The 54,901-nt window shown below is 72.0% G+C and carries 57 protein-coding genes and 1 pseudogene (1 of these 58 cut by a window edge); 29 read left to right on the top strand and 29 right to left on the bottom strand.

Going from position 1 to position 54,901, the window contains the following annotated elements:
• The 3 genes from ABZW11_RS35675 to ABZW11_RS35665 form a co-directional block, all read left to right on the top strand.
• Window positions 1-462 carry the 3' portion of a copper resistance protein CopC gene (locus ABZW11_RS35675; RefSeq protein ID WP_355427162.1) on the top strand. It extends 246 nt beyond the left edge of the window, so 462 of the gene's 708 nt are visible here — the last part of the coding sequence; the start codon falls outside the window, past its left edge; the stop codon is at window positions 460-462.
• On the top strand, window positions 459-2,498 hold the full coding sequence (locus ABZW11_RS35670) for a cytochrome c oxidase assembly protein (RefSeq protein WP_355427159.1): 2,040 nt from the start codon (window positions 459-461) through the stop codon (window positions 2,496-2,498). Before ABZW11_RS35675 ends, ABZW11_RS35670 begins: the two co-directional genes overlap by 4 nt.
• Window positions 2,499-2,730: 232 nt before the next feature.
• Window positions 2,731-3,123 (top strand): ATP-binding protein, encoded by a 393-nt coding sequence (locus ABZW11_RS35665; protein ID WP_355427156.1) that lies wholly within the window; start codon window positions 2,731-2,733, stop codon window positions 3,121-3,123.
• Between the two features lie 275 nt (window positions 3,124-3,398).
• Here ABZW11_RS35665 and map read toward each other — a convergent pair whose 3' ends face one another.
• Complete coding sequence (map, locus tag ABZW11_RS35660) at window positions 3,399-4,247, bottom strand: type I methionyl aminopeptidase (RefSeq protein WP_355427153.1); 849 nt, start codon at window positions 4,245-4,247, stop codon at window positions 3,399-3,401.
• Window positions 4,248-4,279: 32 nt separating this feature from the next.
• Between map and ABZW11_RS35655 the strand changes: the two genes are divergently transcribed.
• Window positions 4,280-4,456 (top strand): hypothetical protein, encoded by a 177-nt coding sequence (locus tag ABZW11_RS35655; RefSeq protein WP_185112781.1) that lies wholly within the window; start codon window positions 4,280-4,282, stop codon window positions 4,454-4,456.
• A gap of 332 nt (window positions 4,457-4,788) precedes the next feature.
• Window positions 4,789-4,965 (top strand): hypothetical protein, encoded by a 177-nt coding sequence (locus ABZW11_RS35650; RefSeq protein WP_355427150.1) that lies wholly within the window; start codon window positions 4,789-4,791, stop codon window positions 4,963-4,965.
• A 4-nt stretch (window positions 4,966-4,969) separates the two neighbouring features.
• Here the strand turns inward: ABZW11_RS35650 and ABZW11_RS35645 are convergent, their stop codons facing one another.
• Window positions 4,970-5,548 carry a hypothetical protein gene (locus tag ABZW11_RS35645; RefSeq protein WP_355427147.1) on the bottom strand — a complete coding sequence of 193 codons (579 nt, stop codon included), beginning with the start codon at window positions 5,546-5,548 and terminating at the stop codon, window positions 4,970-4,972.
• A gap of 402 nt (window positions 5,549-5,950) precedes the next feature.
• Here ABZW11_RS35645 and ABZW11_RS35640 point away from each other — a divergent pair, with 402 nt between their 5' ends.
• Both ABZW11_RS35640 and npdG read left to right on the top strand, forming a co-directional pair.
• Window positions 5,951-6,865: a lipase family protein gene (locus ABZW11_RS35640; protein WP_355427144.1), complete on the top strand. Its 915-nt coding sequence runs from the start codon at window positions 5,951-5,953 to the stop codon at window positions 6,863-6,865.
• Between the two features lie 84 nt (window positions 6,866-6,949).
• Window positions 6,950-7,603: an NADPH-dependent F420 reductase gene (gene npdG / locus ABZW11_RS35635; RefSeq protein WP_355427141.1), complete on the top strand. Its 654-nt coding sequence runs from the start codon at window positions 6,950-6,952 to the stop codon at window positions 7,601-7,603.
• A 228-nt stretch (window positions 7,604-7,831) separates the two neighbouring features.
• Here npdG and ABZW11_RS35630 read toward each other — a convergent pair.
• A pseudogene (locus ABZW11_RS35630) lies at window positions 7,832-8,031 on the bottom strand (ATP-binding cassette domain-containing protein); the annotation flags it as partial.
• Window positions 8,032-8,067: 36 nt separating this feature from the next.
• Complete coding sequence (locus ABZW11_RS35625) at window positions 8,068-8,757, bottom strand: alpha/beta hydrolase (RefSeq protein ID WP_355427138.1); 690 nt, start codon at window positions 8,755-8,757, stop codon at window positions 8,068-8,070.
• A gap of 211 nt (window positions 8,758-8,968) precedes the next feature.
• Between ABZW11_RS35625 and ABZW11_RS35620 the strand changes: the two genes are divergently transcribed.
• The gene (locus ABZW11_RS35620) at window positions 8,969-10,144 is read left to right on the top strand and encodes an aminotransferase class I/II-fold pyridoxal phosphate-dependent enzyme (RefSeq protein WP_355427135.1); all 1,176 of its coding nucleotides are present in this window, start codon (window positions 8,969-8,971) and stop codon (window positions 10,142-10,144) included.
• Window positions 10,145-10,173: 29 nt separating this feature from the next.
• Entirely contained in the window at window positions 10,174-11,097 is a 924-nt protein-coding gene (locus ABZW11_RS35615; RefSeq protein WP_355427132.1) for a serine/threonine dehydratase, read from the top strand.
• 4 nt (window positions 11,098-11,101) lie between these two features.
• Here ABZW11_RS35615 and panB read toward each other — a convergent pair whose 3' ends face one another.
• Window positions 11,102-11,932 (bottom strand): 3-methyl-2-oxobutanoate hydroxymethyltransferase, encoded by an 831-nt coding sequence (gene panB, locus ABZW11_RS35610; RefSeq protein ID WP_355427129.1) that lies wholly within the window; start codon window positions 11,930-11,932, stop codon window positions 11,102-11,104.
• Between the two features lie 132 nt (window positions 11,933-12,064).
• Between panB and ABZW11_RS35605 the strand changes: the two genes are divergently transcribed.
• From ABZW11_RS35605 to ABZW11_RS35595, 3 genes are all read left to right on the top strand, one after another.
• Window positions 12,065-13,378, top strand: coding sequence for an MFS transporter (locus ABZW11_RS35605; RefSeq protein WP_355427126.1), 1,314 nt, complete (start codon window positions 12,065-12,067; stop codon window positions 13,376-13,378).
• 211 nt (window positions 13,379-13,589) lie between these two features.
• Complete coding sequence (locus ABZW11_RS35600) at window positions 13,590-15,152, top strand: MFS transporter (RefSeq protein WP_355427123.1); 1,563 nt, start codon at window positions 13,590-13,592, stop codon at window positions 15,150-15,152.
• 57 nt (window positions 15,153-15,209) lie between these two features.
• Complete coding sequence (locus ABZW11_RS35595) at window positions 15,210-15,884, top strand: TetR/AcrR family transcriptional regulator (RefSeq protein WP_355427120.1); 675 nt, start codon at window positions 15,210-15,212, stop codon at window positions 15,882-15,884.
• On the opposite strand, the gene ABZW11_RS35590 is transcribed toward ABZW11_RS35595, so the two are convergent.
• Both ABZW11_RS35590 and ABZW11_RS35585 read right to left on the bottom strand, forming a co-directional pair.
• Window positions 15,881-16,663, bottom strand: a complete 783-nt coding sequence (locus ABZW11_RS35590; RefSeq protein WP_355427117.1) for an ABC transporter permease — start codon at window positions 16,661-16,663, stop codon at window positions 15,881-15,883. The two genes, ABZW11_RS35595 and ABZW11_RS35590, sit on opposite strands and share 4 nt — an antisense overlap.
• Window positions 16,660-17,595 carry an ATP-binding cassette domain-containing protein gene (locus ABZW11_RS35585; RefSeq protein ID WP_355427114.1) on the bottom strand — a complete coding sequence of 312 codons (936 nt, stop codon included), beginning with the start codon at window positions 17,593-17,595 and terminating at the stop codon, window positions 16,660-16,662. The genes ABZW11_RS35590 and ABZW11_RS35585 overlap by 4 nt, the downstream gene beginning before the upstream one ends.
• Before the next feature lie 51 nt (window positions 17,596-17,646).
• On the opposite strand from ABZW11_RS35585, the gene ABZW11_RS35580 reads away from it, so the two are divergent.
• Entirely contained in the window at window positions 17,647-18,396 is a 750-nt protein-coding gene (locus tag ABZW11_RS35580; protein WP_355427112.1) for a TetR/AcrR family transcriptional regulator, read from the top strand.
• 6 nt (window positions 18,397-18,402) lie between these two features.
• Here the strand turns inward: ABZW11_RS35580 and ABZW11_RS35575 are convergent, their stop codons facing one another.
• Complete coding sequence (locus ABZW11_RS35575; RefSeq protein ID WP_355427109.1) at window positions 18,403-19,533, bottom strand: hypothetical protein; 1,131 nt, start codon at window positions 19,531-19,533, stop codon at window positions 18,403-18,405.
• Between the two features lie 87 nt (window positions 19,534-19,620).
• On the opposite strand from ABZW11_RS35575, the gene ABZW11_RS35570 reads away from it, so the two are divergent.
• Complete coding sequence (locus ABZW11_RS35570; RefSeq protein WP_355427106.1) at window positions 19,621-20,304, top strand: TetR/AcrR family transcriptional regulator; 684 nt, start codon at window positions 19,621-19,623, stop codon at window positions 20,302-20,304.
• Window positions 20,297-20,683 carry a hypothetical protein gene (locus tag ABZW11_RS35565; RefSeq protein ID WP_355427103.1) on the top strand — a complete coding sequence of 129 codons (387 nt, stop codon included), beginning with the start codon at window positions 20,297-20,299 and terminating at the stop codon, window positions 20,681-20,683. Before ABZW11_RS35570 ends, ABZW11_RS35565 begins: the two co-directional genes overlap by 8 nt.
• Window positions 20,684-20,746: 63 nt before the next feature.
• Here the strand turns inward: ABZW11_RS35565 and ABZW11_RS35560 are convergent, their stop codons facing one another.
• From ABZW11_RS35560 to ABZW11_RS35540, 5 genes are all read right to left on the bottom strand, one after another.
• A complete protein-coding gene (locus ABZW11_RS35560; protein WP_355427100.1) occupies window positions 20,747-21,535 on the bottom strand; it encodes a GNAT family protein in 789 nt (262 codons plus the stop codon).
• Between the two features lie 34 nt (window positions 21,536-21,569).
• Window positions 21,570-22,643 carry a hypothetical protein gene (locus tag ABZW11_RS35555; RefSeq protein WP_355427097.1) on the bottom strand — a complete coding sequence of 358 codons (1,074 nt, stop codon included), beginning with the start codon at window positions 22,641-22,643 and terminating at the stop codon, window positions 21,570-21,572.
• Between the two features lie 81 nt (window positions 22,644-22,724).
• Window positions 22,725-24,497, bottom strand: a complete 1,773-nt coding sequence (locus ABZW11_RS35550) for an NAD+ synthase (protein WP_355427095.1) — start codon at window positions 24,495-24,497, stop codon at window positions 22,725-22,727.
• A 52-nt stretch (window positions 24,498-24,549) separates the two neighbouring features.
• On the bottom strand, window positions 24,550-25,977 hold the full coding sequence (locus ABZW11_RS35545) for a BTAD domain-containing putative transcriptional regulator (protein ID WP_355427093.1): 1,428 nt from the start codon (window positions 25,975-25,977) through the stop codon (window positions 24,550-24,552).
• A 91-nt stretch (window positions 25,978-26,068) separates the two neighbouring features.
• Entirely contained in the window at window positions 26,069-27,262 is a 1,194-nt protein-coding gene (locus ABZW11_RS35540) for an MFS transporter (protein ID WP_355427090.1), read from the bottom strand.
• A 59-nt stretch (window positions 27,263-27,321) separates the two neighbouring features.
• Here ABZW11_RS35540 and ABZW11_RS35535 point away from each other — a divergent pair, with 59 nt between their 5' ends.
• Window positions 27,322-28,284 (top strand): DUF5937 family protein, encoded by a 963-nt coding sequence (locus tag ABZW11_RS35535; protein ID WP_355427087.1) that lies wholly within the window; start codon window positions 27,322-27,324, stop codon window positions 28,282-28,284.
• Window positions 28,285-28,308: 24 nt separating this feature from the next.
• On the opposite strand, the gene ABZW11_RS35530 is transcribed toward ABZW11_RS35535, so the two are convergent.
• Window positions 28,309-29,373: a terpene synthase family protein gene (locus tag ABZW11_RS35530; protein ID WP_355427084.1), complete on the bottom strand. Its 1,065-nt coding sequence runs from the start codon at window positions 29,371-29,373 to the stop codon at window positions 28,309-28,311.
• Window positions 29,374-29,453: 80 nt separating this feature from the next.
• Window positions 29,454-29,999, bottom strand: a complete 546-nt coding sequence (locus tag ABZW11_RS35525; RefSeq protein WP_355427082.1) for a hypothetical protein — start codon at window positions 29,997-29,999, stop codon at window positions 29,454-29,456.
• Window positions 30,000-30,154: 155 nt separating this feature from the next.
• Between ABZW11_RS35525 and glnA (ABZW11_RS35520) the strand changes: the two genes are divergently transcribed.
• Window positions 30,155-31,516, top strand: a complete 1,362-nt coding sequence (gene glnA, locus ABZW11_RS35520) for a type I glutamate--ammonia ligase (protein WP_355427079.1) — start codon at window positions 30,155-30,157, stop codon at window positions 31,514-31,516.
• A gap of 15 nt (window positions 31,517-31,531) precedes the next feature.
• On the opposite strand, the gene ABZW11_RS35515 is transcribed toward glnA (ABZW11_RS35520), so the two are convergent.
• The gene (locus ABZW11_RS35515; protein ID WP_355427076.1) at window positions 31,532-32,167 is read right to left on the bottom strand and encodes an ATP-binding protein; all 636 of its coding nucleotides are present in this window, start codon (window positions 32,165-32,167) and stop codon (window positions 31,532-31,534) included.
• 511 nt (window positions 32,168-32,678) lie between these two features.
• Here ABZW11_RS35515 and ABZW11_RS35510 point away from each other — a divergent pair.
• Complete coding sequence (locus ABZW11_RS35510) at window positions 32,679-33,404, top strand: hypothetical protein (RefSeq protein WP_355427073.1); 726 nt, start codon at window positions 32,679-32,681, stop codon at window positions 33,402-33,404.
• A gap of 115 nt (window positions 33,405-33,519) precedes the next feature.
• On the opposite strand, the gene ABZW11_RS35505 is transcribed toward ABZW11_RS35510, so the two are convergent.
• Window positions 33,520-34,374, bottom strand: a complete 855-nt coding sequence (locus ABZW11_RS35505) for an alpha/beta hydrolase (protein WP_355427070.1) — start codon at window positions 34,372-34,374, stop codon at window positions 33,520-33,522.
• A gap of 51 nt (window positions 34,375-34,425) precedes the next feature.
• Here ABZW11_RS35505 and ABZW11_RS35500 point away from each other — a divergent pair, with 51 nt between their 5' ends.
• The gene (locus ABZW11_RS35500) at window positions 34,426-35,136 is read left to right on the top strand and encodes a type 1 glutamine amidotransferase (protein WP_355427068.1); all 711 of its coding nucleotides are present in this window, start codon (window positions 34,426-34,428) and stop codon (window positions 35,134-35,136) included.
• Here the strand turns inward: ABZW11_RS35500 and ABZW11_RS35495 are convergent.
• Complete coding sequence (locus ABZW11_RS35495) at window positions 35,123-35,692, bottom strand: HXXEE domain-containing protein (protein ID WP_355427065.1); 570 nt, start codon at window positions 35,690-35,692, stop codon at window positions 35,123-35,125. The genes ABZW11_RS35500 and ABZW11_RS35495 overlap by 14 nt on opposite strands.
• Window positions 35,693-35,777: 85 nt before the next feature.
• Between ABZW11_RS35495 and ABZW11_RS35490 the strand changes: the two genes are divergently transcribed.
• Window positions 35,778-38,705: a bifunctional [glutamine synthetase] adenylyltransferase/[glutamine synthetase]-adenylyl-L-tyrosine phosphorylase gene (locus ABZW11_RS35490; RefSeq protein WP_355427062.1), complete on the top strand. Its 2,928-nt coding sequence runs from the start codon at window positions 35,778-35,780 to the stop codon at window positions 38,703-38,705.
• Window positions 38,706-38,767: 62 nt separating this feature from the next.
• Window positions 38,768-39,799 (top strand): hypothetical protein, encoded by a 1,032-nt coding sequence (locus ABZW11_RS35485; RefSeq protein WP_355427059.1) that lies wholly within the window; start codon window positions 38,768-38,770, stop codon window positions 39,797-39,799.
• Here the strand turns inward: ABZW11_RS35485 and ABZW11_RS35480 are convergent.
• Window positions 39,783-41,132, bottom strand: coding sequence for an aminotransferase class I/II-fold pyridoxal phosphate-dependent enzyme (locus tag ABZW11_RS35480; RefSeq protein WP_355427056.1), 1,350 nt, complete (start codon window positions 41,130-41,132; stop codon window positions 39,783-39,785). The two genes, ABZW11_RS35485 and ABZW11_RS35480, sit on opposite strands and share 17 nt — an antisense overlap.
• Window positions 41,133-41,286: 154 nt before the next feature.
• Between ABZW11_RS35480 and ABZW11_RS35475 the strand changes: the two genes are divergently transcribed.
• From ABZW11_RS35475 to ABZW11_RS35445, 7 genes are all read left to right on the top strand, one after another.
• On the top strand, window positions 41,287-42,180 hold the full coding sequence (locus tag ABZW11_RS35475; RefSeq protein WP_355427052.1) for a hypothetical protein: 894 nt from the start codon (window positions 41,287-41,289) through the stop codon (window positions 42,178-42,180).
• Complete coding sequence (locus ABZW11_RS35470) at window positions 42,177-42,986, top strand: deaminated glutathione amidase (RefSeq protein WP_355427049.1); 810 nt, start codon at window positions 42,177-42,179, stop codon at window positions 42,984-42,986. The genes ABZW11_RS35475 and ABZW11_RS35470 overlap by 4 nt, the downstream gene beginning before the upstream one ends.
• The gene (locus ABZW11_RS35465) at window positions 42,979-43,899 is read left to right on the top strand and encodes an ABC transporter substrate-binding protein (RefSeq protein WP_355427046.1); all 921 of its coding nucleotides are present in this window, start codon (window positions 42,979-42,981) and stop codon (window positions 43,897-43,899) included. Before ABZW11_RS35470 ends, ABZW11_RS35465 begins: the two co-directional genes overlap by 8 nt.
• Window positions 43,896-44,807, top strand: a complete 912-nt coding sequence (locus ABZW11_RS35460; RefSeq protein ID WP_355427043.1) for an amino acid ABC transporter permease — start codon at window positions 43,896-43,898, stop codon at window positions 44,805-44,807. Before ABZW11_RS35465 ends, ABZW11_RS35460 begins: the two co-directional genes overlap by 4 nt.
• Window positions 44,804-45,568 carry an amino acid ABC transporter ATP-binding protein gene (locus tag ABZW11_RS35455; RefSeq protein ID WP_355427041.1) on the top strand — a complete coding sequence of 255 codons (765 nt, stop codon included), beginning with the start codon at window positions 44,804-44,806 and terminating at the stop codon, window positions 45,566-45,568. Before ABZW11_RS35460 ends, ABZW11_RS35455 begins: the two co-directional genes overlap by 4 nt.
• 5 nt (window positions 45,569-45,573) lie before the next feature.
• Window positions 45,574-46,098, top strand: coding sequence for a GNAT family N-acetyltransferase (locus ABZW11_RS35450; protein WP_355427038.1), 525 nt, complete (start codon window positions 45,574-45,576; stop codon window positions 46,096-46,098).
• A gap of 64 nt (window positions 46,099-46,162) precedes the next feature.
• A complete protein-coding gene (locus ABZW11_RS35445) occupies window positions 46,163-46,855 on the top strand; it encodes a phenylalanine--tRNA ligase beta subunit-related protein (RefSeq protein WP_355427035.1) in 693 nt (230 codons plus the stop codon).
• Here ABZW11_RS35445 and ABZW11_RS35440 read toward each other — a convergent pair.
• From ABZW11_RS35440 to ABZW11_RS35425, 4 genes are all read right to left on the bottom strand, one after another.
• Entirely contained in the window at window positions 46,852-47,049 is a 198-nt protein-coding gene (locus ABZW11_RS35440) for a DUF5708 family protein (protein ID WP_355427032.1), read from the bottom strand. The genes ABZW11_RS35445 and ABZW11_RS35440 overlap by 4 nt on opposite strands.
• Before the next feature lie 113 nt (window positions 47,050-47,162).
• Window positions 47,163-47,549: a hypothetical protein gene (locus tag ABZW11_RS35435; protein ID WP_355427029.1), complete on the bottom strand. Its 387-nt coding sequence runs from the start codon at window positions 47,547-47,549 to the stop codon at window positions 47,163-47,165.
• 135 nt (window positions 47,550-47,684) lie between these two features.
• On the bottom strand, window positions 47,685-49,109 hold the full coding sequence (gene glnA / locus ABZW11_RS35430; RefSeq protein ID WP_345400843.1) for a type I glutamate--ammonia ligase: 1,425 nt from the start codon (window positions 49,107-49,109) through the stop codon (window positions 47,685-47,687).
• A 126-nt stretch (window positions 49,110-49,235) separates the two neighbouring features.
• The gene (locus ABZW11_RS35425) at window positions 49,236-50,270 is read right to left on the bottom strand and encodes a hypothetical protein (RefSeq protein WP_355427026.1); all 1,035 of its coding nucleotides are present in this window, start codon (window positions 50,268-50,270) and stop codon (window positions 49,236-49,238) included.
• A gap of 78 nt (window positions 50,271-50,348) precedes the next feature.
• Here ABZW11_RS35425 and ABZW11_RS35420 point away from each other — a divergent pair, with 78 nt between their 5' ends.
• Complete coding sequence (locus tag ABZW11_RS35420; protein ID WP_355427023.1) at window positions 50,349-50,810, top strand: RDD family protein; 462 nt, start codon at window positions 50,349-50,351, stop codon at window positions 50,808-50,810.
• A gap of 110 nt (window positions 50,811-50,920) precedes the next feature.
• Here the strand turns inward: ABZW11_RS35420 and ABZW11_RS35415 are convergent, their stop codons facing one another.
• From ABZW11_RS35415 to ABZW11_RS35390, 6 genes are all read right to left on the bottom strand, one after another.
• Complete coding sequence (locus ABZW11_RS35415; protein ID WP_355427020.1) at window positions 50,921-51,694, bottom strand: class I SAM-dependent methyltransferase; 774 nt, start codon at window positions 51,692-51,694, stop codon at window positions 50,921-50,923.
• Window positions 51,694-52,374 carry a DUF4191 domain-containing protein gene (locus ABZW11_RS35410; RefSeq protein WP_355427017.1) on the bottom strand — a complete coding sequence of 227 codons (681 nt, stop codon included), beginning with the start codon at window positions 52,372-52,374 and terminating at the stop codon, window positions 51,694-51,696. The genes ABZW11_RS35415 and ABZW11_RS35410 overlap by 1 nt, the downstream gene beginning before the upstream one ends.
• A gap of 107 nt (window positions 52,375-52,481) precedes the next feature.
• Entirely contained in the window at window positions 52,482-52,613 is a 132-nt protein-coding gene (locus tag ABZW11_RS35405) for a hypothetical protein (RefSeq protein ID WP_355427014.1), read from the bottom strand.
• Window positions 52,613-53,491, bottom strand: coding sequence for an alpha/beta fold hydrolase (locus ABZW11_RS35400; RefSeq protein WP_355427011.1), 879 nt, complete (start codon window positions 53,489-53,491; stop codon window positions 52,613-52,615). Before ABZW11_RS35400 ends, ABZW11_RS35405 begins: the two co-directional genes overlap by 1 nt.
• Before the next feature lie 202 nt (window positions 53,492-53,693).
• Complete coding sequence (gene lipA / locus ABZW11_RS35395; protein ID WP_355427008.1) at window positions 53,694-54,623, bottom strand: lipoyl synthase; 930 nt, start codon at window positions 54,621-54,623, stop codon at window positions 53,694-53,696.
• 42 nt (window positions 54,624-54,665) lie between these two features.
• Window positions 54,666-54,901, bottom strand: a 236-nt coding sequence (locus ABZW11_RS35390) for a hypothetical protein (protein WP_355427006.1), incomplete at its 5' end; no start/stop codon positions are given.

Below are 54,901 nucleotides of genomic sequence, written 5' to 3'. Positions count from 1 at the left end.
GTGGTGACGCAGGCGGTCAAGGGGCCGCTGCCCGACGGGAAATACACGATCGCCTATCGCGTCGTCTCGTCGGACGGGCATCCGATCGAGGGGGAGATCCCGTTCCGGGTGAAGGGCGCCGAAAAGGCCGCCCCCAGCGCCGAGCCGTCGGACGCCGTGTCCGACACTGCGTCCGACACTGCGTCCGACACTGCGTCCGACACTGCGTCCGACACTGCGTCCGACGCCGCGACGGAGGGCGCCGATGAGACGCCCGCCCCCGCAGAGACCGCGGCCTCGCCACCGCCTGGGCAGTCATCCGAGCAGCCGGCGGCGGCGCCCAGCGGCGACGCCACGATCGAGGCCGACACGGCCGCGGCCGAGCAGGACGTCACGTTCCCCGTCTGGCTGATCGTCGTCATCGGCGCGCTCGTCGGCATCGGCATCGGCTTCCTGCTCAGCGCGCGGAGAAAGCAGCCATGACCCGATCGGTGCGCCTCGCGCTCGTGACCACGGTGGCCGCCGTCGCCGCCCTGGTCATCGGCATGATCGCGGGTGGCAGGGCATTCCCCAGGATCATCCCAGGGCTGCCCGACTCCGGCGCGGTCGTCCGGTGGGGGCTGCCGATCTCGAAACTGCTGATGGACGCCGCCGGCGTCGTCACCGTCGGCCTGCTGCTCATGGCCGCCCTGCTGCTGCCCAACGACAAGGGCGTGCTCGGCAAGAGCGCGGTCGACTACGTCAAGGCCGGCTCGTGGGCGGCGCTGACGTGGGCAGGAGCGGCGTTCCTCGCGATCCTGTTCGGCGCGGCCGAGACCATCGGCCGCACGCTGCCCCAGGTCCTCGACCGCGTGATCCTCACCAGCTACGCCACCCAGACCACGCAGGGCGTCGCGCTGACGCTCGTGGTGCTGTTCGGGGTGGCCATCGCGCTGTTCTCGCGCGGCGCGATCACGGCGGGCGCGGCGGCGGGGCTGCTGGTGTTCGCGCTGGTGACGATGCTGCCCGCGCCGCTGACCGGCCACACCTCCTCCTCGCCCAACCACGACCTCGCCACCTCGTCGGTCGCGCTGCACCTGCTCTCGCTCGCGCTGTGGGTGGGCGGGCTCGGCGTGCTCGCGCTGCACGCGCTGCGCAAGCAGCCGCAGCTGGAGCTCGCGGCCGAGCGCTTCTCCCGGCTGGCGCTGTTCTGCTACGCGGGCGTGGGGCTGTCCGGCGTGTTCGCCCTGGTCGCCCGCCTCGGCGCGGTCTCCGACCTGTGGACCACCGAGTACGGCCTGCTCGCCCTGGCCAAGATCGTGGCCTTCGTGCTGCTCGGCTACGTCGGCTACTGGCACCGGCAGCGCACGCTGGCCGACCTCAGGGCGGGCAAGCCCCGGGCGTTCACCCGGCTGGCCGGCGGCGAGACCGTGCTCATGTTCGCCACCATCGGCGTGGCCGTGGCGCTGTCGCGGACGCCGCCGCCCGACTTCAGCATCCCCGCCGACCGGGCGTACGAGCTGCTCGGCTTCCCCATGCCGCCTGCCCTCACGCTGGGCAACGTGTTCACCCTGTGGTGGTTCGACCTGTTCTTCGCCGTGGTGGCCGCCGTGCTGGCCGGCCTCTACGCGCTCGGCGTGATCCGCCTGCGGCGGCGCGGCGACACCTGGTCGTGGGGGCGCACCGCCTCCTGGTACGTCGGCGTCGCCCTGCTGGTGTTCGCCACCCAGAGCGGGCTGGCCCGCTACGCCAAGGTCATGTTCGACATCCACATGATCGAGCACATGACGCTGTCGATGGTGGTGCCGATCTTCCTGGTTCTCGGCGGGCCCGTCACGCTGGCCCTGCGCGCGCTCAAGCCGGCCGCCCGGAGGGGCGACAGGGGGCCGCGCGAGTGGATCACCACGATCCTGCACAGCCGGTTCACGAAGGTCATCACGCATCCCGTGGTCGCCACGGCGATCTTCGTCGCGTCCACGTACGCGCTCTACTTCACGCCGCTGTTCGAGTCGGCCATGAACGAGCACCTCGGCCACATCTGGATGACCCTGCACTTCCTGCTCAGCGGCGCGCTGTTCTTCTGGGTGATCATCGGCGTCGACCCGGGCCCCAACCGGCTGCCGCACGTCGGGCGGCTGCTGATGCTGTTCGTCACCATGCCGTTCCACGCCTTCTTCGGCATCGCGCTGATGATGATGGGCACCGTGATCGCGTCCGGCTGGTACGAGCAGCTCGGCCGCACCTGGGGCGACACCCTGCTGCAGACCCAGCGCGACGGCGGCGCCATCGCGTGGGGCTTCGGCGAGATCCCGACGCTCATCGTGTTGCTGGCCATCGCCGTGCAGTGGTACCAGGACGACGACCGGCAGGCCCGCCGCGCCGACCGCAGGGCCGACCGCATCGGCGCGGGCGATCCCGAGCTCGACTCCTACAACGCCTACCTCGCCCGCCTCAACCGCGCCGACAAGGCCGACAAGGCCAGCAGGGCCGGCAAGGTCGACAAGGCCGGCAGGGCCGACAAGGCCGACAAGGGCGAATAGGGGCTCTGGCCTCGGGTGCGTAGCCGATCGGACATGGCCTTCTACCTTCCCACTACAAGCCCATCGACCGGCGGGTAGCCTTTCTCCCAGGGGAGACGGGTATAACCCCGTCAGGCAGCGTGCGTGGCCTTGAGGGGGGATGCGCACCGCGTTGACGGGAGCGCCGGAGTGGGGACCGGCGTGTGGCCCGGGGTGCCGAGAAAGGCGATGACCATTGTCGGAAGAGACACGGATGCGCGGGGGGCAGAGCCTGGCCGAGGCGCTGGAGAGCTGCCTCGCCGAGTGGTCGGAGCGCACCGGGATCGCAGTGGAGACCTGGGCGCTGCCGGCGACCGACGTGGCGTCAGGCATCTCGAGCTGCGTCATGGCCACCTTGCGTGAGGCGCTGTCCAACGTCGAGCGGCACAGCAGGGCTCGCACGGTGTCCATCGCCGTGACGGTGGGCAGGAGCGGGCTGCGCATGACCGTCAGCGACGACGGGCAGGGCTTCATCGCGTCGGGGTCCGGGGGCGGCATCGCCCGCATGCGGGCGGCGTTCGCCGAGGCCGGGGGGAGCCTGTCGGTCAACAGCGTGCTCGGCGAGGGCACCACGGTGTCCGGCGTGGTGCCGGCCTCGCGCCCCTGACCGCCCCGCCCGCTCAGGACTGCGGCCTCGCTGTCGCTGCGGCAGTCGGCTCGGAGGAGGCGGCCGGCTCGGAGGAGGCGGCCGGCTCGGAGGAGGCGGCCGGCTCGGAGGAGGCGGCCGGCTCGGAGGAGGCGGCCGGCTCGGAGGAGACGGCCGTCCCAGAAGAGGCGGCTGTCCCGGAGGAGGCGGCCGGTCCTGCGCTCCCTCCTGCGGGCCCCGACGGCCTTGCCGAGGCGGCCGATCCTGTGGCGGCCCGCCCCCGTAAGCGGGGCGGGTCAGGGCAGGGTGAGGATCTCGCTGCCGGTGTCGGTGACCACGATCGTGTGCTCGAACTGGGCCGTGCGCTTGCGGTCCTTCGTCACCGCCGTCCACTTGTCGGGCCAGATCTCGTATTCGATCGTGCCCAGCGTCAGCATCGGCTCGATGGTGAACGTCATGCCCGGTACTAGCTCCACCCGCAGCGACGGGTCGTCGTAGTGGGGCACCATGAGGCCGGAGTGGAAGGTGGCGCCGATGCCGTGGCCGGTGAAGTCGCGGACGACGCCGTAGCCGAAGCGCTTGGCGTACGCCTCGATGACGCGGCCCACGACGTTGAGCTGGCGGCCCGGTGCGACGGCCTTGATGGCCCGCATCATCGACTCGCGGGTGCGCTCGACCAGCAGCCGCGACTCCTCGTCGACCTCTCCGACCAGGAACGTCGCGTCGGTGTCGCCGTGGACGCCGCCGATGTAGGCGGTGATGTCGACGTTGACGATGTCGCCGTCCTGCAGCACGGTGTCGTCGGGGATGCCGTGGCAGATGACCTCGTTGATCGAGGTGCACAGCGACTTCGGATAGCCCTTGTAGCCCAGCGTGCTGGGGTAGGCGCCGTGGTCGAGGAGGAACTCGTGGCCGATCCTGTCGAGCTCGTCGGTGGTGACGCCCGGCCGGACGTGTCTGCCGACCTCCTCCAGAGCCTGGGCGGCGATCCTGCCCGCCACGCGCATCCGCTCGATGATCTCGGGGGTCTTCACGTCGGACTCGCCGGTCTTGGGGCGCTTCTTGCCGACGTACTCCGGCCGCTCGATGTGGGCGGGAACCTTTCGCATGGGCGAAACTCGCCCTGGCTGGAGCAGTGTCGTCATGAAACACGAGTCTACGGGGCAGAATTGACCCCGTGAGCGAAGGCCAGTGGTGGTTCTGTCTCAAGCACATGCGGGTCGAGCCCGACCAGGGCTGCCCCAACAAGGATCGGATGGGCCCTTACGCGTCGGAGCAGGAGGCGGCAGGAGCGTTGCAGCGTGCCGCCGACCGCAACAAGGCGTGGGACGAGGCCGATCAGGACGACGACTGACGTCCTGCCGCCCTCGGCACCGCCCTGGCCCTTGACCAGGGCGGTGACCCCGATGGCCGCCCAGATCAGGTTGAGCGCCGCCGACGGCCAGGCGGCGCTGTACGCGCTGTTGATCATCAGCCCGACGGAGCCGCTGTCCTACATGGAGATCGACCCCCGGCGATTACGCGTCCTGCGTGAGGTGGCCAGGCGCGGCGGCGTCGCGCGGGCCGCCGAGGCGCTGCAGGAGCTGCGGCTGGGGTCGGTGGTCGCCTCGCGCTGGTCGCGGCCGGGCACGGAGTGGCGATCGTGCCGGAGCTCCACTGCTCGACGTCCCCGGGGGCGAGGTACGCGTGAGCGACATCCGCGACATCGGCGTCCGCAGACTGGACACCGTCACCCGGGTGAGCCGCACCCGCTCAGGCGAGCCCGACCCGGTCCAGGCCGTGGTCATCAAGGCCATCGAGGAGGCCACGGCCGCCCTCGCCCCGGCCCTGCGCGCCCGCCTCTCCGCCGACCGGCCCTCGTGAGATGTCAGTCGGTGAGGCGGGGGCCGCTGACCTTGTCGAGGATGCGGGCGAGGCGTCGGCGCAGCCCAGGGCGCTGGCCGGCCTCGCCGGCCGCCGCGCTCACCAGGTGCTGAGCCCCGTCGAACGTCACCAGCCCGTCGCGCGGCACCGCGATCGCGTCGTGGGCCAGCCCGGCCAGCTCGCGGTCGCCGCCCTCGATCGCCAGGATCGTCGCCCCCGTACGGCGCGCGTCGTGGACGCGTTCGAGCAGCGGCACCGGAGCCTGCTGCTCGGCCAGCACGAACAGCGTCTCCCCACGCCCCGCCTGCTCCAGCCGGTCGAGCCCGACCCGCAGGTGCGGGGGCGCGTCGGGCGGTGGAGCCCAGCGCAGCAGCGTGGGCGTGAGCTGGGGCAGGCCGGAGAACCTGGCCTCGTCGGCGAGGTGGGCGGTCAGGTGCCAGGGCTCGTCGTCGGGGGTGCCGACCAGCAGCAGCCCGCCGGGTGAGCGGGTGGCGCGCAGGGCCAGGCCCAGCTCGCGGGCGCGTTCGAGCCAGCCGGTCTCGGCCAGGAGTTCGCGCAGGAGGGCCACCGATCCTGAGTCCATGCCTCCATGGTGCCCGACGGACCGGGCGCGAGGTGTCCGGTTCCCATGTGACGTGTTGACATGGAACGTGTTCCTCCGTCATTTCGGGCCTTGACATGGAGTTACCCTCGGGTAACGATCGGGCTCGCGGCGCCGCCCTCCCCCAAGCGCAGACCTCACGGAGAGGGGCGGCACATGACCTTACGTGTGCGCGTCAGCATGTTCCTGACCCTGTTGTCGATCATGTCGTTCATCGCGGCGCCCGCCCGCGCCGCGGCACCGGGAGACGTCGTCTCCGCCTAGCCCACCACGGTCTACCTGCTGCCGGGCAAGCTGCTCGAAGTCCCGGTCAACGCCTGGCACCTGCGCTACACCTCCACCTCCGCCATCGGCACCCCCAACACGGTCTCCGGCACCCTGCTCGTGCCCAAGGCGTCGTATCCGCTCGGCCGCCGCCCGATCATCGGCTACGCCGTCGGCACCCACGGGCTCGGCGACCAGTGCGCGCCGTCCGTCAGCATGAGCCAGGGCCGCGAGGCCGAGCTGGCGCTGGTCAGCCTGTTCCTGCTGAAGGGGTACGCGGTCGCGATCACCGACTACGAGGGGCTCGGCACGCCGGGGCAGCACACGTACATGGCGGGCGTGTCGCAGGGGCACGCCGTGCTCGACTCGATCAGGGCCGCCACCCGCGTCCCCGCCGCGGGGCTGTCCGCCCAGGCGCCGGTCGGCATCATGGGCTACTCCCAGGGCGGCGCGTCCGCCGGGTGGGCGGCGCAGCTCCAGCCCTCGTACGCGCCCGAGCTGCGGCTGCGCGGCGTCGCCGCGGGCGGGGTGCCCGCCGACCTCGGCGCGGTGGCCCGCAACCTCGACGGCGGCCCGAACTTCGGGCTGGCCGCCGCGGCAGGGGTAGGGCTCGACGCCGCCTACCCCGAGCTGGACCTGGAGGCCGACCTGAACGACCGGGGCCGGGCGCTGCTCGCCGACGCGGCCGACGACTGCGTGGGCGACCTGAGCAAGCTCGCCGGGCTGCGCTTCTCCGACATCAGCCCGATCGACCTGATGAACCAGCCCAAGTGGCTCGCCCGCCTGGCCGAGAACCGGCTCGGCGGCACGCCGCCGCGGGTGCCGGTGTTCCTCTACCACGGGCGCGGCGACGAGATCATCCCGCTCGCGGTCGGGTCGGCGCTGCGCTCGGAGTACTGCCGGGCCGGCGTGAACGTGCGCTGGGCCCCGCTGCCCGCGCCGAACCACGTGACGGGTGCCATCGAGGGCGGCCCGCCGGCCATCGAGTGGCTGGCCCTGCGCATGCTGGGGTTGCCCGCGTTCGGCAACTGCTGAGCCGATTCGTCCCGGCCCCCGCGCGGGGGCCGGACATGGAGTGCCCGGCACGCCGGCGGGAAGCGATCCTGACATGATCTGGTTATGGCAGACGTGAACAAGCTTTCCATTGGAATCCTCGGCGGCACCGGCGACCAGGGCAAGGGACTCGCCCGCAGGTTCGCGCTGGCCGGGCACCCCGTGCTCATCGGCTCCCGCAACGCCCAGCGCGCCCAGGAGGCGGCCGAGTCCATCGGGGCCGGCGCGAGCGGAGGCGAGAACGCCGACGTGGCCACGAGGGCCGACATCGTGATCATCGCGGTGCCGTACGAGGGGCACAAGGCGCTGCTGGAGTCGTTGCGGAGCGAGCTGGCCGGGAAGATCGTCGTCGACTGCGTCAACCCGCTCGGCTTCGACAAGAAGGGCGCCTACGCGCTGCCGGTCGAGGAGGGCAGCGCCGCCGAGCAGGCCGCCGCCGTGCTGCCGGACAGCCGGGTGGTGGCCGCGTTCCACCACGTGTCCGCCGTGCTGCTGCTCGACCCGGCCGTCGAGAAGGTCGATCTCGACGTGCTGGTGCTGGGCGACGACCGCGAGGCCACGGACGCTGTACAGGCGCTGGCGGAGGCCATCCCCGGCGTGCGCGGCGTGTACGGCGGGCGGCTGCGCAACGCCTGCCAGATCGAGGCGTTCACCGCCAACCTCATCTCCATCAACCGCCGCTACAAGGCCCACGCCGGCATCCGCATCACCGACATCTGAGCCGACGTCTGGGCCGACGTCTGGGCCGACGTCTGAGCCGACGACTGGGGCGACGTCTGGACCGGCGCCTGACACGGCACCCGCCACGGCACCTGGCACGGCGGCCTACAGCCAGCCGGCGTCCTGGGCGATGCGGATGGCGTCGATCTTGTTGCGGGCGCCGGTCTTGGTGATGGCGCCCGTGAGGTAGTTGCGCACGGTGCCGGGCGACAGGTGCAGGCCGGCGGTGCCGAGCACGCGTACGGTGCCCGCGTCGGGCCGCTGGAAGCCGGCCAGCACCTCGATCGTGGTGGTCTTGCCCGCGCCGTTCCTGCCGAGCAGCGCGAAGATCTCCCCTCCGCCACCTCGAACGAGATGTCCTGCACCGCCTCGAAACCCTGGTGGCTCTTGCGGAGCCCGCGCACGTCGATCGCATTCGTGCCGTCCACCTTCGCGGGCGGCCGGCGCGGGCGGCAGTGAGGAATTCACGACTTCCTGGAGAGCTTCAGCAGCGCCTCGGTGACCCCGTCGGGATCGATGAGCTGATGGAGGTGGAGGCCGGGCAGCCGGGTCACCGGCCAGCCGCGCTCGGCCGCCCGCTCGGCGGCGGCGGAGTAGCCGGGGCTGTACCACAGGCACGAGCACCTGACCTCGTCCCACCCGGCGGGGACGGGGATGGGCTGCGTGTAGTAGTCGAGCGGCAGGCGCGGCTGCTCGCCGGCCACCCGGATGCGGACGGAGGGGTCGGGCAGCATGGCCACGACGTCCTCCTCGTCCCACCAGTCGGTCCAGCGGGGGAGCACGCCGTCGGGGCCGGCGAGGTCGCGCAGGAACGGCAGGAACTCCTTCTCGGCCGTCGTGATCAGCCCCTCGGCGGGCGGGACGTGCGCGTCGGCGAACACGCAGGCCACCACCCGGTCGCCGAGCCCCTCCTTGATGACGGGGAGGAAGAACCCGGCGTTGCTGTGGGCGACGAGCACGACGGGCCCGCCGGACGGGGTCGCGGCGCGTACGGCCTCGACCACGCGCGGCCAGTAGGGGGCGCCGCCCGCGCTGATGCCGGTCAGGTCGGGCACCACGGCCGCGTGCCCGCGCCGCTCCAGTGACTCGGCCACGGGCGCCCACGTCGAGGGGCCGACGGAGGGGCTGTGCACGAGTACGAACGTCGTCTGCATGCCCTCCACCCTTGCAGAGGCCCGGGCCAGAGCTGGACGCCGGGACGGTGGAGGTGCAGCGTGGGCGGGGTGTTCACCGCTCGCGAAAAGCAGCGGGACCCCATCTTCTACCCCGGGTCTGCCATCGGCATGTCCAACAGGGGATCCTGCTGGTATGAACGATTTCCGCCCCGAGGCGCAGTCCCAGACCACATCTGCTGATAAGTCCGAAATGTCATCTGAACTGCGGCCAGAGACGAGGACCGTGCACGTGCCGCACGTCACCGTCGAGGGCAGCCGTCCCATCGCCGTGCCCATCTACCAGACCTCTGGGTTCGTCTTCGACGACCCGGCCCTGATGGCCGAGTCGATGGGCCGCCCGGACAAGTCCTTCTTCTACGGGCGCTACAGCAACCCGACCGTGCGCTCGCTGGAGGAGGCGGTGTCCGGGCTGGAGGGCGGCGCGGGCGCCATCGCCACCGGCTCCGGCATGGGCGCGATCAACACCGTGCTGCTCGGCCTGCTCAAGCCCGGTGACCACATGGTGGCCCAGAACTCGCTGTACGGCGGCACCGCCGCCATGCTCAACGAGCTGGTCGCGAGGTTCGGGATGGAGGTCTCGTACGTGCCGGAGAACGACCCGGCCGCGCTGCGGGCCGCCGTACGGCCGCAGACCAGGCTCCTCTACATGGAGACCATCAGCAACCCGATGACGCTGGTCGCCGACCTGCCCGCGATGTGCGCGACGGCCCGCGAGCTGGGCATCCTGTCGGTGGTGGACAACACGTTCGCCTCGCCGCTGCTGTGCCGGCCGATCGAGCACGGGGCCGACATCGTGGTCCACTCCTCGACCAAGTACCTGTCCGGGCACACCGACGTGGTGGGCGGCATCGCGGTCTTCGCCGACGAGGAGCTGTACCAGCGGGTGTGGCGGTTCAACATCGAGCTGGGCGCCTCGCCCGACCCGTTCGCGGCCTGGCTCACCCTGCGCGGCATGCAGACGCTGGCGCTGCGCATGGAACGCCACTGCGCCAACGCCCGCATCCTGGCGACCCGGCTGGCGGAGCACCCGGCGGTCGCCGCCGTGCACTGGCCCGGCCTCGCCTCGCACCCGTCGTACGAGCTGGCGGGCAAGCTGCTGTCCGGATGCGGCGGCGTGTTCTCGTTCGACCTGACCGGCGGGCGGGAGGCGGGGGAGCGGTTCATGAGCTCCGTACGCCTGGCCCTGCTCGCCCCTTCCCTGGGGGGCGTCGAGACGCTGATCCTGCACCCGGCGACCACCTCCCACCGCTCGCTCAACGCCGAGGAGCTGCGGCGCAGCGGCATCGGCGAGGGCACGGTCCGCATCGCCGTCGGCATCGAGCACCCCGAGGACCTGTGGGCGGACCTCCAGCGGGCCCTGGCATAGCCTGGAACGCGACGATCGAAGGGGGAATCTTGACCACAGTCACCCACGCGGACGTCGCGGCCGCCGCCGCCCGGATCTCCGGGCACGTCCTGCGCACACCCGTGATCGAGGTCGCTCCGCGGCTCTGGCTCAAGCTGGAGCTGCTGCAGCACTCCGGTTCCTTCAAGGTGCGCGGGGCCTTCAACCGCATCATGTCCGCCGGTGAACTGCCCGCCGCCGGGGTCATCGCGGCCAGCGGCGGCAACCACGGGCTCGCGGTGGCGTTCGCGGCGCGAGCGCTGGGCGTACGGGCGGAGATCTTCGTCCCGACCGTGACCAGCCCGGTGAAGGTGGCCGGGCTGGAGCGGCTGGGCGCGCACATCACGCAGACCGGCGCCATCTACGCCGAGGCGGCCGAGGCCGCCGCCAAGCGGGCCGCGGAGACCGGCGCGCTGTCGGTGCACGCCTACGACCAGCCCGAAGTGGTGGCGGGCCAGGGCACGACCGGGGTGGAGCTGATCGAGCAGACCGGCGCCGTCGACACCGTGCTGGTGGCGGTCGGCGGCGGCGGTTTCGCGGCCGGCATCACGGTGGGCACGTCGGTGTCGGGGCCGCGCGTCGTGGCCGTCGAGCCCGAGCGCATCCCCACGCTCAACGCGGCGCTGCGAGCGGGCGAGCCGGTGCCAGTCGAGGTCAGCGGCGTGGGGGCCGACGCGCTGGGGGCCAGCAGGATCGGCGGGCTGGCGTTCCAGATCCTGGACGACCCCCGGGTGGAGAGCGTGCTGGTGAGCGACGAGGCCATCGTCGCCGCGCGGCGCACCCTCTGGGAGCGCCACCGGGTGGCCGCCGAGCACGCCGGCGCGGCCGCCTACGCGGCGCTGCTGTCGGGCGCCTACCGGCCCGAGCCGGGGGAGCGCGTGGCGGTGGTGGTGTGCGGCTCCAACACCGACCCCGCCACGCTCACCGCCGAATAGCAGATCAGCTGTACGTGTGCTCGGGTGCCGGGAAGGCGCCCGACACCACGTCGTCGGCGAACTCCCGCACCGCCCGGTCCAGCTCGGCGCCGAGGTCGGCGTAGCGCTTGACGAACTTGGCCGGGCGCGGCGTCAGCCCCATGAGGTCCTGCCAGACCAGCACCTGCGCGTCGGTGGCCGCCCCCGCGCCGATGCCGATCGTCGGGATCGCGAGCGAGGTCGTCACCCGCTGCGCGAGGTCGGCGGGCACGCATTCGAGCACCACCGCGAACGCCCCGGCCCGCTCGAGGTCCTTGGCGTCCGCCATCAGCTCGTCGCCCGCCTGGCCGCGCCCCTGGACCCGGTAGCCGCCCATCACGTTGACCGACTGCGGGGTCAGGCCGAGGTGCGCCATCACCGGGACGCCGGCCGAGACCAGCGCCTCGACCTGCGGCAGCACCCGGCGCCCGCCCTCCAGCTTGACCGCGTGCGCCCCCGCTTCCTTCATGAACCTGGCCGCCGACTCCAGCGCCTGCTGCGGCGAGCCCTGGTACGACCCGAACGGCAGGTCGGCCACCACGAGCGCGCGCGACGAGCCGCGGACCACGGCCGCCGTCAGCGGCAGCAGGTCGTCCATCGTGACCGGCAGCGTGGAGTCGTAGCCGTAGACGACCATCGCCGCCGAGTCGCCGACCAGCAGCACGGGGATGCCGGCCGCGTCGAACACCTTCGCCGTCATGGCGTCGTAGGCGGTGACCATGGGCCACCGCTCTCCGCGCTGCTTGGCGGCGGTGAGGTCGCGGACGGTGACGCGGCGGCCGGACGCGGCGCCGTACAGCGTGGTTGAAGAGGACATGTGACAACCCTCCAGAAACGTCTCGAGGCGCCCTGCTGCGTCCCCGGACTCCCTCGATGATGGCACGCGGAAAACCGGTGGCGAAAACGTCGGTGGCCTTTGCCAGAATCTGTGCGGAGGTAACGAACGTTCATGGCTCTCGACCCTTACCGAAATCTGCTCAAGATCCCTGGCGTGCCCACGCTGCTCCTGGTGGGGCTGCTGGCGCGGGTGCCGTCCACGGCCACCGCGATGGCACTGACCCTGCACGTCGCCATCACACTCGACCTGGGATACGGCAGAGCCGGGGTGATCACCGCGGTCAGCACGATCGGCATGGCCATCGGTTCCCCGCTGTCGGGCAGGTTCGTCGATCGTCACGGGCTGCGTCCCGTGCTCGTCGTCACGACCGTGGCCCAGGCCGCGTTCTGGGCGTGCGCGTGGGCGCTGCCGTTCCCCGCGCTGCTCGCCGCGACGGCGCTCGCGGGGCTGCTCGGCATGCCGGTGTTCAGCGTGACCCGGCAGTGCCTGGCCGCGATGGTGCCGGTCGACCGGCGGCGCAGCGGGTTCGCGCTCGACTCGATGCTGGTCGAGGTGTCCTACATGGTCGGGCCCGCGCTGGCCGTCGCGGGCATCACCACGTTCGGCAGCGGGGTGACGATGGCCGCGATCGGCGCCGGGCTCACCGTGGCCGGGCTGGGGCTGATCGCGCTCAACCCGCCCACCAGGTCGGCGGAGGAGGACGCCGCGGCGCAGGGCGTGCGGGTGCCCAGGCGGCAGTGGCTCACGCCGGGGTTCGTGGCGCTGCTCGGCACGGTCGCCGCCGCCACGTTCGTGCTGACCGCGTCCGAGCTGTCGCTGGTCGCCACCATCAACGAGGCGGGCCAGACCGCGTGGGTGGGCCTCGCGGTGGCCGTCTGGAGCGGCGCCTCGCTGGTCGGCGGCTTCGTCTACGGCGGGCTGTCGCGGGGGTTCTCGCCGCTGGTGCTGATCGGCGGCATGGGGCTGCTCACCGTGCCGGTCGGGCTGGTCGGCGGCGGGTGGCACTGGGTGGTCCTGGCGCTGCTGCCGGCGGGGCTGCTGTGCGCGCCGTCGTTGTCGTCCACGGTCGACGCGCTCAGCGGGTGGGTGCCGAGCGCGGCCAGGGGTGAGGCGATGGGCCTGCACGGCACGGCGCTGCTGATCGGCGGCGCGGTCTCGGCGCCGATCGCGGGCGCCGTCATCGACGGAGTGGGCCCGTCGTGGGCCTTCGCGGTGGCCGGGCTGGTCGGCGTGGTGATGGTGCTCATCGCCCTGCCCTTCTGGCGCCGCCACCCGTCGGAGCCCACCGTGCTGACCGTTCCCACTGTGGAGAAGGTCGTGGAGAAGGTCGTGGAGAAGGTCGTGGAGAAGGTGGTGGAGAAGGCTGAGGAGGAGGCCGAGAAGGCCGAGGAGAAGGTCGTGGCCACCGAGCCGGATCGGGTGTGAGTGTTCTCACGTTCGCTGTCGCGGCCGGGGTTCACGGAACCCGGGCCGCGCTCTTTCCCGGAGCTGTGACCTGCGGCTTCACCTCGCGAGTCGCCGGAACGAGGGCCGCCGTTCACCCGCCAGTTACGAAACGGGACCGTTGCGTATCGGAAATAGCTCGCGATACGGTGGCGTTGCGAAACTCTGTCGTATCGAAATTAAGGACATCTCCATGGACCCGATGACGGGACATCCACGCCGATGGGGCATCCTCGGCGTGCTGGTGTTCAGCCTGCTGGCGGTCGTGCTGGACAACACGATCCTGAACGTCGCGATGAAGACCATCGCCGACGAGACCGTGGGGCTGGGCGCCACCCAGAGTGAGCTCGAATGGGCGATCAACTCCTACACCCTGGTGTTCGCCGGACTGTTGTTCACCTTCGGCGTGATCGGTGACAGGACCGGTCGCAAGCGCATGTTGTTCATCGGCATGGCGCTGTTCGGCCTGGCCTCACTCGCCAGCGCCTACGCCCAGGACCCGATGCAGCTGATCCTGGCCAGGGCGGCGATGGGCATCGGCGGCGCGGCCATCATGCCGGCCACCTTGGCGATCATCTCCAACGTGTTCCCGCCCGGCGAGCGCGGCAAGGCGATCGGGGTGTGGGCCGGCGGCGTGGGCCTCGCCGTCGCGATCGGGCCCATCACCGGCGGCCTGCTCATCGAGCACTTCTGGTGGGGCTCGGTCTTCCTCATCAACGTGCCGATCGTGATCGTCAGCATGATCCTCATCGCGACCCTCGTGCCGGAGTCGCGCGACCCCAAGCCGTCCAGGCTCGACCCCGTCGGCGTGGTGCTGTCGATCATCGGGCTCGTGGCCATCGTGTACGGCATCATCCGCGGCGGCGAGCTGGCCACCGTCGCCAGCGCCGAGGTGCTGGTCCCGACCCTGTTCGGCGTGGCGGTGCTGGCCGTCTTCGTCTGGTGGGAGCGGCGCATCGACCACCCCGTCTTCGACGTGCGCAGCTTCACCAACGTCCGGTTCAGCTCGGCCATCGGCATGATGGGCATCGTCTTCTTCGCGATGATGGGCGGGATGTTCTTCCTGACGTTCTACCTGCAGATCGTGCTGGGCTTCACGCCGGTGCAGGCGGGCGCGCTGATGATCCCCTTCGCGGCGGCGCAGCTCATCTTCGCGCCGCTCAGCCAGCGGGTCACCGAGCGGCTGGGCGCCAAGCTGTCGGCCACGCTGAGCATGATCGTGGTGACGTTCGCGCTCGGCAGCTACGCGTTCATGGACCAGAACACCTCGATCGTGCTCATCGAGGTCATCTTCTTCGTGCAGGGCGCCGCGATGGCCAACATCATGCCGCCGGCGACCACCGCCATCATGGAGTCGCTGCCCCGCGAGAAGGCCGGCGTCGGCTCGGCCATGAGCAACACCGTCCGTCAGGTGGCCGGCGCGCTCGGCGTGGCCGTGCTCGGCTCGGTGCTGTCGTCCAGCTACCGCAGCGAGATCGCGCCCGCCCTGGCCGTGCTGCCCGAAGGCGCGCGGCACGCCGCGGGCGAGTCCATCATGGCGACCATGGGCGTCGTGCAGGAGCTCGGCGAGCGCGGGCAGGCGCTGGTGCAGCCGGCGTTCACCGCCTTCGTCGACGGCATGCACGTGACCGCGCTGGTCTCGGCGGCGATCGGGCTGCTCGGCATCGTCGTGGTGGCCCTGTGGATGCCGGGAAAGCCGCGGCCCGCCGAGCACGCTGAGAACAGGGAGCCGGTGCTGTCGTCCTCGGGAGGATGACGGACATGTCGGTGGGAACGTACCGTTTATCACGGGAAGGAGCAGGAGGAGGCTTTTGTGCCTCCTCCTGTCCCCGAGAGCGGCGCGGTGCTGATGGCGCCCGCGCCGGAGATGTATGGTGAGGCCGCGATGTCGATCCAGCAAACCGGGACCGCCCGCCCCGCGGGCCGTCCGCGCAGCGAGAAGGCCGAGAAGGCGATCATCGAGGCGACCCTCGACATGATCGCCGAGGGCCTGGGCGTGTCCGAGCTGACCATCGAGGCGATCGCCGCGCGGGCGGGAGTCGGCAAGACCACCATCTACCGCCGCTGGGCTAACAAAGAGGACCTCGTCGCCGACGCCCTGTCCACGCTCAAGACGCCGGTGCCGCCGCTGCCCGGCACGTCCGTGCGCGACGACCTGATCGCGCTGGTCGACAGCATGAGCAGAGACGGCAGCGACGCACGCAACCGGTGCGTGCTCAACATCGCGATGAGCGAGGCCGACCGCTACCCGCGCCTGATGGAGCGCTTCGTCAAGCGGGCCGTCGAGCCGCGGCGGGCGGCCATCCGCGCCGTCATCGAGCGCGGCATCGCCACCGGCGAGCTGCGCCGCGACCTCGACGTGCACATGGCGCTCGCCATCATCTCCGGCACGATGATGTACCAGACGAAGCGCAGCCCGGCCGAAGGGCTGCCGCCCGACCTCGGGCAGCGCGTCGTCGACACCGTGCTGGCCGGCCTCGCGCCCTAGCGGCCGGCCGTCCTGCGGCGGAACAACACGGCCGCCACCGGCAGCGCCGCCGCCACCGCGCCCGCCAGCCACGCCGCCGCCACCGCGCCCGACCCGCCCATGGGCTGGTCGAGCAGCAGCGCCCGCAGAGCCGTGATGATCGGCGTGAGCGGCTGGGCGAGCGCGAAGTCGCGCAGCACCCCGGGCATCGTCTCGGCGGGCACGATGCCGTCCGACAAGTACGGCAGGAACAACACCACGAAGCTGAACGCCCCCGCCGCCTGCGACGACCTGACCAGCAGCCCCCACACGGCGGCCAGCGCCGACAGGGCCAGCACGTAACCCGTCACCAGGGCCAGCACGAGCGCCCAGTCGGCCGGGGAGGCGTCCGGGCGGAAGCCCAGCAGCAGCGCCGCGGCCAGCGCGATGGCCGACGCGGCCACGTTGCGGATCACCGAGGCCACCACGTGACCCGCCGGGACCACCCAGCCGCCGATCGGCAGGGTGCGGAAGCGGTCGATCATGCCGGCCGTCATGTCCTCGCAGATCGTCACCGCCGCGAGCGCGGCACCGTAGCCGCCGGACATCAGCAGCACGGCCGGCACGACGAAGTCGACGTACTCCAGGCCGCTGGAGCCGGTCGTGATGGCGCCGCCGAAGACGTACACGAAGAGAATCATGATCATCACGGGCAGGGCCGTGCTGATGATGAGGCCGTCGAGCACGCGAAGGTCGCGGCGCAGGTCGCGGACCACCAGGCGGCGCAGGTCGCCCGCCGCGTCGATCACCGGGGTGCTCATGCGGCCTCCGTCAGTTCCAGGAAGACGTCGTCGAGGGTGGGGGTGCGCAGGCGTACGCGCTCGACGGCGACGCCGGCCCGATGCAGCGCGTCCAGGGTGCGCCGCAGATGGTCGGGGTCCTGGAGGGCCAGCGTCAGCTCGCCCGCCGCGTCGGGGTGCGCGCCGGGCAGCGCGGCGCACGCGCGGCCCAGGTCAGCGGGGTTCGCGGGACGCAGCGCCAGCCGTTCGGCACCGACCTGACGCTTGAGCGCGGCGGGGGAGCCGTCGGCCACCACGCGCCCGCCGTTGAGCAGCACGACGCGCTCGGCGAGCTGGTCGGCCTCCTCCAGGTACTGCGTGGTGAGCAGGATGGTGGTGCCCTGGGCGAGCAGCTCCCTGATCACCGTCCACAGCTCGGCCCTGCTGCGCGGGTCGAGGCCGGTCGTGGGCTCGTCCAGGAACAGGATCGGCGGTGCCGACACCATCCCGGCGGCGAGGTCGAGGCGGCGGCGCATGCCTCCCGAGTACGTCCCCACCCGCCGGTCCGCCGCCTCCACCAGGCCGAAGCGCTCCAGCAGCTCTGCCGTCCGCTCGCGTGCCCTTCGCCTGCCCAGGTGGTGCAGGCCGGCGAACAGCTCCAGGTTCTCCCTTCCCGTCAGCAGGTCGTCCACGGTGGCCTGCTGCGCGGTCAGCCCGATCGCGCGGCGCACCGCCACCCCGTCGGTGCGCACGTCATGGCCCGCCACCGTGGCCGTGCCCGCGTCGGGGGCGAGCAGCGTGGTCAGGATGCGTACGGTCGTCGTCTTGCCGGAGCCGTTCGGGCCGAGCAACGCCACTAACGAGCCCGCCGGCACCGTCAGGTCGACGCCGTCCAGCACCCTCCTGCCTGCTCCGAAGGTCTTGACGAGCCCCCTCGCGTTAATTGTGTATGACGTACTGTGTATGGCGTTCATAGTTTTGAGAGTAATGCAGAATCCTAGGGAGGCGTCAAGGAGGAGGGCCGGATGGCGGAGGAGCGGTCGTTGCCGCCGATGCTGCGACGCATGTGGGGGCGCGAGCCGGTGCCGCGACGGGGGCCGCGTCCCCGGCTCGACCTGGCCACGATCACCGCCGCCGCCATCGAGATCGCCGACGCCGAGGGCCTGGCCGGCGTCTCCATGGCCGCCGTCGCCTCGCGGGTCGGGGTGGCGACCACGGCGCTCTACCGCTACGTCGACAGCAAGGAGGACCTGCTCACCTGCATGGCCGACGGCGTGGCCCCCGAGCCGCCCGACCCGGCGGGGCTTCCCTGGCGCGACTACCTCGCCCTGTGGACCCGTGCCCAGCGCGACATCCTGCTGCGCCACACGTGGCTGCTGTCGATCACCCAGTACGCGCCGCCGCTCGGCCCCAGGCGGCTGCTCTGGCTCGACCGGGCGCTGGCCGCGCTGGCCGGCACCGGGCTCGACGACGGCGAGAAGATGAACGTGGCCAGCACCCTGACCGGCTACGCGCTGACCGACGCGGCCCTCGCCAGAGCCGCCGAGTCCGGGTTCCCCGAGCTCGACCAGAGCGGCGTCGAGGGCGCGGACGACTACGGTGAGCTGCTGGCCGAGATGCTCGACCCCGCCACTTATCCGGCGCTGTCGGCCGCGATGCGCGGCGGGGTCATGCGGGGGGCCGCCGGGTGGACCGACGACGCGGACTTCGCGTTCGGGCTGGGGCTGCTGCTCGATGGCGTGGAGCAGCTGATCGCCCGGCGAGCGGCCTCCTGAGACCGGTCAGGTGAGATCGGTGGGGAGGAGGTGTTCGGTGAGCAGGCGGCGTGTCCGCTCGGGGCCGGTCGCCCAGCGGCGCACCAGCTCCCAGCCGTGGAAATATCCGAATATGTACGGACTCATCGGCGAAGGCTGGAGGATGCCCAGCGCCCCCTTGGCCTCCTCCTCGGTGACGAGGGCCCAGCGCCGCAGATAGGCCGTCAGCTCCGCCTCGCCGCGTCCCTCCGCCGCCATGAACGCGACGTTCCCCCACACACCCCACAGCACGTTCTTGGCGTGGTGCACGGCGGCCAGGTCGCCGTCGATGGGCGGGAGCCCGGCCATGGGCAGGGCGATGGCGTTCAGCCAGTCGCGGGCCTCGTTCTCCGGGAACAGCAGCTCCTCGGCCGCCAGCCCCAGCCCCTCGCTGAGCACGAACGACGGCGACAGCATGAACCGCACCTTCTCGCCCTTGAGCATCGACTCGGCGATGTGCCCAGGATGGCCCTCGTGCGCGACCAGGTAGAGCAGGTCCGCCAGGTTGAACGGGATGTCCTTGTTGATGTGGATCGTGGACCTGTGCCCGCCCTCGTACGCCCCGGCCCCGTGAAAGGCCACCCCGCTCACCAGCCTGCACCGCACCACCTCGTCCGGCGGCAGCGGCACGATCCGGGCGTTCGTCCGCGCCCTGGTCTCGGCCACCGCCGGCTTCACCAGCCCGGGCAGGAGCTCGACCGGATCCAGCCGGTACGCCGCCTGCCAGGCCCGCCACCGCTCCGCCAGCGAGCCCCGCGTACCCGGCAGCGCCCGGTCCAGCTCGTCGTGCGCCCGCCCGAACACCTCCTCCGGCACCCACCGCGGCTCCAGGCCCAGGCACTCCCGCGCGTACGCGGCCAGCGGCGCCCGCTCCCCGCCCACGTACCGGGCGGCGGCGCGCATCGCCCGTACCTGGGCGGCCAGATAGGCGTCAGGCGCCGACTCCAGCAGCCGCTCCGCCTCCTCCTGGAGCGCGCCGGCGGACGCGGGCGGCTCTGCGGCGACCTGCTCGCGCCATGCCTCAGGGCCCTCGTAGATGAGCGCGGTGCCCGTCACGCCGCCGGTCAGGAGCCGGTTGAGCCGCAGCGCCAGCAGGGCGTGCTCTCGCCGCCAGTCCATGACGTCCCTTCCTTCCTGTCGGGATCTCACGAGGGCGGCCTACACTAGCCGTACGGTTTTCCGTACAGTGCACGGAAGGACGCTCCGATGCCGGAGAGCATCTGGTTCCGCGACGACGCCCGCCCGCGCCGGCCCCGCCTGTCCCGTGAGCGCATCGTGACCGCCGCCGCCGGGCTCCTCGACGCCGAGGGCGTGGCCGGCTTCTCGATGCGGGCCCTCGCCGCCCGCCTCGGGGCGGGGACGATGTCCCTGTACGAGTACGTCCGCAGCAAGGAGGACGTCCTCGACCTCGCCCTCGACGAGGCCATCGGCGAGATCGGCGAACCTCCCGCGGACGGCCCGTGGCGCGGCCTCCTGACCGATCACCTCGTCAGGAGCCGAGCCGTCATGCGCCGCCACCCGTGGATGCCCGCCCTCATCGCCACCCGCCCCCTGCTGGGCCCGAACGCGCTCGCCGGCTCCCGCGCGATCTACGGCGCCCTCGCCCGCGAGGGCCTGCACGGCCCCGAACTGACCGCCGCGATCGGCACGCTCTCCTCCTACCTGTACGGCTTCGTCGCCGCGGAGAACACCTGGTGGGCCACGGTCCGCACCCCGGCCGCCGACGCCGGGCTCCGCGCCCGCGTAGCCGACCACCTGCACCGCCACGAGGCCGAGCTGGGCCACCAGGCCCAGGTGGACGACGGCGACTTCGACACCCAGTTCCGCCTGGGCCTCAACCTGATCCTCGACGGCTTGTCCACCCGCCTCAAGGAAAACCCTCGTGAGTGATCGGGGCGCCGGCCGCTACGCTGACGAGATCATGTGCACCTACGCGATGGCCCACTACAAGGTCCACTACGTGTGCCTGCCATGCCGCCGCAGCTTCAAGCAGCCCTGGCGGCGTCAGGACCCCCGCTGCCCCTGCTGCAAAAGGCCGGTGCACTACGCCGGCCACGACTTCTCCGCACCCCGCCGTGGCGACGAGCGCCGCTGGCGAGCGGTGGAGGCGGTGCTGACGGCGGGCCTGCGCTACGAGGGCTTCGAGCCCTGCGGCTGCGGACGCCAACCCAAGCCCCGCCCCCGCACGAGCGCCGAGGTCCGCGCCCGCCGCCGTCTCGCCACCCGCACCACCCTCTCAGACGCCGAAGCCCTGTCCCTACGCCTGTAACCGCCGCCACCACCACCGCTGGAGCCCACCCACAGGCGCGTGAAGGGCCGTTGCCCGGAGGAGTCAGGAGGTCAGTTTCCAGAGGTGGCCGATCAGGCGGAGGCCGAGGCGTTCGGCGACTCGCTGGGAGGAGCGGTTGTCGGCGCTCGTGCTGTAGTAGAGCCGGACGTCCGGCAGCAGGCTCGCCCAGGCGGCGGTCGTGGCGGCGGCATGGCCTCGGCCCCGGTGGGCGGGGGAGGTCCACGTGCCGGCCTCAGCGCCTCCTGGGGTGTTGCGGGCGGTGTGGCAGATCGACACCACCTCGCCGTTCTCCAGGATCATCGCCCACGGGGCTCCTTCGCCGCCCGCGACCAGCTCGTCCCACTCGTCGGGCGCCCAATCGGCGGGACGCAGCGGACGGACGAGCCGGGCGTGCGCGTCCGACGCCGACGTGACCACCTCCGCGGGTACGCCGAACCGCACCGGCCCCTCCACCACATAGCTGAACCCCTCCGACAGGGTGACCCGGTCACCGCCGAGCATCGCTCTGCATGTGGCCAGCACCTCCGGGAAGCGCCCGCCTCCCGACGACACGACTTCGAGCAGGCGCTCGGCCAGCTCGTCGGGGAGGTGGCCCGCCACGGCGGCGGTCAGACCGCCCGCTTGGAGGTGCTCCGGCACGCCGGTGGTGGTCGGGCTGGTGGCGGGTACGCCGATCACCATGTCTTCGGGGCCCGGGAGGCGGCCGCGCTCGTCGAGGCGCCAGATGACGCCCAGCTCGATGCGCAGCAGGTCGGTGTCGGTCAGGCGGGGTGTCCGGGGAGCGTCGCCGGCCGAGCGTCTGTCGTCCGGGTCGCTGTCGTCTGCGTTCATGGCGTTCGAGCCTAGGCCGTCACGGGTGCGGGGGTCAGGGTGCGAGGGTCAGGGTGAAGGGGATGGTGGCGGCTACGCGGCCGTTGACGATGACGTCGAGCTCTCGGGCGCCCGGCGGCTCGTCGCGGGTGGTGACCGGACGGAACGAGTGGCTCTTGCGTACGGTGAACCGCGCTCCCGGTTCGTCGGCGTCGCGCTGGCCCAGGTGGAAGACGCGGCGCGAGCCCGCTCGCCTGATCGCGTATTTCAGCAGCACCGGGCCCGCCGCGCCCGCCGTCACCGTGACCGCGAAGGCCAGCTTGCCGCCCACCGCCACCGTGTCGGACTCCAGCACCAAGGTGTCCACCGAGCCGCTGCCCGGGGTGGCGCCCACCAGGGCGAGGGCCTCGGGGTGGCCGGCGCGGAGCAGGCCGCGTACGGCGTGACGCAGCACCCGCTCCACGTGCGAGCCGCCGTCGGAGCGCCAGCGGGCCAGCAGGCCGAGCGCGACCTCGGGGTGGTCTTTGGCCAGGTCGTTGACGTGGTTGGCGACCGAGCGGCGGACGTATTCGCTCGGGTCGTCGCGCAGCCGGTCGAGGAGCGGGAGCGTCGGCCCCGGTGTCATCAGCCAGGACACCCGCGTGGCCCACGGCAGTCTCGGGCGGGAGCCCTCGGAGGCCAGGCGGCGCAGGTGCTCGTCGGGGGAATCGGCCCACTCGTGCATGATCTTGAGGGCGTCGTCGCGGTGACGCTCAAGGAAGGGGCGTACGGCGAACTCGCCCGTCGCGTACGGCGTCAGCACGGCCAGCGTGCGCATCCCGTCGTCGAGGTGGCCGAGGCCCCGCTGGGCGGTGTGCTCGGTGGCGGGCCAGCCGCTCCACATGTCGAGCTTGACCCGGCCGGCCGCCTCGCGGACGATCTCCGCCGCCTGCGGGTAGGGCAACGGCAGCGCCTCGTCGAGCGCGGCGGCGACGTGGGTGACCCGGGCCTTCAGCTCCAGGTCGTCGAGCCCGTGGACCGCCCGCGCCGCGAACCGCTCGCGCGGGAACGCCGCCCATGCCGCGGACAGCCCGTCGGCCAGCACCGACACCGACCCGTGGTTGATCATTTCCTTCAGAGGTTGAGCCACGGGAAGACCTTGCCAGGCGCCACCGACATTTCCCGGAGGCGAGAACACGGCCCCGCCGGCAGCGGGGCCGTGCGGGCCGGATCAGGTGGTCTCGCGCCAGCGGTTGGTGATGGGCAGGCGACGGTCGCGGCCGAAGTTCTTCGGGGTGATCTTGGGGCCGGGCGGGTACTGCCGCCGCTTGTACTCCGCCAGGTCCACCAGCCGGATCACCCGCGTCACCAGTGCGGGATCGTGCCCGGCCGCGATGAGCTCCTGCGAGCCCATGTCCTTCTCCACGTAGTCGTCGAGCAGCCGGTCGAGCACCTCGTACGGCGGCAGCGAGTCGGTGTCGCGCTGGTCGGGACGGAGCTCGGCGCTGGGCTCCTTGGTGATGGAGTTCTCGGGGATGGGCCGCTCGGCGTCGAGCAGGAACCCGGGGAGCGTGTGGGCGTTGCGCCACCGGGACAGCTCCCACACCATCGTCTTCGGCACGTCCTTGATGGGCGCGAAGCCGCCGGCCGAGTCGCCGTAGAGGGTGGAGTAGCCGGTGGCCAGCTCGCTCTTGTTGCCGGTGGTCAGCACCAGGTGGCCGTGCTCGTTGGACAGCCCCATGAGCAGCATGCCGCGTACCCGCGCCTGGAGGTTCTCGGCGGCCAGGCCGGACAGGTCGATCTCCTTCTCGTACGCGTTGACGATCTCGGCGATCGGCACCACGCGGGAGTTGATGCCCTGCCTGCGCACCAGCTCCTCGGCGTCGGCCAGGGAGTGGTCGGAGGAGTAGCGGGACGGCATGAGGACGACGTTGACCCGCGAGGGACCGATGGCGTCGGAGGCGATGGTGGCGGTGAGGGCGGAGTCGATGCCGCCGGACAGGCCGAGGATGACGGACTGGAAGCCGTTCTTGGCGACGTAGTCGCGCACCGCGAGCACCAGCGCGGCGTAGACCTCGGCGTGGGGGTCGAGGCGAGGCGCCACGGTGGCGGGCTCGGGCGGGTAGGGGGCGAGGGGCTCGTCCGACAGCACCAGGCGCTCGACGGTGATGGTGGAGCCGTCGCCCGCGTCGTACGGGTACGTGCCCGGCTCGGCCTGCGACACCGGCAGCCCGTCGAGGTCGGCGATCAGCAGCTCCTCCTTGAACTGCCCGGCCCGCGCCACCAGCTCGCCCGCCTCGTCGACCACGATGGAGTCGCCGTCGAAGACCAGCTCGTCCTGCCCGCCGACCTGGTTGACGTAGACCAGCGCGCACCCGGCCTCGCGGGCGCGCCGCGCGCACAGCTCCAGCCGGACGTCGTCCTTCTCCTTCTCGTAGGGCGAGGCGTTCGGCGAGATCAGCAGCCCGGCGCCGGCCTGGCCGACGACGGACACGGGGCCGCCCTCCTGCCAGAGGTCCTCGCACACCGCGATGGCCACGTCGACGCCGTGCAGCCGGAAGATGGGCAGCCGGTCGCCGCGCACGAAGTAGCGGTATTCGTCGAACACGCCGTAGTTGGGCAGGTGGTGCTTGGCGGTCCTGGTGACCACCTCGCCCTTGTGCAGCAGGGCGGCGGCGTCGAGCGGGGCGCCCTTGGGCTGCCCGACCCGGGGCGCCAGGCCGGCGCGGTCGACGTAGCCGACCACGACCGGGAGGTCGCCGAGGCCCTCGCCGGCCAGCCTGCGCGCCACCTCTTCAAGCGTCCTGATGCCGGCGTCCACGAAGGACGTGCGCAGCACCAGGTCCTCCACCGGGTAGCCGGTGAGGAACATCTCGGTGAAGACGACGAGATGGGCCCCGCGTCCGGCCGCCTCGCGGGTCCACGCGATGAGCCGGTCGGCGTTGGCGCTCAGGTCGCCCACGGTCGGATTGGTCTGTGCCAGGGCAATGCGCAGTTGTGCCACGCGACCAGCCTAGTACGCCATGATTTTTATCGTCAAAGAGACGAAAAGTGGGTCATCTCACTCCTGGAGTGACCAGGCCCGACTCGTACGCGGCCATCACGAGCTGTGCCCGGTCCGTCAGCCCCAGGTGCTCCAGCAGCGATGCGACCACGAGCCCCACCTCCTCCTCGGGCAAGGAGAGCGTCCGCCCGATCTGCTGGTTGCTCAGCCCGCGGGCCACGAGCTTCAGCACGTCCAGCCGGTCGTCGGGCAGCCCGGCCAGCGCGGGAGGCGAGCCGGGGTCGCCGCGTCCCGCGAACGCCGAGATCAGCCGCATCGTCACCGCCGGGTCGATGAGCGCGTCACCGGCCGCCGCCGCCCTGATCGCGGCCACGAACTGCTCCGGCGCCGACGTCTTCAGCACGAAGCCGCTCACTCCCGCACGCAGCGCCGCATAAAGGTTCTCGTCGCTGCCGAACGTGGTCATCACCACGACCTTCGGCGGCTTCGGCGCGGCCAGGATCCGCCGGGCCGCGGCCAGGCCGTCGAGGTGCGGCATCTGGATGTCGAGCAGCACCACGTCGGGCCGCCTCTCCAGGACGGCGGCGATGGCCTCCTCGCCGTCGGCCGCCTCGCCCGCAGGGGTCAGCCCAGGCTCGGCCTCCAGCATCGCGCGCACGCCCGTCCGTACGAGCGCCTGGTCGTCGGCCACCAGCACCCGCAGCTCCCGCCCCGCCTCGCGCACCACCGGCGGCGGGTCGTCCAGGCGCTGCGCCAGCATGTCGGCCTCCAGCGCGGTGAGCGTGGCCGACAGGTCGAGGCCCAGCTCGTCCCGCCAGACGGCGCGCGCCCTGCGCAGCGCCGCCAGCGCGTCGCCCTGACGGCCCAGCCGGTAGAGCGCGAGTGCGAGCAGCCGCCACGCCTCCTCGCGCAGCGGGTACGCCGACGCGTGCGCTTCCAGGTCGGCGACCAGCGAGCGCGCCCGGCCCAAGGCCAGCCCGGCCTCGGCCCGCCGCTCGACCGCGATCAGCCGCAGCTCCTCCAGCCGGCTCGCCTCCGTGGCCGCCCAGCTCAGCTCGGCGAACTCGGCCAGCGCCGGCCCACGCCACAGCCCCAGCGCGCTGTCCATGTCGGCCCACACCTGCGCGGGCGGGCCGTCCGACTTCACCAGCGACTCGAACCGCCAGGCGTCCACCTGCTCGACGGCGGCGCGCAGCGCGTAGCCGGGCGGCGCGGACACCAGCACCGACGCCTCCTCGCGCGGCGCGCGGCCGGGTTCGAGCGCGCGGCGCAGGCGCGAGACGTACCCCTGGATGGTGGACAGGGCCTGCGGCGGCGGCGCGCCCGGCCACAGCTCGTCGATGAGGGTGGACACGGGGACGGCGCGGCCTGCGGCGACCAGCAGCCGGGCGAGCACCGCCCGCTGCCGCTGCCCGCCGAGGTCGATGGGGGAGCCGTCGGCCCATGCCTGGAACGGTCCGAGAGCGGTGAAGATCAGCATGTCAGGCGTAACTGTAGAGGGAGAGCGGCCGCCGGTATATGGCGAAACTTCACATCTCACTCGGTGCGCCGCAGGGCCGGAGGGGAAGCGGTCACCGGCGGCGGACGGCGGGGCCGAGGAGGAGCATGCCGGCCGCCGCCGTCGCGCCCACCCCGCCGATCGTGAACCACAGCGCCTTGGAACCCAGTTCGAGCAGCACCCCGCCGAGCGTCGGCGCCAGCACGGCCGCCAGCGACCAGGCGAACCCGAACAGCCCGGAGTACCGTCCGCGCAGGTGAGGCGGGGCGAGCCGGGCCACGATGGAGCCGGGGATGCCGGCCGTGATGATCTCGCCGGTCGTCCACACCACGATCGTCGCCACCAGCCCCCACGCGGTGGTGACGAACGCGGTCATCGCGAACCCGGCCGCCATCACCGCCAGCCCCAGGGCGAACGTCCGCGCCGGGTCCCGCCGTCCCAGCCACCCCGACACGAGCGGCTGGACGACGACGATGAGCACCCCGTTGAGCGCCATGGCCAGGCCGTACGTGCCGAGCGGGAGCTTGACCACCTTCGTCATGGCCACCGGCAGCATGGAGAGCGTCTGGGAGTAGACCACCGCGTTGCCCAGCACGACCAGCGTGAACCCGAGCATGACCCGGTCGCGCAGCACCACCCCGAACCCGCCGGTCGACTCGTGCCCCTGCGGCCTGGTCTCCGGCACGGCCCGCCACACCAGCACGGCGAAGATCAGGCAGGACACCGCGTCGATCCAGAACAGCCACAGGAAGCCGAGCTGCGCCAGCCACCCGCCCGCCGTCACGCCGATGGAGTAGCCGAGGTTGATCCCCCAGAACAGCAGCCCGTACGCCCGCGGCCGCTCCTCCGGCGAGACCAGGTCGGCGACCATGGCGTTCGAGGCCGGCCGGTAGATGTCCATGACCAGACCGAGGCAGAACATCGAGGTCAGGATCGCGGGCAGCGACGTGCTGTAGCCCAGCGCCAGCAGGAACACCGCCGTCGCCACCATGCCGCCCGTGAGAGTGACCCGCCGCCCGATGCGGTCGGTGAGCACCCCCGAGATGAACTGCGACAGCAGCGACCCCGCACCGAACACGCCCATCACCAGGCCCGCGGCGGCGAGCGACATCCCGCGGCTCTGGGTCAGGAAGACGCCGGTGAACGGCATGACCATGGTGCCCAGGCGGTTCACCACGGTGCCGCCCCACAGTGCCCAGAACGGGCGGGGCAGCCCGCCGACCATGGACCGGACGAAGGAGGGCCTCTCGGCAGTTGTGCTCGACACGCTGGACAGCGTGATGGGTCGGATGTCGCGGCGCGAACGATTTAGGGGAGACTAAAAGCATGTCCATCACCTGGCGGCTCAGCCCTGAGGACGTCGCGCGCCTGCGCTTCGCGTTCTCCCCGATGTGGGAGCTGGTGGCCAGCCTGCGCACCCTGCGCGCGCCCGCACGGCAATCGGTCCACCTGCCCTGGATCAAGGTCGTCCGGCCCCGCCTGGACGGGCTCGATCTGAGCGAGCTGTTCGCGCTGGTGCCGCCGGCCGGCTATCTCGCCGACTTCATCACCCCGCCGCCCGACACGCCGCTGCCCGACTTCGCCTCCGAGCTCGACCGGGTCAGGCGCAGCGACCCCGAGCGGGTCAGGCACGAGGCGGCGTGCCTGCGGGCCGGCGCGCCCGAGGTGATCGACCGGTTCGTGGCCGACCCCGAGGCGGGCATCGCGCGGGTGGCCGACACACTGGAGGCGTACTGGAAGCGGTGCTTCGCCGAGTTCTGGCCCCGCGTGTACGGGCTGCTCGAACGCGACGTGCTGCGCCGCTCGCGCGAGCTCGCCCAGGGCGGGGCCCACGCGCTGTTCGCCGGCCTCGGCCCCGAGGTGCGCTGGACGGGGGAGCACCTGCTCATCCAGCGGCCCTCGTGCGTGCTGGACGGGCCGCACGGCGACGGGCTCGTGCTCGTGCCGAGCGCCTTCTACTGGCCGTCCGTGGCCGTGATGTCGGCTCCCTACCAGCCGATGCTGGTCTATCCCGTGCAGGGCGTCGGCACCCTGTGGGCGGAGGGGCCGCCGCCCGCGCCCGACGCGCTCGCCGCGCTGATCGGCAGGAGCAGGGCGCGCATCCTGCTCGCGCTCGCCGAGCCCGCCACCACCTCCGCGCTGGCCGCCCGCATGGAGCTCACGCCAGGCGCGGTCAGCCAGCACCTGAGCGTGCTCAGCGGGGGCGGGCTCGCCGTGGGGATGCGCCTCGGCAAGCAGGTCGTCTACCGCCGTACGCCGGCCGGCGACATGCTCGCCGGCGCCCGCTGACCACGCGGGCCGGCGTCCGGCGGCTCAGGCGTAGCGCTTCGACTCCAGGAGCCAGTCCAGGTGGGCGCGGGGCGCCGCCAGGTACGCGCACGCCACCTTGCTGACGTCCCGCGCCGCGGCGGGCGCCAGGTCGTCCAAGGGGAGCCGCCTGGCCGCCTGGCGCATGTCCTGGCAGCGCGCCGCGATCCGGTCCAGAACCCAGGCCGTCGCCGCCCGCTCGCCCAGCCCGAGCTGCCGCATCGCCAGCACCACGAAGTTGTGCACGTCGCCGCGCTCCTTGGGCCGCGAGGCGACGTCGTTGCACCAGGCCGTCACGTCGCTGCAGGCGTCCACGAGCAGCCGCCACGGCTCCGACTCGTGCACCCAGGCCGGCACCTCGACCCGCAGGCACGGCTCGACCAGGTCGTACAGGTAGGGCCCCACCGTGCCCCTGCGCAGCTCCGGGTACTCCTCGATCGTCGGCATCCGCCCCGCCGCGCGGTTGTCGGCCTCGGTGCGGCAGGCGTCGTACTGGCGCTGCAGCCCCACCGCGAACCTGGCCCGCCACCGGTCGCTCATCCGCACGCTGGTCACCCGCCACAGGTCGGCGAAGGCCGCCTCCAGCGGATGGCGGGCGGTGCCCGCGAGCATGCCGTGGAAGACCTCCAGGGGCCCCGACCGCTCGTCCAGCTCGTCGTCCAGGTGGAACAGCCAGGTCAGCCACTGCGCGAACAGCGCCGCCGCGGCGGCGTCGAACTCGGCGAACGCGCGGCCCGCCATCCGGTGGTAGCCGACGCCGGGGTCGGCGGGCAGGCCCGTACGCCTGGCCCAGTCGATGACGGCGGCCTCGATCGCGTACACGGCCGGGTGCATCCGGCACGGCGCCGCCATGGCGGGCACCCGCTCGGTCAGCGGCAGCAGCGCCGTCGCGGGCGAGCCGCCCCTGCGCGGCAGCGGCAGCAGCGACGACAGCGCCGTGCGCAGCGCGGTCCGCACCGTGGACAGCACGGTGCCGGACGGGCCAGCGGACGGGACGGCGGGTGGGCCCGACGGCGCGTCGGCGGGCGCGGGCTCCCCGCTGTCCGAGGGACTGTTGACTGTGCTCTTCATGGGCTCTTCACCGTGTTCTCTGCGTTCTCCGCGTTCTGCGTCTCTTGCCGTACTCCTCACAGCACTTTTGACAGTGCTCTTCACAGAGGGCCGAAAAGCCAGTTTCCGGTCGCGTTGGGATCGTCGCTGCGGTAGTAGTCGGCGGCGGCGAGGACCAGCTCCTCCACCGTGAGCAGGCCCCTCGCCTCCCGGTCGAGCCGGTCGAACGCCTGGTCCACGTCGTCGTAGGCGACGCCGAACGCCGACAGCAGCGTCCGGAACTCGCCCATCGCGACCTCGCCGTCGCGGTCGCCGTCGCACAGCTCCGCCACCGCGACCGTGGCGGGACGGAACACCGGGTCGTAGTGCTCGCCGTTGACGAACGCCGCGGTCATCCCCTTGAGGAAGTCGGGGCGCGCGATGCCGGAGTCGCCGTCGCGTTCGAGCGCGTCGGACAGGGTGAACCAGATGCGGTCGAAGCTCTCGACGAGACGCGCCCCGGTGACCGAGGTGGGGGACTCGCCGAAGCCCACCAGGATGCGGGCGCCCAGCCCCAGCAGGTCCTCACGCTCGACGACGCCGTTGCCGTTCGCGTCGATGTGGTCGAACGCCCGATCGAGCTTGTGATTGAGCAGGTCGATGGCCACCCTTGCCTCCCCCGAGACTGACTGCGTTGATCACAGTAGGTCGGGGCGGGGCCTTTGTCAGCGAGGCTCGCACCGGCGACCCCCGTAACGTGTGCGAAACACGGACACGGCATGCTGGTAGGTGACCTGTGGTAATCGTCGAACGAGGGGATGCTGTGGACCGTCAGCAGGAGTTCGTGCTCCGCACGCTCGAGGAACGCGACATCCGGTTCATCCGGCTGTGGTTCACTGACGTGCTCGGCTTCCTCAAGTCCGTGGCCATCGCGCCGGCCGAGCTCGAAGGCGCCTTCGCCGAGGGCATCGGGTTCGACGGCTCGGCGATCGAGGGCTTCGCCCGTGTCTACGAGTCCGACATGCTGGCCAAGCCCGACCCCGCGACGTTCCAGATCCTGCCCTGGCGCAGCGAGACGCCGGGCGCGGCGCGCATCTTCTGCGACATCCTCATGCCCGACGGCTCGCCGTCCCACGCCGACCCGCGCTGGGTGCTCAAGCGCACGCTCGCCAAGTGCGCCGACATGGGCTTCACCTTCTACACCCACCCCGAGATCGAGTTCTTCCTGCTCAAGAGCAGGCCGGAGCCGGGCGAGCGGCCCGAGCCCATCGACTCGGGCGGCTACTTCGACCACACCCCCCACAGCTCGGGCCACGACTTCCGCCGCCAGGCGATCATGATGCTGGAGTCGATGGGCATCTCCGTCGAGTTCAGCCACCACGAGGGCGCCCCCGGCCAGCAGGAGATCGACCTGCGCTACGCCGACGCGCTCACCACGGCCGACAACATCATGACCTTCCGCCTGGTCATGAAGGAGGTCGCGCTGGAGCAGGGCATCTGGGCCTCGTTCATGCCCAAGCCGTTCACCGAGCACCCCGGCTCCGGCATGCACACCCACATGTCGCTGTTCGAGGGCGACAGGAACGCCTTCTACGAGGCGGGCTCCGAATACCGGCTGTCCAAGGTCGGCCGCTCGTTCATCGCGGGCCTGCTCAGGCACGCCGCCGAGATCACCGCCATCACCAACCAGTGGGTCAACTCCTACAAGCGGCTGTGGGGCGGCGCCGAGGCCATCGCGGGGCAGGGCGGCGAGGCCCCCTCCTACGTGTGCTGGGGCCACAACAACCGCTCGGCGCTGGTCCGGGTGCCGATGTACAAGCCGCACAAGGGCGGCTCGACCCGCATCGAGTTCCGCTCGCTCGACTCCGCCTGCAACCCCTATCTCGCCTTCGCGCTCATCCTCGCGGCCGGCCTGAAGGGCATCGAAGAGGGCTACGAGCTGCCCGCCGCCGCCGAGGACAACGTCTGGACCCTCACCAGCGCCGAGCGCCGCGCCCTGGGCATCCAGCCGCTGCCCGGGTCGCTCAACGACGCCATCGAGGTCATGGAGCGCAGTGAGCTGGTGGCCGAGACGCTGGGCGAGCACGTCTTCGACTTCTTCCTGCGCAACAAGCGCAGCGAGTGGCGCGAATACCGCCGCCACGTCACCGAGTTCGAGCTCGGCCGCTACCTGCCGATCCTCTGAGGTGATCCGGGCGCGCTACCCGCCGATCCGCTCGGCGCGTGGCGGGCGCCGCCGTGCCGGGCGGGCGGGCTCATCCGGGAGCGCGTCGAACACGATGGCCTTCAGCAGGCCGGCCTGTGCCCGGTCCACGATGCGGGCGCCGGTCGCGGGGGCCGGGTCGCCGCTCTTGACGCGGGCCAGCAGGCGTTCCACCCGCCGCCGGTGGCGGGCGAACGTCCGCGGCGGCACCACCCGGCCCCGCGCGCGCTGCCCGGCCAGCGCCTCCTCCGCGGGCGCGTCCAGCAGCAGCAGGTGGAAGCCCGCGCCGTGCCTGCGGGCCAGCCAGGCGAAACCGCGCAGCACGTACGGGCCGCAGCCTCGGTTGTGCGCCACCACAGGCGCACCCCGCGCCAGCGCCCGGCTGATGCGGCTCACATGGGTGACGAACACCACGGCCCGCCGCACCGGGTAGGGCGCCCAGGTGAGCCTGCGGTCCCAGTGCCGCCGCGACTGCGCGGAGTCGATCACCACGACCGTCCCCGCGGTCACGGGCCGGCTCTCGGCGCCGTGCAGGCCGTACAGGCGGCGCAGCAGCGTGGTCTTGCCCGCCCCCGGCAGCCCCGTCAGGATGACCAGGGACCCGGGCGGGTACCGCAGCATCGCCTCGGGCACGCTCCCCACCCCCGCCCCGTCTCGTCCCGCCGATCATGTACGCCGCGCCAGCATAGGCCCGTCGCATTCAAGACTCTGCGACTACGGCCGAACTCGCGCACCTCATCGAGCGCCGAAAGGTCCGCCAGGGCGCTGACCTGCGGAGATCGGATCAAGCTCGGCATGCTTTGACGGGCTCCCCGCCGGATTCGGCGGATTGGTACGCGGCAACCGGGAAACCCCGTTAAGGTACTCCCGACGCCTTGATCGGCCTCACTCCCGGAGCGGTTCGGAGTGAGGCCGATTTTCGTTGCTTCTGACGCCCGGGACACGTCCCCGCGATGCGCGGCCTCTACCGTCGTGTACCCCCGGGCGCGGGGAAGTTTCGGGCCGGTTCGAGGCGTTATGGAGAAGCACTGAGCAACCGCCAGGACCCCCGTCCCCAGATAAACCGGGCGTCCGATAAAATCGGCCTGCTCTTTATGATATTTCCGGACTTTTCGCCGAGTGGGGCGATGTAGGAGGGTGTGGCATGACGACGGCTGCCTTGCAGACCGTGTTGACCGTTCCCAAGCGCTTCCGCGGTCCCGTGGGCGTCGCCAACGGCGGCTGGATCGCGGGCACCATGGAGGAGGCGCTGAACGGTGGCCGATCAGGCAGCCGATCAGCCGTCGAGGTCACCCTCCATGCCCCCACGCCGCTGGAGACCGAGCTGCGCCTCGACCACGTGGCCAACTCCGTCTCCCTCTCCCACGGCGACAAGCTGCTGGTCGAGGCCATCCCGGTGGCCGAGGACCTCGAGGGGCCCGGTTTCGTGCCGTTCAACGACGCGGCCCGCGCCGAGGCCGGGTTCGCGGGGCTGCGCAAGCACCCGTTCGCCGAGTGCTTCGCCTGCGGCCTGCGCGAGCCCGGCGACGGGCTGCGGATCTTCCCCGGCCCGGTGGAAGGCACCGACCTGGTGGCGGCCGGTTGGCGGGTGCCGCACACGGTGAGCGGCGAGGACGGCGTGCCCGCCTCCATCGTGGGCGCGGTGCTCGACTGCATCACCGGCTGGGCCCACTTCGGCCCGGGTGAGAGCGCGCTGCTCGGCCGGCTGGCCGTGCAGATCCACGGCTCGATCCTGCCGGGTGGCCGCTACTCCGTGGTGGCCCGCCCGACCGGCCGCGACGGCCGCAAGCTCTACGGCCAGAGCGCCATCTACGAGATGGACGGCACGCTGGTGGCGGCGGCCCGCGCCACCTGGATCGCTCCACGCTGAACCGCTGGTGAAAGGGGCCTTCGAGATCCTCTCGGAGGCCCCTTCGCAGGTCCGGGCGTCAGGACGCGCCCGGGGCGTGAGCCGCCCGGAGGTGGGGCCGTGAGCCGCTCGGGTGTCAGGACGTGAGGCGGGCCGCCACGATGTCCGCGCAGCGCTCGTCGAACAGGATCGTGTGGTGGTTGCAGCCGGGCACCAGCTCGTCGCGCAGGCCGGGCAGCCGCTCGATCCAGGGCTTCGCGAGGTCGTCGGGCAGCAGGCCGACCGGCTGGTCGAGCAGCCCGCGCGGCGCTCTCAGCAGCACCAGCGGCGCGGTGATCCGTTCCAGCGCGGCCCCGATGCGGTCGCGCTCCACGCGCATCCACCGGCCGTCCGCCAGCACCGCCTCCCCGGCCGCCCGTGACGTCAGCGCGCCGTCGGGCCCGGTCAGGTCATACCGCACGTACGCCTCCACGTCGGAGGTCCAGTTGCCGGCGAAGGCGGGGTGCGCCTTGAAGAAGTCCACGTACGCCTCCGGCGAGGCGAACGTCTGCCGCAACCGCTCCAGCGCCGGACCCAGCGTGGCCTGGGTGGCCGCGTCCGGGTCCACGCCGTCGGGCAGTGGGGGCAGCGGCAGGCCGCCGTCCACCAGCACGACCTTGGCGAACGCCCGCTGCTCGGCGGCCAGCGCGGCCACGTACGCGCCCATGGAGTGGCCGGTCAGCACCGCGTCGGGGCCTGCGCCGACGTGCTCGGCCACCCGCAGCACGTCCTCGGCGTGCCTGGGCAGCCCGTACGGGCCCGGCAGGGACGCGCTGTGCCCGCGCCCGCGCAGGTCCATGGCCACCAGCGACCAGCCGTCGGGCAGCCGCCTCCCGACCGTGGCCCACGCCATCAGCGAGGCCGTGATGCCGTGCACCGCGACGATCTTGCGCGGGCCCGTGCCGAACGTGGCGATCCGCTGCCCGTCCACCTCATCGAATTCGACTGTCATGAGGGGAGCATAGGGACCGGACATCTCACGACAAGCCGGATAATTGACGACATGCGGATCACGGTCATCGAACACGAGGCCGAAGCCGGTCTCGGGTACCTCTCCGGCTGGCTCGGCGTCCCCTGCGACGTCGTGCGCCCGTACCTCGGGGAGGAGGTGCCCGTACGCGCAGCGGACGGGCTCATCGTGCTCGGCGGCGCGGCGGCGGCCTGGGAGGACGAGCGCAGCCCCTGGCAGCCCGCCACCCGCGACCTGCTGCGGCGCGCCGTGGACGAGGGCACGCCCACGCTCGCGATCTGCCTGGGCGCGCAGCTGCTCACCATGGCCTGCGGCGGCACCGTCGAGCGCGGCGCCGCCGGGCTGGAGGTCGGCGCCTGCGAGGTGACCACGCTGCCCGCCGCCGCCTCCGACCGCCTGTTCGGGGAAGTGGGCGAGCGGGCGGTGGCCGTCCAGTACCACCAGGACGCTATGACCCGCCTGCCCGACGGCGCGGTGCCGTTGCTCACCGGCGCCCGCTACCCGCACCAGGGCTACCGCCTCGGAGAGGCGGCCTGGGCGGTCCAGTTCCACCCGGAGGCCACTCCCGAGATCTTCGCCGCCTGGACGGCCCAGCCGGAAGGCGACGACCCCGCCGGCGGCCTGAGCGCCCAGGGCTATGGCGCCGAGGACCTGAACGCCGAGGTGAAGGCCGCAGAACCCGCCCTGGTGAGAACGTGGCGCCCGGTGGCGGAGGCCTTCGGCGACGTGGTCAGGAGCTCCTGAGCCGAGGGCTCGGGGCCGGTCGGCTCGGGCGGCGGTGTCGGCGGCGCCGGCGGCTCGTCAGGGCGTGGGCCAGGGCGTGCACGCCGGCCAGCACCAGGGGGAGCGCCAGGAGGCCGCTCGGCTTCGACGTCGCCGGTACCCCGGCGGCCCTGAGCCGCCGCCAGGCCCACACCGCGTACGGGAGCACCACCAGGGGAGCGGTCACCACGCCCGGCGTGTAGCCCCTGAACAGCGCCGCCTGCGCCAGATGCACCGCCCCGTGCACCCCGAACCCGGCGAGCGCGGCCTGAAAGGAGGGGCTGTGCCCGCCCGTGCGCGCCCCCATCGCCGCCGCGCCCGCCACGACCGCGCCCATGAGCCCGATGGCCGTGGCGGCGTGCGCCTGCGACACCTCCAGCCGCTCCCACGGCACCCCGGGGAAGCGGGACTCCAGCAGGGGCCGCGCCTCCCGCGTCCACCGCGCCATCGTGACCAGCTCCTCGGCGTCGTGCACCACCCAGGCCCCCAGCAGCCCCCAGGCCACCCCTGCGGGCACGCGCCCGGAATCCCCGCTCATGACACCCTCCCGAAAAAGCGAAACGCAACGCAACGTTGCGTTCGCATGCTACGGCCGATCAAGCGGGAGCTGTCAAGATGGAAGGGTGCCCAGGATCGAATCCACCGCGGCCCGGCTCGCCAAACTCGGTTTCGCCGACGGCGCCAGGGCCGCCCAGCTGATCCGTCAGTCCCCTGCCGACCTCGACGACATCCTGGAGGCCCTGGTCGCCGTCGCCGACCCCGACCAGGCGCTGGTCTCGCTCATCCGGCTGATCGAGCGCGAGCCCGCGATCCTCGGCACCCTGCGCCACGACGAGCGGCTGAGCAGCCGCCTGCTGGCGGTGCTGGGCGTCAGCGCGGCGCTCGGCGACCACTTCGTCCGCCACCCCTCCCACGTCGCGATGCTGGCGGAGGACCGCCTCGGCGACCCCAGGGCCGAGCTGCTGCGCGCCGTCGGCGCGGAGCCGGGCGAGAGCGAGCCGCGTGCGGAGAGCGGCGGCCACGACGCGCTCACGGCTCTGCGGGTGGCCTACCGCGGCCGGCTCGCCCACCTCGCCGCCCGCGACCTCACCGGCCGGCTCGGGCTGCAGGACGTCACCTCCGAGCTGTCCGAGCTCGCGGGCGCCGCGCTGGAAGCGGCGCTGGCGGTCGCGCGTACGGAGGCCGGCGCGCAAGACGTCCGCCTCGCGGTCATCGGCATGGGCAAGTGCGGCGCGAGAGAGCTCAACTACATCAGCGACGTCGATGTGATCTTCGTGGCCGAGCCCAGAGAGGGCGCCGACGAGGCCAAGGCGCTGCGCACGGCCACCCGCCTGGCCCAGGCCATGATGCGCGGCTGCACCACCACCACGTCCGAGGGCTCGCTGTGGGAGGTCGACGCGGGGCTGCGGCCCGAGGGCCGCTCAGGGCCGCTGGTCCGCACGCTGGAGAGCCACCTGGCCTACTACCGCCGCTGGGCCAAGACCTGGGAGTTCCAGGCGCTGCTCAAGGCCAGGCCGGTGGCGGGCGACCTGGAGCTGGGCGCCGCCTACGTCGCGGCCGTCAACGACATGGTCTGGTCGGCGGCCACCCGCGAGCACTTCGTGGAGGACGTCCAGGCCATGCGCCGCAGGGTCGAGGCCCACGTGCGCGCCGAGGGCGACCGGGAGCTCAAGCTCGGTCCCGGGGGGCTGCGCGACATAGAGTTCGCGGTGCAGCTGCTCCAGCTCGTCCACGGCAGGCTCGACCCGCTGCTGCGCCGCAGGGCCACGCTGCCCGCGCTGGCGGCGCTCTCCCGCGGCGGCTACGTCGGCCGCGAGGACTCACGCTCGCTCGCCGAGGCGTACACGTTCCTGCGCCAGGTCGAGCACCTGCTGCAGCTGCACCGGATGCGCCGCACCCACGTCGTGCCCACCGACGAGGCCGACCTGCGCCGCCTGGGGCGGGCGCTCGGCATGCAGGCCGACCCGGTGGGGGAGTTCACCACCCGCTGGCGCCGCCACGCGATGGAGGCCAGGCGGCTGCACGAGAAGCTGTTCTACCGGCCGCTGCTCGAGGCCGTGGCGCGGCTGCCCGAGTCGGAGGCGCGGCTGTCCGCCTCGGCCGCCGCGGCCCGGCTCGAGGCGCTCGGCTACGTCGATCCCACCGGCGCGCTGCGCCACATCGCCGCGCTGTCCACCGGGGTCTCGCGGCGGGCCGCGATCCAGCGCACGCTGCTGCCGGTGATGCTCGGCTGGTTCGCCGACACGCCCGACCCCGACGCGGCGCTGCTCGGGTTCCGGCAGGTCAGCGACAAGCTGGGCACCACGCCGTGGTACCTGCGGCTGCTGCGCGACGAGACCGCGGTGGCGGCCAGGATGGCGCGGGTGCTCGGCACCAGCCGGTACGCCACCGGCCTGCTCATGCACGCCCCCGACGCGGTCGCCATGCTGGGCTCCGACGGCGAGCTGACCCCGCGCCCGCCCGACTCGCTGCTCGGCGAGGCGTCGGCCGCCGTCTCCCGGCACGCCGGCGACCCCGAGACCGCCGTCACCGCGGTGCGCGCGCTGCGGCGCAAAGAGCTGTTCCGCACGGCCGTGGCCGACATCTCCGGCCTCATCGACATCGAGACCGTCGGCACCGCGCTGTCGCGGCTCAACGACGTGACCCTCCAGGCGGCGCTCGACGCGGCGCTCGGCAAGGCGCGTGAGGTCACCTCGTTCACGATCATCGCGATGGGCCGCCTCGGCGGCATGGAGTGCTCCTACGCCAGCGACGCCGACGTGATGTTCGTGCACTCGCCGCTGCCCGGCGTCGACGAGCGCACGGCCACCGACGCCGCGTTCGCCGCGGCCAACGAGGTGCGCAGGCTGCTGTCGCTGCCCGCGCCGGACCCGCCCCTGCTCATCGACCCCGACCTGCGCCCTGAGGGCCGGCAGGGCCCGCTGGTGCGCACGCTCGCCTCCTACCGCGCCTACTACGCGCGCTGGTCGTCGCCGTGGGAGGCGCAGGCGCTGCTGCGGGCCAGGTTCTCGGCGGGCGACGCGGAGCTGGGCGCGGCGTTCACCGCCATGATCGACGAGCTGCGCTACCCGCGCGACGGGCTGAGCGGCGACGCGGTCAGGGAGATCAGGCGGCTGAAGGCGCGCATGGAGGCCGAGCGGCTGCCGCGCGGCGCCGACCCCGCCCTGCACACCAAGCTCGGCCCCGGTGGGCTGTCCGACGTGGAGTGGGTGGCGCAGCTCCTGCAGCTCCAGCACGCCGGCCGGCTGCCGCCGCTGCGCACCACGCGCACGCTGGAGGCGCTGCGCGCGGCCGTGGCGGAGGACCTGCTCGCGCCGGAGGACGAGGAGGTGCTGGCCGAGGCATGGCGCTTCGCCTCCCGCGTCCGCGACGCGATGATGCTGGTCAAGGGCCGGCCCGGCGACAGCGTTCCGAAGGACACCGCCGAGCGCAGGCAGGTCGCCCGCACACTCGGCTACCCGCCCGACGGCTCCGAGGACTTCCTCGACGACTACCGCCGGGTCACCCGCCGCGCCCGCAAGGTGGTGGATCGCGTCTTCTACGGCGGTTGATCAGCATTTCACGTAACCTGTGATGCGCTGCGTCATTGCGCTGTCACGCCCAGGGGTGTTTCATGGCGGCCGTGTTATCCGTTTACGTGGACCTCGCCCTCGGCCTGGTCGTGGCGTTCCTGCTGCTGTCGCTGCTGGTGAGCGGGCTCAACGAGGCCGCCGTGCGGGTGCTGTCCATCCGCAGCAAGTTCCTGTGGGCCTACCTCAGAGACACCATGGACGGCGCCGGCCCCAAGGGCTCGTGGCTGCCCGCCAAGGTGCTCGACGTGTTCAGGGCGATGCCGTTCGCCCGTGACCCGCGGCCCGTCCACAGCGACAGGCCCGCGCCCGCCAGCGCCGGCGAGCTCCCCGAGACGGGCACCGGCGCCTCCATGATCAACCTGTTGTACGAGCGGGTCAGGGAGATCGACCACGCCAAGCGGGGCAGGACGAGCATCGCCGAGATCCCGCCCGCCAGGTTCGCGGTGGCCGTCATGGAGCTGATGGCCGAGAACGGCGACGTCGAAGGCTTCCTGGCCCGGCTCAGGCAGATGAACAGCCCCCTCTACGGCCACCTCAAGGGCGTCTGGGAGGCCGCGCAGGGCGACCTCGACCGGTTCAGGCGCGGCGTCGAGACCTGGTTCGACGGCGAGATGCAGCGCCTGTCGATGCTCTACAGGCGCTACGTCAAGTGGGTCGTGGCCGCGCTGGGCGTCGCGGTGACGCTGCTGTTCAGCATGGACGGGCTGGAGTACGCCAAGACGCTGCTGCGCGACAACGCCTACCGCGCCTCGGTGAGCGCCGTGGCGGGGACGGGGCAGGGCGCGTACGACGAGCTCAAGCAGCTGTGCACCGGCGGCGACCCGGTGCCGTGCGTGACCGAGACGCTCAGCCGGCCGGCGCTGGTCAAGCTGATGGGCCACGCGCTGGTCAGCGTCTCGATCCCGGCCGAGGGCGAGCCCGACGTGCGCTGGAACGGCGCCGCCTGGTGGGAGCGGGTCAGCGCGCCCAGCCACTGGCCCGGCTTCCTGCTGACGTACGTGGCGCTGCTGTTCGGCGCGCCGTTCTGGTGGGACGTGCTGCGCCGCATCACCGGCATCAGGTCGCGGCGCTGACCCCGCGCCCGGCGGCCAGCGCGACGACGTCGGCCAGCTCGGCCAGCTCCGCCGGGTCGTCGGTGAGCCGGGCCGTCGCCAGGCGCAGGTGGGGCCGGGCGGTCTGGTCGATCACGTACCGGCTGCCCGGGGCGACCGAGATGCCGTGCGCGGCCAGCGTGACCAGGGCGGCGGGCTCGTCGCGTACCGGCACCCAGAGCACCAGCCCGTCGCCGCCGCCGGTGCGCACGCCGCGCGCCGCCAGCTCCGCGGCCAGCCGCGCGCGCCGCCCCGCGTAGACCTCGCGGGCGTGCGCCACGCGCGCTTCCACGTCCGGGTCGCCGAGCAGGTGGGCCAGCGCGTCCTGGAGGATCCTGCTGGTCCAGCCGGTGCCGAAGCTGCGCAGCACCCGGACCCGCTCGACCGCGTCGGCCGCGCCGCCGATGACCGCGATGCGCAGGTCGGGGCCGTGCGACTTAGAGTACGACCGGACCAGCACCGTACGGCCGGGGAAGCGCGTCCCCATGCTGACCATCGGCGACACCGACAGCTCGCCGATGCCGTCGTCCTCCACGATGAGCGTCTTGGCGGGCTCCAGCAGCGCCGCCAGCTCCGCCGAGCGCTCCGGCGTGACCGCGTGCCCGCACGGCGACTGCCCGCGCGGCTGGTAGACGAACGCCACCGGCCGCGCCTTCAGCGCCTTGGCCAGCGCGCCGGGCAAAGGCCCCTCCTCGTCGCAGGCGACCGGGACGATCTGGACGCCGATCGTCTCCAGGATGTCCAGCAGCCGCGCCCCGGTCGGCTCCTCGATGGCGATGCGGTCGCCGGGCAGCGCCGCCGTCTGGCAGAGCAGCTGCACGGCCTCGTACCCGCCGCCGACCGCGAGCCAGCTCTGCGCCTCGAACGGCCAGGTGGGCTCCACGGCGGCGCGCAGGCGCGGGGTGATCGTCGCGCGGGCGTAGTCGTTGAGCCCGTCGGCGCGGGCGGCGGCGGCCAGCGCGGCCTCCAGCGGCGGCAGCAGCGCCGTGTCGGGGGAGGCGATGGTCAGGTCGATGGCCAGGCGGTCGCCCCAGTGACCGAGGCGCTCGTACCGGATGGGGCGCGGCACGTCGGGCGGGCCCAGCACCACCGTGCCGCGCCGCCGGTCGGTCCTGATCATGCCGTGCCTGCGCAGCTCGGACCAGGCCTCCGCGACCGTGCCCGAGCTGACGCCCAGCTCCCTGGCCAGGCCGCGGACCGTGGGCAGGCGCGTCTGCGCCGTCACCGTCCCCTCCCTGATGAGGTCGGTCAGGGCGGCGGCGATGCCCCGTGCGCTCGGGTCCCCGATGCGCTGCGCCAGCCATGAGGCGTCCACTTTGTCCCCCTGTAAATCTTTGTTCAGCAACAAAGATCTTCTTGTGCAGTTTGCTCCGCTGAACATATGGTCTGTGGCTATTAACGGCAAGTACGTACTGTTTGGGGGATTTGTGGCGACCATTCGCCTTGCTCTGCGAGATTGGGACCATCTCGTGCCGATCGTCACCGGCGCCGTCCGGGCCGAGGGGTTCGAGCTGGACCTCGACTCCAGGGCCGTCACGCCGGACGTGCTCAGCGAGCCCGATCTCGACGGCGGCGAGACCTCCTTCAGCCGGTACGTGCTCGGCCGCGCCGCGGGCGACGACCGGCTCGTGGGCCTGCCCGTGTTCGTGATGCGCGGGTTCCGCCACCGCTGCGTGCTCGTCCGCCGCGGCAGCGACCTGACCGCGCTCGGGCAGCTGAAGGGCGCCCGCATCGGGCTCACCGGCTGGCCCGACTCCGGCAACACCTGGACCCGCGCTCTGCTGCGCGCCGAGGGCGTGGACCTGGCCGGCGTCACCTGGACGGTCGGCCCGCTCGTCGCGGGGGAGACCGGCAAGGACCGCGTCGGCCCCGTGCCGTTCCCCTGCAACGTCTCGCTCACCGACGACGGCCTGGCCGAAGGGCTCGCCGAGGGCCGCTACGACGCCATCATGACCCCGTTCATGCCGGAGGAGTTCTTCACCCCGGAAAGCCGCTTCCGCCACCTGCTGCCCGACCACCGCGCCGCCGAGCTGGCCTACTACCGGCGGACCGGCTTCGTGCCCGGCATCCACCTGGTGACGCTCAAGCGCGAGAGCGTCGAGCGGAACCCGTGGCTGCCGCAGGCCGTGACGGAGCTGTTCGAGCGCTCCAAGCGGCACTGGCTGGCCCGCCGCCGCCTGCTCGCCGACACCACGCCGTGGCTGCTCGCCGACCTCACCGGCACGGCCGCCACCTTCGGCGCCGACTGGATGCCGTACGGCGCCGCCCCCAACGCCGCCATGGTCGCCGCGTTCTGCGCCGAACTGCACGCCCAGGGCATCGCGAACCGCCGCATCGAAGCCGAGGAGGTCTTCGCCGCATGACCGGCCTGAGAATCGCCGTGGGCCAGTTCGCCTCGGCCGAGGACTGGACCGCCAACCTCAAGACCTGCAAGGAGCTGATCGACGGCGCCGTGGCCGGCGGGGCGGACCTGCTCGTGCTGCCCGAGGGCGCGCTCGCGCTCTTCGTGGACGAGCCGGTACGCATCCGCGAGGCCGCCCAGCCCCTGGACGGCCCGTTCGTCACCGGCCTGGTCGAGCACACCCGCGGCTCGTCCACCACCGTGATCGCGGGCGTGCACGTGCCCGCCCCCGACGGCCGCGTCTCCAACGTGCTCGTCGCCGCCAGGGACGGCGAGATCGCCGGCACGTACGTCAAGCTCCACCTGTACGACGCCTTCGGCCGCCGCGAGTCCGACAACGTCGTCCCCGGCGTGAACGCGCCCGTCGTCATCGACGTCGCCGGCTGGAAGGTCGGCCTGATGACCTGCTACGACGTGCGCTTCCCCGAGATGGCGAGGCTGCTCGCCGACCAGGGCGCCCAGGTGCTCGCACTGCCTGCCGCCTGGGTGCGCGGCCCGGCCAAGGAATGGCACTGGGAGGTCATGGTGACCGCCCGAGCCCTGGAGAACACCTGCTACGTCGCCGCGTCCGGCGAGTGCGGCCGCCGCAACATCGGCGCCAGCATGATCGTCGACCCGCTCGGCATCACCAGGGCCCGCCTCGGCGACGCGCCAGGACTGCTGTGGTCCGACGCCTCCGCCGCCGAGCTGGAAGCCGCCCGCACGACGCTGCCCGTCCTCGAGAACCGGCGCTTCGCCGTGGACCCGCGATTGGAGCCGCATGTCTAAGCACGCGACCGCGCTGCTCGCCACCGCCGCACTCCTGCTGGCCGGCTGCGGCGCCAACCCCCCGGAGGCCGAGGGCGTGCTGGAGCCCGCAGGACAGAGCTCCGCCGCCGCCCAGACCAAGGACCAGGCCCTGCACGACCGGCTGCCCGACAAGGTGAAGCAGGCCGGCAAGCTGGTCTCGGTCAACAACGGCTCGTTCCCGCCGTACGAGATCGCCGGCCCCGACGGCAGGTCGCTGACCGGCGCCGCCGCCGACATGGCCGACGCGCTCGGCCAGGTGCTCGGCGTCAAGATCGAGCACGTCACCGTGGACGGCCTGCCCAGCTCGCTGACCGGCATCGCCTCCGGCCGCTACGACTTCGCCATCGGCCCCGTCGGCGACTTCCCCGACCGGCAGAAGGCCAACGACTTCATCGACTGGGTGAAGGAGTACGTCGTCTTCGCCGTGCCCAAGGGCAACCCCGACGGCATCGGCTCGGTCGCCGACACGTGCGGGCTGAAGATCTCCGTCATGGCCGGCGGCTCCGCCGAGGCGGTGATCAAGGGGCAGTCGGCGGCCTGCGTCAAGGAGGGCAAGCCGAAGATCACCGTGCAGTCGTACAAGGACCAGCCGACCTCCGTGCTGGCCGTCAGCTCGGGCCGCGCGGACGCGTTCTTCTCCTCCCAGGCGCCGCTCACGTACTTCGTCGACCAGGCCGGCGGCAAGCTGGAGCTGGCCGGCAAGGGCCGGCCCAACGGCTTCGACGACCTCTACCAGGGCGCCGTCGTGGCCAAGGGCTCGCCGCTGCGCGACGTGCTCAAGGACGCCTTCCAGCAGCTCATGGACAACGGCACCTACGACAGGATCATGGCCAAGTGGAAGACCAGCGACAACAAGCTGGACCAGGCCGGCGTCAACCTGGCGAAATCATGACCCAACTCCCCGAGATCGACGTCGCGGGCGCCGCGCGCACCCGCCATCCGCTGCGCTGGGTCGCCTCGGTCGTCCTGCTCGTCCTCGCCGCCCAGCTCGTCAGCCTGCTGGTCACCAACCCCAACTTCCAGTGGGACGTCGTCGGCAGCTACGTCAACGCGCAGATCATCGGCCAGGGCATCTTCACCACGCTGCTGCTCACCGTCATCGCCATGACGGTCGGCGTGGCGCTGGGCGTGCTGCTGGCCGTCGGCCGCCTGTCGGAGAACCCCGTCGCCCGCGCCGCCTGCGGGCTCTACGTCTGGTTCTTCCGCGGCACGCCGGTGCTCGTGCAGCTCGTGCTCTGGTACAACCTGTCGTACCTGCTGCCGGAGATCTCCTTCGGCATCCCGTTCGGGCCCGAGTTCGTCACCGCCGACACCAACGTGCTCATCACGCCCCTCCTGGCCGCCATCCTGGGGCTCGGGCTGAACGAGGGCGCGTACATGGCGGAGATCATCCGCGGCGGCCTCATGTCCGTCGACCCCGGCCAGAGCGAGGCCGCCGCCGCGCTCGGCATGAGCAACGGCCGCACCTTCCGCCGCATCGTGCTGCCCCAGGCCATGCGCTTCATCATCCCGCCCACCGGCAGCCAGGTCATCAGTATGCTCAAGGCGACCTCGCTGGTGAGCGTCATCGCGCTGGCCGACCTGCTCTACACCGTGCAGTCCATCTACAACCGCACCTTCCAGACCATCCCGCTGCTGATCGTCGCGTGCGTCTGGTACCTGATCATCACCTCGATCCTGTACGTCGGCCAGTCGTTCATCGAGCGCCACTACGCGCGCGGCGCCACCAGGAACGCGCCGCAGAGCTTCTGGGCCTTCGCGACCTTCCGCCGCCGCCGTCCCACGGAGGTGTCCTCATGAGCATGCCCATGGTGCACGCCCGCGCCGTACGCAAGCACTTCGGCCACCTGGAGGTGCTCAAGGGCATCGACCTCGACGTCCAGGCCGGCGAGGTCGTGGTCGTCCTCGGGCCGTCCGGCTCCGGCAAGTCCACGTTCCTGCGCTGCGTCAACCACCTGGAGACCATCGACGGCGGCGCCATCCACGTGGACGGTGAGCTGATCGGCTTCGAGGCGCGCGGCGGCAAGGTCCGCCACCTGCGCAAGCGCGACATCACCCGGCAGCGCAGGGAGATCGGCATGGTCTTCCAGCAGTTCAACCTCTTCCCGCACATGACCGTGCTGCAGAACGTCATGGAGGCCCCCGTCGGCGTCCGCAGCGAGCCGCGCGAGCAGGCCAGGGAACGCGCGCACGCGCTGCTGCGCCGCGTCGGCCTGGAGGACAAGGCGGGCAGCTACCCCCGCCAGCTCTCCGGCGGTCAGCAGCAGCGCGTCGCGATCGCCAGGGCGCTCGCCATGCGGCCCAAGCTCATGCTGTTCGACGAGCCCACCAGCGCCCTCGACCCCGAGCTGGTCGGCGAGGTGCTGGCCACCATGAAGGGCCTGGCCGAGGACGGGCTCACCATGATCGTGGTGACCCACGAGATCGGCTTCGCCCGCGAGGTGGCCGACCGGGTGGTGTTCATGGACGGGGGAGTGGTCGTCGAGTCCGGCACCCCCGCCGAGGTGCTGGACAACCCCGGCAGCGAGCGGACCAAGGCGTTCCTCAGCCGCGTACTGTAGATCAAATGGAGACAGAACGGCTGATCATGCGCCGATGGCGCGAGGAGGACAAAGAACCCTTCGCCGCCATGAACGCCGACCCCGAGGTCATGGAGCACTTCCCCGCCCTGATGACCCGCGAGGAGAGCGACGCCTTCGTGGATCGGATCGAGCGGCAGTTCGACGAGCGCGGCTACTCCCTCTGGGCGCTCGAACTGCGTGACAGCGGCCGGTTCATCGGGTTCACCGGGCTGGCGCTGCAGACCTTCGACGCGCCCTTCCTGCCCGCCGTCGAGATCGGCTGGCGGCTGGCCCGCTCCGCCTGGGGACACGGCTACGCCATCGAGGCCGCCAGGCGTGCCAGCCGCTACGCCTTCGAGGAGGCCGGTCTGGACGACATCATCTCGATGACGGCCGTCCAGAACCGGCGCTCGCGCTCGGTCATGGAACGCCTCGGCATGACCCGCGACCCGGCCGAGGACTTCGACCACCCCAGCCTCCCGAAGGACAGCCCCATCCTCCGCCACGTCCTGTACCGCCTGCACCGATGACGGCGCGGCCCGCTATAGGCTGCCGGGAAACGACCCCGGCAGCCTTCCAGCGGAGTGAGGATCGATGCGCTTCCAGCATTCAGCCGCCATCTGGACCGACTTCCCGGCCCTCGTCCCCATGGCCCTGTACGCCGAAGGCATCACGCCGGACGTCTCCGTCAAGGACCGTGTGGCCGTCCACGCCGAACGCGCCGCAGCCAGGCTCGCCACCGCCTCCGAGAGCGACCTGCCGGAGATCCGGGCATGGCGCCGCGCCTTCTCCCGCATGGGGCTCAAGCCCACGCAGTACAGGTGCGCGTCGGAGTCGCTGCTGCGCCGCTACAGGAAGGAGGGCGCGCTCCCGTCCCTCCACCCCCTGATCGACCTGTGCAACGCCCTGTCGATCGCGTACGCCGTCCCGATCGCGGTCTTCGACGTCTCGAAGATCGCCGGCTCCATCGAGGTCCGCTACGCCAAGGGCGACGAGACGTACCTCACCTTCGCCGGCGAGACGGAGCACCCGCCCGCGGGCGAGGTCGTCTTCGCCGACGCCGAGGGCCGCGCCCACGCCCGCCGCTGGACCAACCGCCAGAGCGGCCTCTCGGCCGTCCGCGACGAGACCTCGACCGTCCTGATCATCGCCGAAGCCCTGCACGAAACGGCCGAAGCCGACCTGACGCATCTGCTGTCCACGCTGACGACCGAGCTCACCACCCTCTGGCCCGTCACCCCGAAGTCGGCCCTCCTCACGCCGACCTCCCCGGCCTTCACCGCCTAACGGGCGGCGTCCTCGGGCCGTCTGAGCTTGTAGACCCCGTACAGCGTCTCCAGGCCGCCGAGGACCATCAGGACGACGCCGATCTTGGACGGGGTGAAGATGACGATCTCCTCGTCGAGCCCGAACAACCAGAGCGCCAGCCCTGCCACGAAGGTGAGCGAACCGGTGAACAGTGTCTTCCGGGCAGAAGTCATGGGCAGTCCTTGCATCGCGTACGGATCTTGGCGAAAAGCCTAGTCAGGCACCGTCCGGGCGACCTCCTGCCGCTGTGGGAGATCGCCCTACATCTTTCGGCTGACCCGCGCGGCTAGGACATGCAGGCGCCGGCCTGGGTGATGTCGCGCTGCTCCACCCAGAAGCGCGTGCCGCCCACCACCGTCGTCGTCTTCACGACGACGAGCCCGTCGGCGATCTTGCGGGTCTCGCCCTGGTAGATCCTGACCGTGCTGCCCTTCCTGAAGAAGTTGCTCCAGTCCCACCCGGTCCTCGTCGGGAAGTGGCGCCGGGTGCTCCTGACGACCTCCATCGGGCAGATGACCGCCGCGGCCTGCTTCGCCGTCGTCGCGGATGAGCTCGCCGCGGACGAGCTCGTCGTGGATGAGCTCGTCGCGGCGAGGGAGGTCGCCGGCGTGACGAGGGTGAGAGTGGCGACGGCGGCGACGGCGGTGACGGCGGCCGACCTGGTGAATGCCATGTGATTCCCTTTCCTGCCTGTTCGGACGTTCCACAGGACAGGAAAAGGGACGGCCTGTTTCCTCGGCGTTTCCGTGACACGAGAACGGCCCGGCATCGGAAGGCGATGCCGGGCCGTTCTGAAGGAGCCGCGTGTCTACACGTCGTAGTAGAGCTCGAACTCGTGCGGGTGCGGGCGGAGGCGGATCGGGTCGACCTCGTTCTCCCGCTTGTACGACACCCACGTCTCGATCAGGTCAGGCGTGAACACGCCGCCCTCGAGCAGGTAGTCGTGGTCGGCCTCCAGGGCGGCGAGCACCTCGGGCAGCGAGCCGGGCACCTGCGGCACCTGGCGCGCCTCCTCCGGCGGCAGCTCGTAGAGGTCCTTGTCGACCGGCTCCGGCGGCTCGATCTTGTTGCGGATGCCGTCGATGCCGGCCATCAGCATGGCCGAGAACGCGAAGTACGGGTTGCACGACGGGTCGGGCACCCGGAACTCGATGCGCTTGGCCTTCGGGTTGGAGCCCGTGATCGGGATGCGGACGCAGGCCGACCGGTTGCGCTGGGAGTAGACCAGGTTGACCGGAGCCTCGTAGCCCGGCACCAGACGGTGGTAGGAGTTGACCGTCGGGTTGGTGAACGCCAGCAGCGACGCGGCGTGCTTGAGCAGGCCGCCGATGTAGTAGCGGGCGGTGTCGGACAGGCCCGCGTAGCCGACCTCGTCGTAGAAGAGCGGCGAGCCGTCCTTCCACAGCGACTGGTGGCAGTGCATGCCGGAGCCGTTGTCACCGAAGATGGGCTTCGGCATGAACGTCACCGTGTGCCCGTATTCGAGCGCCGTGCTCTTGATGACGTACTTGTAGAGCATGAGGTTGTCGGCCGTCTTGAGCAGCGTGCCGAACTTGAAGTCGATCTCCGCCTGCCCGGCCGTGCCGACCTCGTGGTGCTGCATCTCGACCTCGATGCCGGCCTCGATGAGGTTGCGGACCATCTCGGAGCGCAGGTCGGTGAAGTGGTCCATCGGCGGCACCGGGAAGTAGCCGCCCTTGTAGCGCGGCTTGTAGCCGAGGTTGCCGCCCTCGGTGGCCTTGCCGGTGTTCCAGGCGCCCTCGATGGAGTCGATGTAGTAGTAGCCGGCGTTCTGCTTCGTCTCGAAGCGCACGTCGTCGAAGATGTAGAACTCGGCCTCGGGGCCGAAGTAGACCGTGTCGGCGATGCCCGTGCCCTTGAGGTATTCCTCCGCCTTGCGTGCGACGTTGCGCGGGTCGCGGCTGTAGGCCTCGCCCGTCAGCGGGTCGTGCACGAAGAAGTTGAGGTTGAGCGTCTTGTGCTGACGGAACGGGTCGAGCACGGCGCTGGACGGGTCGGGCAGAAGGAGCATGTCGGACTCGTGGATCTGCTGGAAGCCGCGGATCGACGAGCCGTCGAACATGAGTCCGTCGGTGAAGACACTCGCACTGAAGTTCTCGACCGGGAAGGTGAAGTGGTGCGTCGTCCCCGGCAGGTCGGTGAACCTGACATCGACGAACTGCACCCCTTCGTCACTGATGAACTTCAGGACGTCGTCGGCGGAGTTGAACACTCTCGAACCTCCCTGAGGACTGGCCATCATGGCGACGCTAGGGCGTGGCCGTTTCCGTACGGTGTCCCGATTGTTTCGCACGTGTTACGCGCGGTCTGCCTGATCACAGGGCCTGCGGGGGGCCGCTCACGTCCCCTCGACGGTCTGGCACTCCCCGTCGTCCGGCGTGTCGTCCAGCGCGTACGGATCGTCGACCTTGCCGTCCGGCACCGTCAGATCCGCCGGAGAGTCGGCGTACATGGGGTGGATGTAGTCGTCGTCCACGTCGCACCGGGCCGGCGCGAAGCCCGCGCCCCACTCGTCGGCCCAGACCACCAGCTCGCCGTCCTGGCGGTAGACCGTCACCGCGCCCTCGTGCTCGGCGACCAGCCGGATGGCCGAACCGGGCTGGCCAGGCCGCTGGATCGCGTACGCGATGAGGTATTTCGTGCTGAGCTTGGCGCCGGTCCGCCCGTCCTCCTTGTACTCCGAGATCGTCGTCCGGCCCTTCACCTTGATCACCGTGGACGCGAACTCGGCGGTCTTCGGCGCGAAGATCGGCAACCAGGTGGCCGCGCCGTCCTTGCGGAAGTTCGCCCGCTGCTCGGGGTGCAGCTGCCGCGTGAACGCCGTGGGCCGGCCGCCCACCATCATCTTCCTGTCGAGGTACGCCCCGGCCAGCAGCTTGCGCGTCCGCGCCAGGCCCCTGGCGACGTCCTGCTTCGACAGCCCGCCGATCGCCTCGGCGGGCGGCATGACGAACCCGGCGGCGCCGGTCGGCCACTTCTCGGCCGGCGAGCCCTTGAACGGCTCGGCGGAGTCGCTCACGGCCGCATCGGACGCGCCGTTCTCCTTCACCGGGCCCCGGACGGCCGTGGTCTCCTCGGGCACCACGCCCGTGAAGGGGACCAGGTCGGGGCGGAACTCCACGACGACCCAGCCCACCAGGATCACCACCGACAGCACGGCGCCCGCCCACCACGCCGCGCTCGCCCTGCGCCGTGGCGGCTCCGGCTCGTCCCAGCCGGGCTCGCGGCGTAAGGGCTCGGGCTCGGGGTTCATGGCGTGCCGTGACGCCCTGGCGCCCCTCTTCGCCGCCGCGCTCATCTCGCGCTGCTGCTCGGGGCCGATCTGTCCGACGACGTCGGTGAAGCGCTGATCAAGGTCATCTCCATGTGGCATGAGGACTATCTTGGCCGATCTCGCGACGTGCTCGGGTCACAATTCGGACCGGCCCCGCGTGCGGCTACCGTGGAGTGCATGAGCAGCAAGGAGCCTCGGTGGACGCAGACCTGGCTGGGCGGCGTCCGCGCCGCGGGGGTCGATCTCGGCTACCCGGGAGAGCGTCTGGGGCTGCCCCAGGAGGGCAGCGGGTCGGTGGCCGGATGGGGGCGCAGGATCGGCGCGCTCGTCATCGACTGGATGATCTGCACGTGGGTGGTCGTCCAGCTGCTGCTCAGGATGAACCCGGCCGAGTCGCCGTGGGCGCCCGCGCTGGTGTTCGCCGTTCAATATCTGCTGCTCGTCGGCTTCATGGGGCAGACGTTCGGCCACCGGCTCATGGGCGTCAGGATCGCCGCGATGGACGGCCGCGACCCGCGCTGGCTGCCCGTCCTCGTGCGGACGGTGCTGCTCTCCCTGGCCGTGCCCGCCGTCATCTGGGACCGCGACCACCGCGGCGTGCACGACCGCGTGTCCAACACGGTCGTCGTCCGCATGTGACGCCTCCTCGGTGAAAAACCGTACCGGGTGTGCATTCTTACCCGGGACGGTTCCCGCCGGCCCCTCCCGCACGTGTGCCCGATGCGGGCACTGCGCGAAGGAGAACCGCCTCACCCAGGCCGCGTTCGCGCGCAGCTGAAGATGGCGGTGCCGGGCAGGTGCCGGCCGCGCAGCGGGCTCCAGCCGCCCCACACCCGCTCGTGCCCCTCGGGCCACTCGGGCTCGACCAGCCCGGTGATGGTCAGACCTGACGCGGCCAGCAGGTTGACCCAGTCGGCCATCGTGCGGTGGTGCTCGACGTAGGTGAGCGTGCCGCGCTCGTCGCGCTCCTCGTAAGGGGAGCGGTCGAAGTAGGAGCGGTCGGAGGTCAGCCCCCGCGGCCCTGGATCGTCGGGGAAGGCCCACCTGATCGGGTGGCTCACCGAGAACACGAACCTTCCGCCCGGCCGCAGTACCCTGCGCACCTCGCGGAAGACCGCCAGCGGATCGGCCACGAACGGCAGCGCGCCGTACGCCGAGCAGGCCACGTCGAACGCCTCCCCGGCGAACGGCAGCAGCTCGGCGTCGGCCTGCACCACCGGGACGCGGACGCCGCTGTCGAGGTCGATGCGCTGGGAGTGGCGGAGCTGGCGGTGCGAGATGTCGAACGCCGCCACCCGCGCCCCGCGCGTCACCAGCCACCGCGCGCACTGGGCGGCGCCGCAGCCGATCTCCAGCACCCGCCGCCCGCGCACGTCGCCGAGCAGGCCCGCGTCGGCCTCGTCGAGCCCCTCAGGGCCCCACACGAAGCCGCTGTCACGCAGGAACCCGCCGTGCTCGACCTGGTAGTCGTCGGCGTTGCCGTCCCACCAGCCGCGGCTGGCCCGCGACGAAGGCGACAGCACTAGCGCATCTTGGGGCCGCGCGGGATGCGGGCGCCCTTCGGCATCGGGCCCTTCGGCATCGGCATGTTGCGCGGCAGCGAGCGCAGGCGGTCCTTCACCTCGTTGACCGACGGCTTCTTCAGGTTGCGCGGCAGCTTCATCAGGTGGCGCTGCAGCTTGCCGAGCGGCACCTGGCCCTCGCCGTCGCCGCACTGCACGTCGTAGATCTCGACGCCCAGCACCACCCGCGAGATGCGCTGCTTCTCCGCCTTGAGCATCTTCGCCACCCGGTTGCCCGGCCCCTCGGACACCAGCACCACGCCGGGATAGCCGACCACGAGGTGCACGATGTCCTGGTCACGGTTGACCGCGATGGCCGGGGTGACCTGCCAGTTGCCGCGCATGCCCTGCAGCACGGCCGCGGCCGCGCCGGTCTGGCCGTGCAGGATCGAATATTGGGCCTTCTGGGCGAGCTGCCCGAAGACCACCAGGCCGACGGTGAACGCGGCCAGGATGCCGAGGAACACCGAATACCACAAGTAGTCCGTGACCAGGCCGATCACGACGACCACCGCCAGCGTGCCCACCGCCGAAAGGAAGACGATCGGCATACCCTTGGGGTTGGCCTGCTGAATGATCTTCGCGATCATGCGGAGCTGCTTGATGCGCCCCGGCTTCTCTGGGTCCTCGGACTTTGCCATGCTCAGAAGGATACAAACCAACTGGTGCGGGAGGGAAAACGCGACCCCCGCCGTTCTTCCCTTGTGACCTAGATTTTCATGGTTACCGCGAGGGGGAGGCGGCGGGGTCAGGCCGCCACGAAGAACTCCAGGAGTTCGGGGACCAGCGCCTCCGGTGCCACGTTGTGCGCCTGGCCCTGTAGTACGCGCCGTACCGCCCCCGGCACCGCGGCCGCCACCGCCGCGCCCGCGTTCGCCATCAGGCCGGGCTCTCGCCTCCGTTGAGCACGAGCGTCGGTTGAGTGAGCCCGGCGAGCCGGGCGGCCGGCAGGGCGTTGCCCGGCCCGAGCACCGCCGCCTCGTACACCAGCGTGTGCGCCACCGCCTCCATGGCGGCCCAGGACGGATGCCCGCGCATCGCGTCCAGCATGGAGAGCGGCACCTCGGCCGCCTCCACCATGAACCGCTCCACGACCTCGCCCCGCCGCCCGGCCGCGACGAGCGCGCCGAGCTGTCCCGCGAAGTCGCCGGGCAGCGGGGGAGCGGAGTCGTCCACGTGGTACGGCGGCTCCCACACCGCCAGATGCGTGACGGCGGACGTGACCGCGGCGGCCTCCAGCGCCAGCGCCGCCCCCGAAGAGCCGCCGAACACCATGGCCGTCCCGCCCGCCGCCCCGATCACCGCGGCCAGGTCCTCGACCTCCCGCTCGACCGCGTACGGCGCGGTGTCGCCGCTGTCACCCCGCCCCCGCCGGTCGTAGGCGTACACCGTGAACCACCGGGACAGCCCGGCCGCGATCGCCGCCATCACCGGGTCGCTCCGGTCCGCGAAGGCGCCCTGGACCAGCAGGTAGCGCACGGATATGTGGCAGGCGGCGGCGATGGCCGCCGGGTCGAGCCCGGGGTCGCCGAGCCGTTCCTCGATGAAGGCGTGCGCCTGTTGCAGCAGCGTGCGCCGCCGCGCCTCCTCGGGTAACGCGTCCGTACGGCCGGCGCGCTCGGCCACGGCGGTGCCGATGAGGTCCATCGCCACCGTGGCCAGGCGCGCGGCGCTGTCGGGACGGTAGGTCGCGTGGTCGTCGGCCACCCGCCGCAGCAGCGGCGCGGCCAGCGCGCCCGTGCCCAGAGCGTGTCGCACACGATGGACCGCCACGCCTCGTGGCGATCCTTGGCCGGCAGATCGCTCGTGCGGATCAGGATGGCCATGCGGGTCGTCCCCTCCGTCGGCTGCGCTGACATGCTAACCACGCCGCGCCCGCCCCGCATTCGGGCATGAAGGAAGCCCCGGGACACCGTCCCGGGGCTCACGTCACAGGGCTCACGTCACAGGGCTCACGGGGTCAAGCGGTCTGCCTGGCCTCGATGGCCTGCTGGTAGAGCCGGCCCGCGCGGTACGACGAACGCACCAGCGGCCCCGACATCACGCCGGCGAACCCGATGGCCTCGGCCTCGGCCTGCAGCTCCACGAACTCCTCCGGCTTGACCCAGCGCTCCACCGGGTGGTGGCGCGGCGTCGGCCGCAGGTATTGGGTGATCGTCAGCAGGTCGGTGCCGGCCTCGTGGAGGTGGCGCATGGCCTCGACGATCTCTTCGCGCGTCTCGCCCATGCCCAGGATCAGGTTGGACTTGGTGACGAGCCCGGCCTCGCGGGCCGCGCTGAGCACGCCGAGCGAGCGCTCGTAGCGGAAGGCCGGCCTGATGCGCTTGAAGATGCGCGGCACGGTCTCGACGTTGTGGGCGAACACCTCGGGCTTGCTGGAGAAGACCTCCTCCAGCTGCTCGCGGTTGCCGTTGAAGTCGGGCACCAGCAGCTCGACGCCGCAGCCGGGCAGCAGCGCGTGGATCTGCCTGGCGGTCTCGGCGTAGAGCCAGGCGCCGCCGTCGGGCAGGTCGTCGCGGGCCACGCCGGTCACGGTGGCGTACCTGAGACCCATCTGCTGGACCGACTCGGCCACCCTGCGCGGCTCGTCGCGGTCGTATTCCTGGGGCTTGCCGGTGTCGATCAGGCAGAAGTCGCAGCGGCGGGTGCACTGGTCGCCGCCGATCAGGAAGGTCGCCTCGCGGTCTTCCCAGCACTCGTAGATATTGGGACAGCCCGCCTCTTCACAGACCGTGTGCAGGCCCTCCCGGCGCACGAGCGATTTCAGCTCGGTGTATTCGGGGCCCGTCCTCATCTTGGTCTTGATCCACGGGGGCTTGCGCTCGATAGGGGTTTCGGCGTTACGCACCTCCAGGCGGAGGAGCTTTCGGCCTTCAGGAGCAACGGTCACGTTCTCAGCTTACGTCTCCCGGCGAAGCGCCCGGTTCCAGGGTCAGGAGATGAGCCCGAACCCGCGCACGGCCCGCGCGTAGTGGCCGGCCAGCTCCTCGTCGATCCGCTCCGACTCCTCGACCCCGAGCAGCTCCGACGGGGGCGCCGACGGCAGCACGCCGTCGGCGGTGAGCTGGAACTTGGTCAGCGCCGCGGCCCTGATCGCCGCGACGCTCTCGCCGCGCAGCGCCGCCGCCTGCATCGGCGCCAGGTAGCGCCCGCCGGCCGCCTGCTCGT

Source organism: Nonomuraea sp. NPDC004580 (genome assembly GCF_040609855.1).
GTDB lineage: Bacteria > Actinomycetota > Actinomycetes > Streptosporangiales > Streptosporangiaceae > Nonomuraea > Nonomuraea salmonea.
The sequence above is the reverse complement of the archived record's forward strand: the minus strand, read 5'-3'. Positions and strand labels throughout refer to the sequence as shown.

Coding starts and splice junctions, on each gene's coding strand:
- ABZW11_RS35405 (WP_355427014.1), bottom strand. CDS start 52,613: ATGGCGAACGCGGGCGCGGCGGTGGCGGCCGCGGTGCCGGGGGCGGTA.
- ABZW11_RS35620 (WP_355427135.1), top strand. CDS start 8,969: ATGTCATCTGAACTGCGGCCAGAGACGAGGACCGTGCACGTGCCGCAC.
- ABZW11_RS35670 (WP_355427159.1), top strand. CDS start 459: ATGACCCGATCGGTGCGCCTCGCGCTCGTGACCACGGTGGCCGCCGTC.
- ABZW11_RS35645 (WP_355427147.1), bottom strand. CDS start 5,548: ATGGACTCAGGATCGGTGGCCCTCCTGCGCGAACTCCTGGCCGAGACC.
- ABZW11_RS35585 (WP_355427114.1), bottom strand. CDS start 17,595: ATGAACGCCATACACAGTACGTCATACACAATTAACGCGAGGGGGCTC.
- ABZW11_RS35500 (WP_355427068.1), top strand. CDS start 34,426: ATGCGGATCACGGTCATCGAACACGAGGCCGAAGCCGGTCTCGGGTAC.
- ABZW11_RS35545 (WP_355427093.1), bottom strand. CDS start 25,977: ATGCTGATCTTCACCGCTCTCGGACCGTTCCAGGCATGGGCCGACGGC.
- ABZW11_RS35410 (WP_355427017.1), bottom strand. CDS start 52,374: ATGGCAAAGTCCGAGGACCCAGAGAAGCCGGGGCGCATCAAGCAGCTC.
- ABZW11_RS35440 (WP_355427032.1), bottom strand. CDS start 47,049: ATGACTTCTGCCCGGAAGACACTGTTCACCGGTTCGCTCACCTTCGTG.
- map (WP_355427153.1), bottom strand. CDS start 4,247: ATGACGACACTGCTCCAGCCAGGGCGAGTTTCGCCCATGCGAAAGGTT.
- ABZW11_RS35460 (WP_355427043.1), top strand. CDS start 43,896: ATGACCCAACTCCCCGAGATCGACGTCGCGGGCGCCGCGCGCACCCGC.
- ABZW11_RS35600 (WP_355427123.1), top strand. CDS start 13,590: ATGGACCCGATGACGGGACATCCACGCCGATGGGGCATCCTCGGCGTG.
- ABZW11_RS35465 (WP_355427046.1), top strand. CDS start 42,979: ATGTCTAAGCACGCGACCGCGCTGCTCGCCACCGCCGCACTCCTGCTG.
- ABZW11_RS35580 (WP_355427112.1), top strand. CDS start 17,647: ATGGCGGAGGAGCGGTCGTTGCCGCCGATGCTGCGACGCATGTGGGGG.
- ABZW11_RS35665 (WP_355427156.1), top strand. CDS start 2,731: ATGCGCGGGGGGCAGAGCCTGGCCGAGGCGCTGGAGAGCTGCCTCGCC.
- ABZW11_RS35510 (WP_355427073.1), top strand. CDS start 32,679: ATGACGACGGCTGCCTTGCAGACCGTGTTGACCGTTCCCAAGCGCTTC.
- ABZW11_RS35425 (WP_355427026.1), bottom strand. CDS start 50,270: ATGCCACATGGAGATGACCTTGATCAGCGCTTCACCGACGTCGTCGGA.
- ABZW11_RS35420 (WP_355427023.1), top strand. CDS start 50,349: ATGAGCAGCAAGGAGCCTCGGTGGACGCAGACCTGGCTGGGCGGCGTC.
- ABZW11_RS35485 (WP_355427059.1), top strand. CDS start 38,768: ATGGCGGCCGTGTTATCCGTTTACGTGGACCTCGCCCTCGGCCTGGTC.
- ABZW11_RS35530 (WP_355427084.1), bottom strand. CDS start 29,373: ATGAAGAGCACAGTCAACAGTCCCTCGGACAGCGGGGAGCCCGCGCCC.
- ABZW11_RS35450 (WP_355427038.1), top strand. CDS start 45,574: ATGGAGACAGAACGGCTGATCATGCGCCGATGGCGCGAGGAGGACAAA.
- ABZW11_RS35495 (WP_355427065.1), bottom strand. CDS start 35,692: ATGAGCGGGGATTCCGGGCGCGTGCCCGCAGGGGTGGCCTGGGGGCTG.
- ABZW11_RS35445 (WP_355427035.1), top strand. CDS start 46,163: ATGCGCTTCCAGCATTCAGCCGCCATCTGGACCGACTTCCCGGCCCTC.
- ABZW11_RS35435 (WP_355427029.1), bottom strand. CDS start 47,549: ATGGCATTCACCAGGTCGGCCGCCGTCACCGCCGTCGCCGCCGTCGCC.
- ABZW11_RS35625 (WP_355427138.1), bottom strand. CDS start 8,757: ATGCAGACGACGTTCGTACTCGTGCACAGCCCCTCCGTCGGCCCCTCG.
- panB (WP_355427129.1), bottom strand. CDS start 11,932: ATGTCCTCTTCAACCACGCTGTACGGCGCCGCGTCCGGCCGCCGCGTC.
- npdG (WP_355427141.1), top strand. CDS start 6,950: ATGGCAGACGTGAACAAGCTTTCCATTGGAATCCTCGGCGGCACCGGC.
- ABZW11_RS35470 (WP_355427049.1), top strand. CDS start 42,177: ATGACCGGCCTGAGAATCGCCGTGGGCCAGTTCGCCTCGGCCGAGGAC.
- ABZW11_RS35605 (WP_355427126.1), top strand. CDS start 12,065: ATGGCTCTCGACCCTTACCGAAATCTGCTCAAGATCCCTGGCGTGCCC.
- ABZW11_RS35590 (WP_355427117.1), bottom strand. CDS start 16,663: ATGAGCACCCCGGTGATCGACGCGGCGGGCGACCTGCGCCGCCTGGTG.
- ABZW11_RS35505 (WP_355427070.1), bottom strand. CDS start 34,374: ATGACAGTCGAATTCGATGAGGTGGACGGGCAGCGGATCGCCACGTTC.
- ABZW11_RS35570 (WP_355427106.1), top strand. CDS start 19,621: ATGCCGGAGAGCATCTGGTTCCGCGACGACGCCCGCCCGCGCCGGCCC.
- ABZW11_RS35535 (WP_355427087.1), top strand. CDS start 27,322: ATGTCCATCACCTGGCGGCTCAGCCCTGAGGACGTCGCGCGCCTGCGC.
- ABZW11_RS35560 (WP_355427100.1), bottom strand. CDS start 21,535: ATGAACGCAGACGACAGCGACCCGGACGACAGACGCTCGGCCGGCGAC.
- ABZW11_RS35575 (WP_355427109.1), bottom strand. CDS start 19,533: ATGGACTGGCGGCGAGAGCACGCCCTGCTGGCGCTGCGGCTCAACCGG.
- ABZW11_RS35455 (WP_355427041.1), top strand. CDS start 44,804: ATGAGCATGCCCATGGTGCACGCCCGCGCCGTACGCAAGCACTTCGGC.